At 62.1% G+C, this 57,013-nt stretch carries 57 protein-coding genes, 1 tRNA gene, 1 other RNA gene and 1 pseudogene (2 of these 60 only partly in view); 18 read left to right on the top strand and 42 right to left on the bottom strand.

The window, feature by feature from the left end; all coding sequences use genetic code 11:
- Positions 1–261, top strand: the final stretch of a protein-coding gene (locus QM716_RS08130; RefSeq protein WP_502941982.1) for an iron-siderophore ABC transporter substrate-binding protein. It extends 816 nt beyond the left edge of the window; only the last 261 of its 1,077 coding nucleotides appear in the window; its start codon lies off the left edge, out of view; the stop codon is at positions 259–261.
- A gap of 66 nt (positions 262–327) precedes the next feature.
- Positions 328–801, top strand: coding sequence for an NUDIX hydrolase (locus tag QM716_RS08125; protein ID WP_283303675.1), 474 nt, complete (start codon positions 328–330; stop codon positions 799–801).
- A 73-nt stretch (positions 802–874) separates the two neighbouring features.
- Here the strand turns inward: QM716_RS08125 and nrdF are convergent, their stop codons facing one another.
- The 4 genes from nrdF to nrdH form a co-directional block, all read right to left on the bottom strand.
- Positions 875–1,840 (bottom strand): class 1b ribonucleoside-diphosphate reductase subunit beta, encoded by a 966-nt coding sequence (gene nrdF, locus QM716_RS08120; protein ID WP_003944744.1) that lies wholly within the window; start codon positions 1,838–1,840, stop codon positions 875–877.
- Positions 1,841–1,917: 77 nt separating this feature from the next.
- A complete protein-coding gene (gene nrdE, locus QM716_RS08115) occupies positions 1,918–4,101 on the bottom strand; it encodes a class 1b ribonucleoside-diphosphate reductase subunit alpha (protein WP_502941981.1) in 2,184 nt (727 codons plus the stop codon).
- Positions 4,059–4,538 carry a class Ib ribonucleoside-diphosphate reductase assembly flavoprotein NrdI gene (gene nrdI, locus QM716_RS08110; protein WP_283303674.1) on the bottom strand — a complete coding sequence of 160 codons (480 nt, stop codon included), beginning with the start codon at positions 4,536–4,538 and terminating at the stop codon, positions 4,059–4,061. The genes nrdE and nrdI overlap by 43 nt, the downstream gene beginning before the upstream one ends.
- A gap of 82 nt (positions 4,539–4,620) precedes the next feature.
- Complete coding sequence (gene nrdH / locus QM716_RS08105) at positions 4,621–4,851, bottom strand: glutaredoxin-like protein NrdH (protein WP_019747886.1); 231 nt, start codon at positions 4,849–4,851, stop codon at positions 4,621–4,623.
- A gap of 291 nt (positions 4,852–5,142) precedes the next feature.
- Between nrdH and QM716_RS08100 the strand changes: the two genes are divergently transcribed.
- On the top strand, positions 5,143–5,970 hold the full coding sequence (locus QM716_RS08100; protein WP_283303673.1) for a siderophore-interacting protein: 828 nt from the start codon (positions 5,143–5,145) through the stop codon (positions 5,968–5,970).
- A gap of 88 nt (positions 5,971–6,058) precedes the next feature.
- On the opposite strand, the gene QM716_RS08095 is transcribed toward QM716_RS08100, so the two are convergent.
- Positions 6,059–6,625, bottom strand: coding sequence for an NAD(P)H-dependent oxidoreductase (locus tag QM716_RS08095; protein ID WP_283303672.1), 567 nt, complete (start codon positions 6,623–6,625; stop codon positions 6,059–6,061).
- A gap of 106 nt (positions 6,626–6,731) precedes the next feature.
- Between QM716_RS08095 and QM716_RS08090 the strand changes: the two genes are divergently transcribed.
- Positions 6,732–7,331 carry a TetR/AcrR family transcriptional regulator gene (locus QM716_RS08090; protein WP_283303671.1) on the top strand — a complete coding sequence of 200 codons (600 nt, stop codon included), beginning with the start codon at positions 6,732–6,734 and terminating at the stop codon, positions 7,329–7,331.
- A gap of 35 nt (positions 7,332–7,366) precedes the next feature.
- Positions 7,367–8,146, top strand: coding sequence for an META domain-containing protein (locus tag QM716_RS08085; protein ID WP_283303670.1), 780 nt, complete (start codon positions 7,367–7,369; stop codon positions 8,144–8,146).
- A gap of 19 nt (positions 8,147–8,165) precedes the next feature.
- Here the strand turns inward: QM716_RS08085 and QM716_RS08080 are convergent, their stop codons facing one another.
- Entirely contained in the window at positions 8,166–8,720 is a 555-nt protein-coding gene (locus QM716_RS08080; RefSeq protein WP_283303669.1) for a nucleosidase, read from the bottom strand.
- A 68-nt stretch (positions 8,721–8,788) separates the two neighbouring features.
- Between QM716_RS08080 and nadE the strand changes: the two genes are divergently transcribed.
- Positions 8,789–9,613, top strand: a complete 825-nt coding sequence (nadE, locus tag QM716_RS08075) for an NAD(+) synthase (protein ID WP_283303668.1) — start codon at positions 8,789–8,791, stop codon at positions 9,611–9,613.
- Positions 9,614–9,790: 177 nt separating this feature from the next.
- Here the strand turns inward: nadE and QM716_RS08070 are convergent, their stop codons facing one another.
- The gene (locus QM716_RS08070) at positions 9,791–10,048 is read right to left on the bottom strand and encodes a MoaD/ThiS family protein (RefSeq protein WP_283303667.1); all 258 of its coding nucleotides are present in this window, start codon (positions 10,046–10,048) and stop codon (positions 9,791–9,793) included.
- A complete protein-coding gene (moaA, locus tag QM716_RS08065; RefSeq protein WP_283303666.1) occupies positions 10,041–11,099 on the bottom strand; it encodes a GTP 3',8-cyclase MoaA in 1,059 nt (352 codons plus the stop codon). Before moaA ends, QM716_RS08070 begins: the two co-directional genes overlap by 8 nt.
- Positions 11,100–11,210: 111 nt before the next feature.
- Here moaA and QM716_RS08060 point away from each other — a divergent pair, with 111 nt between their 5' ends.
- The 4 genes from QM716_RS08060 (at position 11,211) to QM716_RS08045 (ending at position 15,488) form a co-directional block, all read left to right on the top strand.
- Positions 11,211–12,413 carry a molybdopterin molybdotransferase MoeA gene (locus QM716_RS08060; RefSeq protein WP_283303665.1) on the top strand — a complete coding sequence of 401 codons (1,203 nt, stop codon included), beginning with the start codon at positions 11,211–11,213 and terminating at the stop codon, positions 12,411–12,413.
- A gap of 14 nt (positions 12,414–12,427) precedes the next feature.
- The gene (gene moaCB, locus QM716_RS08055; RefSeq protein WP_283303664.1) at positions 12,428–13,414 is read left to right on the top strand and encodes a bifunctional molybdenum cofactor biosynthesis protein MoaC/MoaB; all 987 of its coding nucleotides are present in this window, start codon (positions 12,428–12,430) and stop codon (positions 13,412–13,414) included.
- Complete coding sequence (locus QM716_RS08050; protein ID WP_007731311.1) at positions 13,407–13,820, top strand: molybdenum cofactor biosynthesis protein MoaE; 414 nt, start codon at positions 13,407–13,409, stop codon at positions 13,818–13,820. Before moaCB ends, QM716_RS08050 begins: the two co-directional genes overlap by 8 nt.
- A 228-nt stretch (positions 13,821–14,048) precedes the next feature.
- Entirely contained in the window at positions 14,049–15,488 is a 1,440-nt protein-coding gene (locus QM716_RS08045; RefSeq protein WP_283303663.1) for a DEAD/DEAH box helicase, read from the top strand.
- A gap of 33 nt (positions 15,489–15,521) precedes the next feature.
- Here the strand turns inward: QM716_RS08045 and bluB are convergent, their stop codons facing one another.
- From bluB to QM716_RS08030, 3 genes are all read right to left on the bottom strand, one after another.
- Positions 15,522–16,151: a 5,6-dimethylbenzimidazole synthase gene (bluB, locus tag QM716_RS08040; protein ID WP_283303662.1), complete on the bottom strand. Its 630-nt coding sequence runs from the start codon at positions 16,149–16,151 to the stop codon at positions 15,522–15,524.
- The gene (locus QM716_RS08035; RefSeq protein ID WP_283303661.1) at positions 16,148–17,200 is read right to left on the bottom strand and encodes a CobW family GTP-binding protein; all 1,053 of its coding nucleotides are present in this window, start codon (positions 17,198–17,200) and stop codon (positions 16,148–16,150) included. Before QM716_RS08035 ends, bluB begins: the two co-directional genes overlap by 4 nt.
- Before the next feature lie 81 nt (positions 17,201–17,281).
- On the bottom strand, positions 17,282–17,884 hold the full coding sequence (locus QM716_RS08030) for a lipocalin family protein (RefSeq protein WP_283303660.1): 603 nt from the start codon (positions 17,882–17,884) through the stop codon (positions 17,282–17,284).
- Positions 17,885–18,087: 203 nt separating this feature from the next.
- On the opposite strand from QM716_RS08030, the gene QM716_RS08025 reads away from it, so the two are divergent.
- Complete coding sequence (locus tag QM716_RS08025) at positions 18,088–20,622, top strand: alpha/beta fold hydrolase (protein ID WP_283303659.1); 2,535 nt, start codon at positions 18,088–18,090, stop codon at positions 20,620–20,622.
- A gap of 10 nt (positions 20,623–20,632) precedes the next feature.
- On the opposite strand, the gene QM716_RS08020 is transcribed toward QM716_RS08025, so the two are convergent.
- The 20 genes and pseudogenes from QM716_RS08020 to QM716_RS07925 all read right to left on the bottom strand — a co-directional run bounded on the left by QM716_RS08020 (position 20,633) and on the right by QM716_RS07925 (position 41,016).
- Entirely contained in the window at positions 20,633–21,748 is a 1,116-nt protein-coding gene (locus tag QM716_RS08020; protein ID WP_283303658.1) for an NAD(P)/FAD-dependent oxidoreductase, read from the bottom strand.
- Between the two features lie 191 nt (positions 21,749–21,939).
- Positions 21,940–22,012: transfer RNA gene (locus tag QM716_RS08015), tRNA-Ala, on the bottom strand.
- A 166-nt stretch (positions 22,013–22,178) separates the two neighbouring features.
- Positions 22,179–22,597: pseudogene (locus tag QM716_RS08010) on the bottom strand (serine hydrolase).
- A 66-nt stretch (positions 22,598–22,663) separates the two neighbouring features.
- Positions 22,664–24,169, bottom strand: coding sequence for a leucyl aminopeptidase (locus QM716_RS08005; protein WP_283303657.1), 1,506 nt, complete (start codon positions 24,167–24,169; stop codon positions 22,664–22,666).
- Positions 24,163–25,788 carry an N-acyl-D-amino-acid deacylase family protein gene (locus QM716_RS08000; RefSeq protein ID WP_283303656.1) on the bottom strand — a complete coding sequence of 542 codons (1,626 nt, stop codon included), beginning with the start codon at positions 25,786–25,788 and terminating at the stop codon, positions 24,163–24,165. Before QM716_RS08000 ends, QM716_RS08005 begins: the two co-directional genes overlap by 7 nt.
- A gap of 28 nt (positions 25,789–25,816) precedes the next feature.
- Positions 25,817–26,971: a diaminopropionate ammonia-lyase gene (locus QM716_RS07995; protein WP_283303655.1), complete on the bottom strand. Its 1,155-nt coding sequence runs from the start codon at positions 26,969–26,971 to the stop codon at positions 25,817–25,819.
- A 231-nt stretch (positions 26,972–27,202) separates the two neighbouring features.
- Positions 27,203–28,087, bottom strand: coding sequence for a LysR family transcriptional regulator (locus tag QM716_RS07990; RefSeq protein WP_283303654.1), 885 nt, complete (start codon positions 28,085–28,087; stop codon positions 27,203–27,205).
- 94 nt (positions 28,088–28,181) lie between these two features.
- Complete coding sequence (locus QM716_RS07985; protein WP_283303653.1) at positions 28,182–29,813, bottom strand: PucR family transcriptional regulator; 1,632 nt, start codon at positions 29,811–29,813, stop codon at positions 28,182–28,184.
- 90 nt (positions 29,814–29,903) lie between these two features.
- A complete protein-coding gene (locus QM716_RS07980) occupies positions 29,904–30,644 on the bottom strand; it encodes a DsbA family protein (RefSeq protein WP_283303652.1) in 741 nt (246 codons plus the stop codon).
- A 42-nt stretch (positions 30,645–30,686) separates the two neighbouring features.
- On the bottom strand, positions 30,687–31,175 hold the full coding sequence (locus QM716_RS07975) for a MauE/DoxX family redox-associated membrane protein (protein WP_283303651.1): 489 nt from the start codon (positions 31,173–31,175) through the stop codon (positions 30,687–30,689).
- A 25-nt stretch (positions 31,176–31,200) separates the two neighbouring features.
- Complete coding sequence (locus tag QM716_RS07970; RefSeq protein ID WP_283303650.1) at positions 31,201–32,454, bottom strand: MFS transporter; 1,254 nt, start codon at positions 32,452–32,454, stop codon at positions 31,201–31,203.
- Between the two features lie 42 nt (positions 32,455–32,496).
- Positions 32,497–34,134, bottom strand: a complete 1,638-nt coding sequence (gene pgm / locus QM716_RS07965) for a phosphoglucomutase (alpha-D-glucose-1,6-bisphosphate-dependent) (protein WP_283303649.1) — start codon at positions 34,132–34,134, stop codon at positions 32,497–32,499.
- Positions 34,135–34,231: 97 nt separating this feature from the next.
- On the bottom strand, positions 34,232–34,576 hold the full coding sequence (crcB, locus tag QM716_RS07960; protein WP_283303648.1) for a fluoride efflux transporter CrcB: 345 nt from the start codon (positions 34,574–34,576) through the stop codon (positions 34,232–34,234).
- The gene (locus QM716_RS07955; RefSeq protein ID WP_283303647.1) at positions 34,573–34,950 is read right to left on the bottom strand and encodes a fluoride efflux transporter FluC; all 378 of its coding nucleotides are present in this window, start codon (positions 34,948–34,950) and stop codon (positions 34,573–34,575) included. The genes crcB and QM716_RS07955 overlap by 4 nt, the downstream gene beginning before the upstream one ends.
- Before the next feature lie 23 nt (positions 34,951–34,973).
- Complete coding sequence (locus tag QM716_RS07950) at positions 34,974–35,777, bottom strand: DUF1295 domain-containing protein (RefSeq protein ID WP_283303646.1); 804 nt, start codon at positions 35,775–35,777, stop codon at positions 34,974–34,976.
- Positions 35,774–37,090, bottom strand: a complete 1,317-nt coding sequence (locus QM716_RS07945) for an SAM-dependent methyltransferase (RefSeq protein ID WP_283303645.1) — start codon at positions 37,088–37,090, stop codon at positions 35,774–35,776. Before QM716_RS07945 ends, QM716_RS07950 begins: the two co-directional genes overlap by 4 nt.
- Complete coding sequence (locus tag QM716_RS07940; RefSeq protein ID WP_283303644.1) at positions 37,087–38,376, bottom strand: SAM-dependent methyltransferase; 1,290 nt, start codon at positions 38,374–38,376, stop codon at positions 37,087–37,089. The genes QM716_RS07945 and QM716_RS07940 overlap by 4 nt, the downstream gene beginning before the upstream one ends.
- The gene (locus QM716_RS07935; protein WP_283303643.1) at positions 38,373–39,116 is read right to left on the bottom strand and encodes a DUF1365 domain-containing protein; all 744 of its coding nucleotides are present in this window, start codon (positions 39,114–39,116) and stop codon (positions 38,373–38,375) included. Before QM716_RS07935 ends, QM716_RS07940 begins: the two co-directional genes overlap by 4 nt.
- Positions 39,107–40,387 (bottom strand): NAD(P)/FAD-dependent oxidoreductase, encoded by a 1,281-nt coding sequence (locus tag QM716_RS07930; RefSeq protein ID WP_283303642.1) that lies wholly within the window; start codon positions 40,385–40,387, stop codon positions 39,107–39,109. The genes QM716_RS07935 and QM716_RS07930 overlap by 10 nt, the downstream gene beginning before the upstream one ends.
- Positions 40,384–41,016 carry an alpha/beta fold hydrolase gene (locus QM716_RS07925; RefSeq protein WP_283303641.1) on the bottom strand — a complete coding sequence of 211 codons (633 nt, stop codon included), beginning with the start codon at positions 41,014–41,016 and terminating at the stop codon, positions 40,384–40,386. Before QM716_RS07925 ends, QM716_RS07930 begins: the two co-directional genes overlap by 4 nt.
- A 52-nt stretch (positions 41,017–41,068) precedes the next feature.
- Between QM716_RS07925 and QM716_RS07920 the strand changes: the two genes are divergently transcribed.
- The 3 genes from QM716_RS07920 (at position 41,069) to QM716_RS07910 (ending at position 44,361) form a co-directional block, all read left to right on the top strand.
- Positions 41,069–41,887 carry a GNAT family N-acetyltransferase gene (locus QM716_RS07920; RefSeq protein WP_283303640.1) on the top strand — a complete coding sequence of 273 codons (819 nt, stop codon included), beginning with the start codon at positions 41,069–41,071 and terminating at the stop codon, positions 41,885–41,887.
- A gap of 109 nt (positions 41,888–41,996) precedes the next feature.
- Positions 41,997–43,280 carry an HNH endonuclease signature motif containing protein gene (locus QM716_RS07915; RefSeq protein WP_283303639.1) on the top strand — a complete coding sequence of 428 codons (1,284 nt, stop codon included), beginning with the start codon at positions 41,997–41,999 and terminating at the stop codon, positions 43,278–43,280.
- 91 nt (positions 43,281–43,371) lie between these two features.
- Complete coding sequence (locus QM716_RS07910) at positions 43,372–44,361, top strand: alkaline phosphatase family protein (RefSeq protein ID WP_502941979.1); 990 nt, start codon at positions 43,372–43,374, stop codon at positions 44,359–44,361.
- A gap of 101 nt (positions 44,362–44,462) precedes the next feature.
- On the opposite strand, the gene ssrA is transcribed toward QM716_RS07910, so the two are convergent.
- The 3 genes from ssrA to QM716_RS07895 form a co-directional block, all read right to left on the bottom strand.
- Positions 44,463–44,833, bottom strand: a transfer-messenger RNA (tmRNA) gene (ssrA, locus tag QM716_RS07905).
- A 66-nt stretch (positions 44,834–44,899) separates the two neighbouring features.
- Positions 44,900–46,456 (bottom strand): SDR family oxidoreductase, encoded by a 1,557-nt coding sequence (locus tag QM716_RS07900; RefSeq protein WP_283303637.1) that lies wholly within the window; start codon positions 46,454–46,456, stop codon positions 44,900–44,902.
- 20 nt (positions 46,457–46,476) lie between these two features.
- The gene (locus tag QM716_RS07895) at positions 46,477–47,424 is read right to left on the bottom strand and encodes an NAD(P)/FAD-dependent oxidoreductase (protein WP_283303636.1); all 948 of its coding nucleotides are present in this window, start codon (positions 47,422–47,424) and stop codon (positions 46,477–46,479) included.
- 65 nt (positions 47,425–47,489) lie between these two features.
- Between QM716_RS07895 and QM716_RS07890 the strand changes: the two genes are divergently transcribed.
- The gene (locus tag QM716_RS07890) at positions 47,490–48,074 is read left to right on the top strand and encodes a helix-turn-helix domain-containing protein (RefSeq protein ID WP_283303635.1); all 585 of its coding nucleotides are present in this window, start codon (positions 47,490–47,492) and stop codon (positions 48,072–48,074) included.
- Between the two features lie 35 nt (positions 48,075–48,109).
- On the opposite strand, the gene QM716_RS07885 is transcribed toward QM716_RS07890, so the two are convergent.
- From QM716_RS07885 to prfB, 7 genes are all read right to left on the bottom strand, one after another.
- The gene (locus tag QM716_RS07885) at positions 48,110–48,979 is read right to left on the bottom strand and encodes an EamA family transporter (protein WP_502941997.1); all 870 of its coding nucleotides are present in this window, start codon (positions 48,977–48,979) and stop codon (positions 48,110–48,112) included.
- On the bottom strand, positions 48,976–49,449 hold the full coding sequence (gene smpB / locus QM716_RS07880; RefSeq protein ID WP_003942330.1) for an SsrA-binding protein SmpB: 474 nt from the start codon (positions 49,447–49,449) through the stop codon (positions 48,976–48,978). The genes QM716_RS07885 and smpB overlap by 4 nt, the downstream gene beginning before the upstream one ends.
- A 77-nt stretch (positions 49,450–49,526) precedes the next feature.
- The gene (gene ftsX / locus QM716_RS07875) at positions 49,527–50,432 is read right to left on the bottom strand and encodes a permease-like cell division protein FtsX (protein ID WP_003942367.1); all 906 of its coding nucleotides are present in this window, start codon (positions 50,430–50,432) and stop codon (positions 49,527–49,529) included.
- Positions 50,433–50,513: 81 nt separating this feature from the next.
- Positions 50,514–51,194 carry a cell division ATP-binding protein FtsE gene (gene ftsE / locus QM716_RS07870; RefSeq protein WP_020969258.1) on the bottom strand — a complete coding sequence of 227 codons (681 nt, stop codon included), beginning with the start codon at positions 51,192–51,194 and terminating at the stop codon, positions 50,514–50,516.
- A 71-nt stretch (positions 51,195–51,265) separates the two neighbouring features.
- Positions 51,266–51,751 carry an Rv3103c transmembrane domain-containing protein gene (locus QM716_RS07865; protein WP_283303634.1) on the bottom strand — a complete coding sequence of 162 codons (486 nt, stop codon included), beginning with the start codon at positions 51,749–51,751 and terminating at the stop codon, positions 51,266–51,268.
- On the bottom strand, positions 51,748–52,632 hold the full coding sequence (locus tag QM716_RS07860; RefSeq protein ID WP_283303633.1) for a mechanosensitive ion channel family protein: 885 nt from the start codon (positions 52,630–52,632) through the stop codon (positions 51,748–51,750). The genes QM716_RS07865 and QM716_RS07860 overlap by 4 nt, the downstream gene beginning before the upstream one ends.
- A 22-nt stretch (positions 52,633–52,654) precedes the next feature.
- Positions 52,655–53,761: a peptide chain release factor 2 gene (gene prfB / locus QM716_RS07855; protein ID WP_283303632.1), complete on the bottom strand. Its 1,107-nt coding sequence runs from the start codon at positions 53,759–53,761 to the stop codon at positions 52,655–52,657.
- Between the two features lie 133 nt (positions 53,762–53,894).
- Between prfB and QM716_RS07850 the strand changes: the two genes are divergently transcribed.
- The 3 genes from QM716_RS07850 (at position 53,895) to QM716_RS07840 (ending at position 56,867) form a co-directional block, all read left to right on the top strand.
- A complete protein-coding gene (locus QM716_RS07850) occupies positions 53,895–54,389 on the top strand; it encodes a beta-class carbonic anhydrase (RefSeq protein WP_283303631.1) in 495 nt (164 codons plus the stop codon).
- A gap of 19 nt (positions 54,390–54,408) precedes the next feature.
- Complete coding sequence (locus tag QM716_RS07845; protein ID WP_283303630.1) at positions 54,409–55,191, top strand: inositol monophosphatase family protein; 783 nt, start codon at positions 54,409–54,411, stop codon at positions 55,189–55,191.
- A gap of 137 nt (positions 55,192–55,328) precedes the next feature.
- Positions 55,329–56,867: a multicopper oxidase family protein gene (locus tag QM716_RS07840; RefSeq protein WP_283303629.1), complete on the top strand. Its 1,539-nt coding sequence runs from the start codon at positions 55,329–55,331 to the stop codon at positions 56,865–56,867.
- On the opposite strand, the gene QM716_RS07835 is transcribed toward QM716_RS07840, so the two are convergent.
- Positions 56,861–57,013, bottom strand: the end of a protein-coding gene (locus QM716_RS07835) for a response regulator (protein ID WP_283303628.1). It continues 486 nt past the right edge of the window; the window shows 153 of its 639 coding nt (coding positions 487–639); its start codon lies beyond the right edge, outside the window — the gene reads right to left on this strand; it ends in the stop codon at positions 56,861–56,863. The two genes, QM716_RS07840 and QM716_RS07835, sit on opposite strands and share 7 nt — an antisense overlap.

Raw genomic sequence — 57,013 nt, 5'->3', positions numbered from 1 at the left:
ACCGATGCGACCACAGCACCGATTCCGGCCGACGATCTCAGCGCAGCAGAAGGCGACTTGATCTACGTCCTCTTCGACGGGCCGAACGGCCGTACCTACGGCACCGAGATCATGAAGAGCGACCAGTGGCAGGACCTCGCTGCCGCCACCGACCGGCGTGCGTTCGTGGCGGAGGATGAAATCTGGAACGGAAACGGGATGACCGCCGCCCGGGCCGTATTGGCGGACCTGAAGGGAACCTTGAACGGATATGCGAGCTGACCGGAACGAACCACTACTCCCACACTCGAGGCGGCTCGCCACAACTGTGATGTTCGGTTTCTGACCATGCCGATCCCCGAATTCATTGTCGCCCTGCGCGAGAAGGTCGGTCATGCGCCGCTCTGGCTGTCCGGAGTGAGCGTCGTGATCCGCGACGACGACGGCCGGGTCCTGCTCACCCGCCGAGCCGACAACGGTCAATGGGCCGTCGTGTCCGGCGTTCTCGAGCCCGGCGAGGAACCGTCGTCGGCGGCGGTGCGGGAGGCGAAGGAAGAAACCGGAGTCGACGCCGAATTGATTCGGATCACGAGTGTTGATGTCACAGAGCCCATTACGTACCCCAACGGCGACGTGACTCAGTACTTGGACGTGTGCTTCCTGGCCAAGTGGACCGGCGGAGAAGCGCATGTGGCGGACGACGAAAACCTCGAGGTCGCGTGGTTCGCGCCGGACGAACTGCCTTCGGACATGACGGAAACCTCGCGGCTACGCCTCGCAAAAGCGTTGCAGGACAAGCCGGAAGCCTGGTTTCTGCGCTAGTCCGCTCCCCCAAATACCACCGAAGCCCGATTCCTGCGTGTGCAGGAGTCGGGCTTCGTTTGATATAGGCGCTCTAGAAGTCCCAGTCGTCGTCTTCGGTGTTGACGGCCTTGCCGATGACGTAGGAGCTACCTGAGCCGGAGAAGAAGTCGTGATTCTCGTCCGCATTCGGTGAAAGTGCCGACAGGATAGCCGGATTGACGTCCGTCTCGTCCTTCGGGAAGAGGCCTTCGTAGCCGAGGTTGTTGAGTGCCTTGTTGGCGTTGTAGCGCAGGAACTTCTTGACGTCCTCGGTCAGACCGACGCCGTCGTAGAGGTCCTGCGTGTAGTCGACCTCGTTCTCGTAGAGCTCGAAGAGCAACTCGAACGTGTAGTTCTTGAGCTCTTCACGCTCGGCCTCGGTGAGCTGTTCGAGGCCCTTTTGGTACTTGTAGCCGATGTAGTACCCGTGCACGGCCTCGTCGCGGATGATGAGGCGGATAAGGTCTGCGGTGTTGGTGAGCTTGGCTCGCGAGGACCAGTACATCGGCAGGTAGAAGCCGGAGTAGAAGAGAAAGCTCTCGAGGAGCGTCGAGGCGACCTTGCGCTTGAGCGGCGATTCACCGTTGTAGTAGTCGAGAACGATCTGCGCCTTGCGCTGCAGGTTGGGGTTCTCCTCCGACCAGCGGAACGCGTCGTCGATGTCCGGGGTGGAGCACAGCGTCGAGAAGATAGAGCTGTAGCTCTTGGCGTGCACCGATTCCATGAAGGCGATGTTGGTGTAGACCGCTTCTTCGTGGGGAGTGATTGCGTCGGGGATGAGGCTGACTGCGCCGACGGTTCCCTGAATGGTGTCGAGCAACGTCAGACCCGTGAAGACACGCATCGTGAGCTGCTGCTCCTGCGCGGTCAGCGTTCCCCAGGATGGGATGTCGTTGGAGACCGGCACCTTTTCGGGCAGCCAGAAGTTGCTGACGAGGCGATCCCACACCTCGGCGTCCTTCTCGTCCTGGACGCGGTTCCAGTTGATGGCGGAAACGCGACTGACCAGCTTGACCATTAGTTCCTCACTTCGTTCGGTTGTGCGCCTTTTCGGTAGCAGTCACTACCAAAAAAGGCGCACAGGGGCGGAGCCCCTTACAGCATGCAGGAAACGCAGCCCTCGACCTCGGTGCCTTCGAGTGCCATCTGACGCAGACGGATGTAGTACAGCGTCTTGATGCCCTTACGCCACGCGTAGATCTGCGCCTTGTTGATGTCGCGTGTGGTGGCGGTGTCCTTGAAGAACAGCGTCAGAGACAGGCCCTGGTCGACGTGTTGCGTTGCGGCAGCATAGGTGTCGACGATCTTCTCGTACCCGATTTCGTAGGCATCCTGGTAGTACTCCAGGTTGTCGTTGGTCAGGTAGGGCGCCGGGTAGTAGACGCGACCGATCTTGCCTTCCTTGCGGATCTCGATCTTCGACGCCACCGGGTGGATGGAGCTGGTGGAGTAGTTGATGTACGAGATCGAGCCGGTCGGCGGGACGGCCTGAAGGTTCTGGTTGTAGATACCGTGCTTCTGGACCGAAGCCTTCAGCTCACGCCAGTCGTCCTGGGTGGGGATGTGCAGTTGCGCGTCGGCGAAGAGTCCGCGGACCTTGTCGGTTGCCGGCTCCCAGACCTGGTCGGTGTACTTGTCGAAGAACTCACCCGAGGCATACTTCGACTCCGGGAAACCCTTGAAGTACGAGCCGCGCTCGATGGCGATCTTGTTCGACGCACGCAAAGCATGGAAGAGCACCGTGTAGAAGTAGATGTTCGTGAAGTCGATGCCCTCTTCGCTGCCGTAGAAGATCCGCTCACGAGCGAGATATCCGTGCAGGTTCATCTGACCGAGGCCGATGGCGTGAGAGTCGTTGTTGCCCTGCTCGATCGACGGCACCGAGTAGATGTGCGTCTGGTCGGACACTGCCGTCAAACCGCGGATGGAGACCTCGATGGTCTTGGCGAAGTCAGGCGAGTCCATGGTCTTCGCAATGTTCAGCGAGCCCAGGTTGCACGAGATGTCCTTGCCGACCTTCGAGTAGGACAGGTCGTCGTTGAACTCGGACGGAGTGGAGACCTGCAGGATCTCGGAGCACAGGTTCGAGTGCGTGATCTTGCCTTCGATGGGGTTGGCCCGGTTCACCGTGTCCTCGAACATGATGTACGGGTAGCCCGACTCGAACTGCAATTCGGCGACGGTCTGGAAGAACTCACGAGCCTTGATCTTGGACTTGCGAATTCGCTTGTCGTCGACCATCTCGTAGTACTTCTCGGACACGTTGATGTCGGAGAACGGAACACCGTAGATGCGCTCGACGTCGTACGGCGAGAACAGGTACATGTCCTCGTTCTTCTTCGCCAGTTCGAAAGTGATGTCCGGGATCACGACACCGAGAGAGAGTGTCTTGATACGGATCTTCTCGTCGGCGTTCTCACGCTTGGTGTCGAGGAACCGGTAGATGTCGGGATGGTGCGCGTGCAGGTACACGGCTCCGGCACCCTGACGCGCGCCCAACTGGTTGGCGTAGGAGAACGAATCCTCGAGAAGCTTCATGATCGGGATGACACCCGAACTCTGGTTCTCGATCTTCTTGATCGGCGCGCCGTGCTCACGAACGTTGGTGAGCAGCAAGGCAACACCGCCACCGCGCTTGGAAAGCTGCAGTGCCGAGTTGATGGAGCGCCCGATGGACTCCATGTTGTCTTCGATGCGAAGCAGGAAGCAGGACACGGGCTCGCCGCGCTGCTTCTTGCCCGAGTTCAGGAACGTCGGGGTGGCGGGCTGGAAGCGTCCGGCGATGATCTCGTCGACGAGTTCGACGGCCAGGTCTTCGTTGCCTGCGGCCAGTGTGAGCGCAACCATGCAGACGCGATCTTCGAAACGCTCGAGGTAGCGCTTACCGTCGAAGGTTTTGAGCGTGTAGGAGGTGTAGTACTTGAACGCGCCCAGGAACGTCGGGAAGCGGAACTTCTTGGCGTACGCGTGATCGATCAGGAACTTCACGAAAGTACGTGAGTACTGATCGAGAACCTCGGGCTCGTAATAGTTTTCCTCGACGAGGTAGTCCAGCTTCTCGTCGAGGTTGTGGAAGAACACGGTGTTCTGGTTGACGTGCTGCAAGAAGTACTGACGGGCTGCGGCGACATCCATCTCGAACTGGATCTCACCGTTGGCGCCGTACAGGTTGAGCATGGCATTGAGTGCGTGGTAGTCGAGACCGTTGGTGGAATCACCGCCGCGTGCATCACGCTCTACGCTTCCTGCCGCGATCGTGTCAGTGATGGTTGGCGCCACTGCCCGTGCTCCTTCTCTGTTTCGAGATGATTCCAGAACTCCCCCAAGCCTTCTCGTACTCGGTCGACGTCCTCGGCAGTGCCCATGAGTTCGAACCGGTACAAAAAAGGAACGTGGCATTTCTGGGAAATGATGTTTCCTGCATAGCAAAAGGACTCACCGAAATTGGTGTTTCCCGCCGCGATCACTGCTTTGATCAACGACCTGTTGTGTGGATTGTTCAAAAAACGAATGACCGGCTTCGGCACATAACTGGTGTCGCGCCCTGTCACGGTGACCCCGCCACCATAGGTGGGCAGAATCAACACATAGGGCTCGTCTACGCGAAATGAGCCGTCACGGTCATGGATGGGTATACGTGTCGCAGGCAGGCCGAGACGTTGAACGAATCGGTGGGTGTTCTCCGACACGCTGGAAAAATAGACCAGCGAAGTCATCGGTTGTCACCATTTTCTTGTACGGTGCCCGGAACTACTCAGATGTGTCGGCGGAGGTATCCACCGCCGACACTGCGGCGCTTCAAGCAGCGACGGTCAGGGTCTTGATGCGATCGGGACGGAAGCCCGACCAGTGATCTTCACCGGCAACCACGATGGGCGCCTGGAGGTACCCGAGAGCCATGACGTAGTCGCGGGCTTCGGCATCCTCGGTGATGTCGATGATGTTGTATTCGAGACCGGCCTTGTCGAGGGCACGGTAGGTGGCATTGCACTGAACGCAAGCGGGCTTGGTGTAGACGGTGATGCTCATGAGAGTCCCTCTTTCGCTTAGCCAACAAAGGCCGATGTAGTGATGTTCAGCACCGATTCGACCGATTGCCGGAGTCTCGCTCGAGGCGTTCCGCGTTGTGGTCTCTCAGTGCTCAAGACACTACACCTAGTGGCCGACAGAAACACATAACGCGAGATGTTGTGAGTCACATCGTTGAAATTCCCAGGTCGCCCCAGTTCAGCGCACACATTTTCCGGCGCGTCGGCGTGTCACCCGTCACATTCGGATCTCATGCTCGGCAGCATCTGAAAACCGCGTCTCGGACCTACCATGAGCGTCGTGGAAACACCCCCGAAGGACGAAGCACCGCGCCACCAGGCAACAGTGACGAGAGCGCAGCAGGTGACACCGCTGATGCGCAGAATCACCTTCGGCGGTGCCGGCCTGAGCGACTTCGAGACGAGCGGAAGCCCCGACGAACGGGTGCTCGTCAGATTCCCTCTCGATCCCCCTCACGCCCGCAGTTACACGATCCGGCGCTGGCTGCCGTCGAAGAACGAACTGGAGATCGACTTCGTTCTCCACGGCCATGGCGGAGCCGCTCTCTGGGCCGAAAATGCGCAACCAGGCGAGGCCGTCCACCTCTCGACTGCCAGCGGATGGTTCGAGCCGCCGGCCGAGTGCGACTGGCTCCTACTCGTCGCCGACCACGCCGCTTTGCCGGCAGTCGGGCGAATCCTCGAAGAGGCCCCGGGCAGTCTGCCGATCCGCGTCATCGCACAGGTGCCCGAGCCGAGCGAACAACAGACGTTCACAACACGCGCCCACGCTCACTACCGATGGATCGACGAAGCGGACTCACTGCTCTCCGAGTTAGCCGGCACTCTCCTGCCTCCCGGCGAGGGCTACATCTGGTGCGCAGTCGAGGCCGCGACTGCCAGACGCATCCGCACCCATCTGCGTCGAACGTTGAAAATTCCGGCAACGCACATGCACGTGATGGGCTACTGGCGGGAGGACAAGCTGCGCTGGGGGCGTCGGTACGCCGCCGTCGCCGACCGCATCGATGCCGCGATGGGCGAAGCGATGATGGCCGGCAAGGATTTCGAGTCGATTCGCGACGCCGTCGACGACGCGATGGAACGCGAAGGGCTCTAGGGCACGAGGGCTTTTAGTGCACAAGTGGTTTCGTGCACATACGGGTGAGGGCCACGCCTTTCGGCATGGCCCTCAGCTGTGAAACGGATCAAGCGTTGACGAGCTGCTTGCTGGCGTCGACGAGGTCGGAGACGACCTTGGAGACCTGAGCGAGCACCTCTGCGTTCTCACGCGGGTGCAGCTCGCCGAACAGTGCGCCGGTTCCACCGATGCTCAGTGCGGTGTCCTCGACAACCTTGCCACCGGCGATGCCGACTGCCTTGGTGGTGTCTTCGTGTGCCCACTTGGCCCCGTTGCCGCTGGGCGAAGCGCTGATGACTGCGACAGCCTTGTCCTTGACTGCGCCGACGCCGTACGGACGCGAGATCCAGTCGATGGCGTTCTTCAGCACTGCGGGGATGGTGCCGTTGTACTCGGGAGTGACAAGCAGGAACGCGTCTGCGTTGCTCGCAGCGGAGCGCAGCGCGTCGACAGCGGGGATGGAAGCACCCTCGACGTCGATGTCTTCGTTGTAGAAGGGAACGTCGGCGAGGCCTTCGAAGACCGTCAGCGCAGCACCCTCGGGCGCGGCGGACACAGCAGTCTCGGCAAGCTGGCGATTGACGGATCCGGCGCGCAGGCTGCCGACGAGAACGAGAACATTGGTCTGTGACATAGCGAGTTTCCTTCGAGAGTGGTGCGGTTGGTGGCTCCGGTTGAAAGTTATATCAACTAAACGGACCGCGGTCCACTTACATTCCCCGGCCCTGTAACCTGATCCCGTGAGCGCAATCCCCCTCCCCCAGATCGGCGCCGCGCCGGTCGAGCGCGGTGACGCAGCACGTAACCGCGTGCTTCTGCTCGACGCAGCAGCCCTCCTCGTCGCCGAGCGCGGTGTCGACGCGGTGACGATGGATGCCGTCGCGTGCCGAGCCGGTGTGGGCAAGGGCACAGTTTTTCGGCGCTTCGGCAATCGATCGGGACTGATGCAGGCACTGCTCGATCACACGGAGCGAGAGTTGCAGCAGGCATTCATGTTCGGCCCCCCACCGCTGGGGCCAGGCGCACCGCCGATCGAGCGCCTCATCGCGTTCGGCCGCGCCCGGATCGCCATGGTGGAAGTACAGGGCGAAGTCCTCCGCGCCGCCGAGAACGCCCCCGAATATCGCTTCGGCGGTCCGGCACGAGCACTCGGCATCGCTCACGTCATCGGACTTCTTCGAGGAACCGGCGTCGAGGGCGACTTGGATCTGCTCGCTTCGGCGCTGCTGGCGCCACTCGAAGCGTCGCTTGTCCTTCATCAGGTCCGCGATCTCGGGATGACCACCGAGCGCCTGGCCGCCGGCTGGGAAGACCTTGCCCGGCGCGTTACTCGATGTTGACTCCCCAGATCCGTCCCACCACTTAATGTGAGCCCATGCGCATCGCTGCAGCCGTCATCGGCCTCTTGACCATCGCCGCGGTAAGCGGTTGCTCCGCTTCGTCCGACTCCCCCGAGGACAAGTCGGACCCCTCCGGGCGCGTCTTCATCTCGACCTCGGTCGACGGAACACCGATTCCCGGCGGCGGCCCACTGACTCTCGACTTCAGCCGAGCCGGTCGAGTGTCCGCGAGCGCCGGATGCAACACCGCGAACGGCTCGGTCGAGTTCACCGACGGCAAGCTGACCACCGGCACCATGGCGTCGACCATGATGGGCTGCCCTCCCGGTATCGCCGAATCCGACGCCTGGACAACAACATTGCTGACCGCCGCGCCGACGTGGAGCCTCGACGGCGACACCCTCACCCTTACCTCCGGCGATGCCACCGTCACCCTGCAGGACAAGAAAATCGTCACGCCGGATCAAGCGCTCCAGGGCACGACGTGGACCGTCACGTCGCTCGTCAGCCTCGACGCGATCAGTACGAGTCTGGCGCTGGAGACGTCAGCTCCCGAGCTCACGATTGCCGCAGACGGCTCGGTCAGCGGGACCACCGGATGCAATCGGATGACCGGAAGCGCCCAGGTATCCGACACCACAGTCACGTTCACGCCGATGGCAACCACTCGCATGGCCTGCCCCGAGGAGAACATGGACATCGAGCGTCAGATCCTGTCAGTGCTCGACGGTGAAGTGAGCTACACCATCGACGCCGACACGCTGACACTGCGCAAGCCCGACAACACCGGATTGATACTGACTGCGCAGGCCTGATCAGACGTTGCAGGCCTGATCAGACGTTGTCGAGTAGCCAGCGTCCCAACTCACGGGCGCTGGCATCGATCATCGCCGGCCAGTCCATGGCCGAATCGTCCGCGTGATCGCTGACGTGTTTGACGAGGCGGCAATTTGCACCTACAGCCTGCGCGGCGAATGCGATGGCAAAACCTTCCATGTCGACCAGATCGGCACGCTGAGCGAGGGCATCACGGGTCACGGCGTCGGCGATGAATGCGTCGCCGGTTGCCAATACCGAGTCGTCACCACCGTCGAGCAACAAGTGGTCGGCGACGTCGTGCCCCAGCGCTCGGATCGCGGTGCTGCTGATGTCGTGATTGATGACGACGCCGGGAACATAAAGACCGCCGTGGTGCGCGTGCAGCGCACCGGCTGTCCCGATATTGACGACCAGCGGCAGATTCTCGCGCTCGTACCGCGAGAGAGCGGAGGCGACTGCTGTTGCAGCACTGACCTTTCCGATCCCTGTGATCAGCAGTTCGTATCCTTGCGGCACATAGGCCGCTTCCGACTTCGTCGCACTGACCACCAGAACGTTGTTCGCACTCATGTGCGCGACCGTACCGCCCAGGTTGCGGTGGCACTGCACGCACCTGCTCACATCGCTAGAGTCCATTCATGGCCACACTGCGTGAAAGCATCATCGAAGAACTCGGCACAAAGCGCACAATCGACGCCGCGGCGGAGGTTCGCGCGCGAGTCCAGTTCCTGAAGGACTACGTGCGCTCGACCCCCGCCACAGGGTTCGTTCTGGGAATCAGCGGCGGTCAGGACAGCACGCTCGCCGGGGCTCTCGCCCAACGCGCGGTCACTGAACTTCGCGAAGAAGGCCACGAGGCCGAGTTCGTCGCTGTTCGACTCCCCTATGGCGCACAGGCCGACGAATCCGATGCTCAGATCGCACTCGGCTTCATCAAGCCGGACCGCTCGCTCACGGTCAACGTCAAGCCGGGCGCCGACGCCACAGCCCGTGAGGCCTCCGAGGCGTTGGGGAACGGCGAACTGCGTGACTTCGTCCGCGGCAACATCAAAGCGCGCGAACGAATGGTCATTCAGTACGCGATTGCCGGGCAGCTCGGCTACCTGGTGATCGGTACCGACCATGCTGCGGAAGCGATCACCGGCTTCTTCACGAAATTCGGTGACGGCGGCGTCGACATCACGCCGCTCACCGGTCTGAGCAAACGTCAGGGCGCTGCGCTCCTGCAGGAATTGGGCGCACCGGAGAGCACATGGCGCAAGGTTCCGACCGCCGACCTCGAGGACGACCGGCCCGCACTGCCCGACGAAGTTGCCCTGGGCGTCACGTACTCACAGATAGACGACTACCTCGAAGGAAAGGACGTTTCCACCGAGGTAGCCGAAAAGCTCGAGAAGATGTTCACCAACACTCGTCACAAGCGCACGGTGCCGGTCACACCCCTGGATAACTGGTGGCAGTAGCCCTTACCAGCGACTAGCTACCGAACAGGCCGCCGAAGACGTTGCCCAGCGAACCCGTTCCCGAGGATAAAAGCTATTCGAAGTGTGCAGTAAAATCAATCAGCCCATTTAAACCGAGCCGCTGAAATCCGACAATAAATCTGCCGCCGACAAAAGGCTACGCCGACAATCCTCGGACTAGCCTCCCGCGAAAGGCGGAAGAATATCGACAGCACAACCGGAGGGCCGAGTGACGTCGCGAGTCAACTCATCACCCACGAGGAAAGCCGAGACCGACAGCACTCGCTCCATCTCCGGTCCGTATTGCGCGACCAGTGCCGCCACCAACTCGGCAAGTGTGTTGTCGGGCGAGAGAGCGACTACCTCGCTGCGACAACCGGACACATCCGCTGCAGCAGCAAAGTATCGAACCGAGATCGAATGCGAATCAGCCACCAATCGCTCCCATACTTCTTTCCGGCGGAACGAAGTCCGCGGCGTCGATGCCGTGCCCTGCCCACTTGTTCCACATCGCACCGCGCCACAAATCCGCAAGTTCATCATCACTTGCTCCCGACCTGAGCGCCGAACGCAAATCGACCTCGCGGTCACTGAACAAACATGACCGAATTGTCCCTTCGGCGGTCATTCGGGTCCGATCACATTCACTGCAGAACGAGCGGGTCACGGAAGCGATGATTCCCACCGTCATCGAGGTCCCATTGACACGCCATTCTTCAGCTGGAGCCGACGGGTCTTCGCGGCCGATTGCTTCCAATTCGAAACGACCACTCAATACGGACAACAATTCAGCCGCGGTCACCATATTCTCGCGGGCCCATGCATGATCTGCATCCAGAGGCATTTGCTCGATGAAACGCAATTCGACGCCGGAATCGAGGCACCACTGCAAGAGGTCCGCCGCGCCGTGGAGCGTTTCACGCATGAGAACCGCATTTATCTTCAGCGGTGCGAGCCCGGCCACCGCAGCTGCTCGAATTCCCGCGAGAACGGACGGCAACCTGTCTCTACGTGTCAATTCTGCGAAATGGGCGCGATCAACCGAATCCAGGGAAACATTGACGCGGGTCAGACCCGCTGCGGCCAACTTCGCAGCACGGTGTTCGAGCCCAACAGCGTTGGTAGTCATGGCAAGTGGAACACCTGGCACGCGAGTAGCACACCCGGCAATGATTTTTTCGAGGTCGCTGCGCATCAGTGGTTCCCCGCCGGTGAACCTCACTTCACGAATACCGACTCGTTCGACGCCGATTCCGACCACTCGAATGATCTCGTCAGCGCTCAGAAGATCTTCCGTGGCGATGGCCGGGAGGCCTTCCTCCGGCATGCAGTACGTACAACGAAGTGAACACTTCTCGGTGATCGACACTCGCAGATCTCGGGCAACACGCCCGAACCTGTCGACCAGGAGATCGGTCTCGGGACGGCCGGTGAGGGCGGCAGCGTCAAACCGCACGGTGGGAATTCCCATAGAGACCACTGTCATCACTTCACCAACTTCCGTATTGCTCCAGTATGACCGAAAGCCGTACTCCGTGTGTCGGACGGGCCACACCGCCTAGGATCAAAACATGTCGAGGTTGTCGAGGTTACTGTCATGAGCGCGCGTTCGGTCGAGGAACACGCGTCGCACATCTCCGAATTGCTCTCGGGCCTGCACACCCTCTCTCCGTCGGAGGTTCCGACGGCAGAAGCGTTGGGGCGCATAACTTGCTCTGATATCGCATCGCCGGTAGACCTTCCACTCTTTCGTAACTCTCAGATGGACGGATATGCGGTCGACGCCGCCTCGGTGGCGTCGGTTCCCACCACACTGACGGTTCGAGGTGTGATTGCCGCCGGTAGCGGAAAACCACCGAAACACCTTCCAGGGTCGGCATTTCGCATCATGACCGGTGCGCCGCTTCCCGAGGGTGCCGACGCCGTCGTTCCCGTCGAGGACACTACGGGCGTCACCGAACACGTCGTCACCATCGAACGGGGCAGATCTGCAGGCGAATTCATTCGCGAACGCGGTAGTGACATCACTGCCGGAATGCTACTGGTCACGGCGGGAACGCACTTGGAACCTCGCCATATCGCTGCGCTGAGCGCCGTGGGGTTGGCCTCACTCGACACGTACACGAGGCCACGGGTCGCCGTCATCACGACGGGCGCCGAACTCAAGAGTGCTGGAACAACTCTCGAACCCGGTCAGATCTACGATTCCAACGGTGCAGCTTTGGCAACATTGGCCGAAGCCAACGGAGCCGATGTCGTATCCGTCGCCCGAAGCAGTGACGATCCGGCTGAGTTCCGCGAATTGCTCTCGTACGCAACCTCGGTCGCCGATCTGGTTTTCACCTCCGGCGGAGTGTCGATGGGCGACTTCGAAGTGGTGAAGGAAACCCTCACACCCTTGGGTGCGCAATTCGGCCACGTCGCAATGCAACCAGGTGGCCCACAGGGCACCGCCGTGGTGAACGAAGTGCCCGTGCTGAGCTTCCCGGGTAACCCGGTCAGCACGATGGTCTCGTTCGAGGTCTTCGCACGCGGGGAACTGCGCCGCGCGGCGGGCCTGCCCGACATCCCTCGCGAGCGACTCCCGTTGACTGCGCCATTGCGTTCGGTGGAAGGCAAGCGGCAGTTCTTGCGTGCGCGCAAAACTCCGGGCGGAATCGAACTCGTGGCAGGACCGGGTTCACACCTCGTCGCAGCGATGGCGTGGGCCGATGTCCTGATCGACATCCCCGCTGCCGTGACCGAACTCGGCGCGGGCGATCTCGTCGATGTGATTCCACTCTCGACAACCTCGATCTGATTCGAAGGACACTCATGACCGAATTGACACACGTCGACAGCGAAGGCCGCGCACGCATGGTCGACGTCAGCGCCAAGGCCGAGACAACGCGTATCGCCGTCGCTGCCGGCGAACTCGTCACGACCGCCGAGGTTGTTCGCCTCGTCCGCGCCGACGGCATGCCCAAGGCCGATGTCCTCACCACCGCGCGCATCGCCGGAATCGCCGGCGCAAAGAAGACCTCCGAGCTGATTCCGTTGTGTCATCAGCTCGCACTTTCGTCGGTCAAGGTGGAATTCGGATTCACCGAAACCTCGATCACCGTCGAAGCGACGGCAAAGACTCGAGGACAGACCGGCGTCGAGATGGAAGCGCTCACCGCCGTCGCGGTGGCCGGACTGACCTTGCACGACATGGTCAAAGCGGTCGATCCCGGAGCCACCATGAACGGTGTGCGTCTGCTCACCAAAGACGGTGGTAAACAAGGACATTGGACCCGCGACGCTCAGAACGCCCCAGCCTCTCCGGCGCACGTCTTCACCTCGGCACGGTCGGCAACCGTCCTCGTCGCTTCCACCGGCGGCGCCAACGGAACCAGACCCGACACCACCGGGCCGACGATCGCGGCCTGGCTACGCGAGCGGAACTTCGAGGTGCGAGGACCGCTCGTGTACGCCGACGCAGACATCGCAACGGGCATAGCGGACGCGAAGGAGGGCTCCCCGTCGCTTGTCATCAGTACCGGCGGCACCGGCGCTTCCCCCACGGATGCAACCCCGGAAGCTACCCGCTCAGTCTTGACCCGTGAGTTGCCCGGGGTCGCAGAAGCGATCCGAACCAAGGGCCTCGAGAAGACCCCGCACGCATCGCTGAGCCGTGGTGTGGCAGGTCTCACAGGTACGACGGTCGTCGTCAATCTTCCGGGTTCTCCCGGCGGAGTGAAGGACGGTCTCGCCGTCCTCGAACCCATCATCGATCACCTGCTCGCGCAGGTCGCAGGCGGAGGAGCACACGATGAGTGAGCTACTGGCTCGGATCTCCGAACAACCGATTCACGCAGACACCGTCGACGCCGCCGTTGCCGGCCCGAAGAACGGTGCTGTTGTGGTTTTCACCGGGACGGTGCGCAATCACGATGGAGGTCAAGCGGTTTCAGCATTGGAGTACCAAGCGCACCCGGATGCCGAACGCTTCCTCCAGACGTGCTGCCAAGAGGTTGCAGCCTCGACCGGCCTACCGGTTGCCGCGATTCATCGCGTCGGGCATCTCGAGATCGGCGACCTCGCACTGGTCGCCGCCGTCGCCGCGCCACATCGCGCGGAGGCGTTTGCCGCATGCGCCGAACTGGTCGAACGCATCAAGCACGAGGTACCGATCTGGAAGCGGCAACACTTCGCAAACGGCGTCTCCGAATGGGTCGGGTTGTAGGTCGAACGCTCCGGGAAGGTAGAGTTGCGATCACTAGGTGCCCGAAATCGGGCATCCAGCGTCGTAGAACGCAAAATTTCTTGCTGAGTGCTCAATGCACCCGCTCTTCTTACGGCGAAGAAGCCTGCCGACCGGCAGCGCCGCCACCACTGTGCTTGATTGTTCGACCGGTTAATTCCCGTGTCGGCATCCGGGCACGAACACGTGCCCGAAAGGCTCTGAACACACTTGTCTGACATCTCTACGCCCGCTACCACCTTCGCAGCCCTCGGTGTGCGCGCACCGCTGGTGAAAGCTCTCGAAGACGGCGGAATCACTTCTCCGTTCCCGATCCAGATCGACACCCTCCCCGACACTCTCTCGGGTCGCGACGTACTGGGCCGCGGAAAGACCGGAAGCGGAAAGACCCTCGCGTTCTCCATCCCCATGGTCTCTCGCCTCGCCGGCGAACTGTCCGGCGGCAAGCGTCGCCCGGGTCGACCGCTCGGCTTGGTGCTCGCACCCACGCGTGAGCTCGCCACCCAGATCACCGCAACCCTCGAACCGTTGGCCGCCGCATACGACTTGCGCGTGACCACGATCTTCGGCGGCGTCTCGCAGCACCGCCAGGTTCAGGCCCTCAAGGCCGGAGTCGACATCGTCGTCGCCTGCCCCGGTCGCCTCGAAGACCTCATGAAGCAGAAGTTCGTCAGCCTCGACGCTGTCGAGATCACCGTGCTCGACGAGGCCGACCACATGGCCGACCTCGGCTTCCTGCCCGTCGTCACCCGCATCCTCTCGTCCACGCCGCAGGACGGCCAGCGCCTGCTGTTCTCGGCAACGCTGGACAACGGCGTCGACAAGCTCGTCAAGCGTTTCCTCAAGAACGAGGTCATGCATTCGGTCGACGAGGCCAACTCCCCCGTCGCCGCGATGACGCACCACGTATTCGACGTCGACGGCGTCGAAGCCAAGAAGGCTCTGGTCGAGAAGCTCGCTTCCGGTACCGGCCGTCGCATCCTGTTCATGCGCACCAAGCACCAGGCTCGCAAGTTAGCTCGCCAGCTCACCGAGTCGGGGATCCCGTCCGTCGACCTGCACGGCAACCTCTCGCAGGCCGCTCGCGACCGTAACCTGGCAGCTTTCTCCGCCGGTGATGCGCGCGTCCTCGTCGCCACCGACGTCGCAGCGCGCGGTGTCCACGTCGACGATGTCGAGTTGGTCGTTCACGTCGATCCCCCGGCCGAACACAAGGCTTACCTGCACCGCAGTGGTCGCACCGCTCGCGCAGGCAGCGCCGGCGACGTGGTCACAGTGGTCTTGCCCGAGCAGCGTAAGGATCTCGCGATCCTCATGCGCAAGGCAGCCATCAAGGTGACCCCGGTTCGTTCGACTGCCAACTCCGAGCATGTCGTCAAGTTGGTCGGCAACATCGCAGCGCACGTCACTCCGGCTCCGACGGCTCCGGCCCAGCCGAACGGTGGACGCGGACAGCGCCCCGCCGGCCAGGGTGGACGCGGCGGCGCAGCACGTACAGGTCAAGCTCGCTCCGGACAGGGCGGTCAATCACGCGGTGCACGCGCCGGCGGCGCTACCCGTCAGGAACATGCCGGCGGCGGCGCTCGCCGTCCCCGCACCGGCGGCGGCGCTCGCACTGCGGGCTCCACCGGTGGGCGTCCCACGCGCTAGGTCGTCCCGCGCGCTAGGCCGCCCAGGCACAATTCAATAGGTTTCGTAGTGGACAGCGTCGGCCAATGGCCGGCGCTGTCGCCATCCGAAGCGCTCGAGATCCGGAACCTGTTGGAATTGAGTCACCTTCCCGACGCAGAGCCAGGCGATGGGGCGAACGGGCGAGGGAATGCCCATGAGTTCGGTGAGGTACTTCTCGTCGTAGAACGAGACCCAGCCGATGCCGATCTCCTCGGCGACCGCGGCGAGCCACAGATTCTGAATCGCGAGTACTGCCGAGAACAGTCCGGTGTCGTCGACGGTGTGGCGGCCGAGGATGTTCGGGCCACCGCGTGACGGGTCGTAAGTGACGACAATGCCGGTACCGCTCTCGGCGATTCCCTCGATCTTGACGGGGTCGAACGTCGGGCGGCGATCCTCGGGCAAAGACTGCGCGAAATTCAGCCGGGCATCGGCGACGTGTGCCGCGAAGGTGTTGAGCGTCTCCGGATTACGAACGACGACAAAATCCCACGGTTGCGTGTTTCCCACGCTCGGCGCGCGATGGGCGGCGTCGAGAATTCGCATCAGAGTTTCGTCCGGGATGATCTCTCCCGAGAACTCGGCGCGAACGTCTCGTCGTCGCCGAATCGCTTCGTACACGGATACCGCTGATTCACTCACGCTCCGACGGTATAGCGGTGCAATCCCAGCATGGCGTCGGGGTGCGGTTCGACCGTTTTTTCGCGCACGCAGCTGCGGAGGGCGCTGCCTACCGCTCCCGGATCCATCCCGGTACCGATCACGACCAGTTGCGTAGTTCGAGGTTCGCCCGACTTCCATCGCAGCGGGGTGATCCGGACATGATCACCCACCGATTGGATCTCGAATTTTCCGGTGTACCCCGGAATCTCGAAGTTCACGAATCCCTTGATGCGGTAAACACCCGACGACTGATTCTCGAGAAAATGCGTCAGAGCCCTGGCATCGAGTGGCGTCTCCGATATGAAATCGACCGACTCGTAGCGATGGTGCAGATGATCGTGGTGACAGGAGCCGTCCTCGTGATCGTGGTCGTGTCCGTCGCGCAGGAGCTCGTCGAGGCTCAGTTGATCACCCGGAGCGGGAGGGGTCACCTCACCGGAATCGAACAACAGAGCGGGGTCTATCCGCGAGTGCGACGTTTCCACTATCGGCGCTCGCGGATTCAACTCACGAATTCCGGCCGTGAATCGCTCGCGCTCGGCAACGGGAACGCTGTCGATCTTGTTGACTACCACAAGGTCTGCCAGGCGGACATGTTGATCGAGTTCGGGATGTTCGCTGCGAACGGTGGAGAAATTGGCTCCGTCGACCATGACCACCAGGCCGCCGTAGACGACGGACGGGTTCTCACTCCCGAGGACGAGACGAATCATGTTCCGCGGCTCGGCAAGCCCGCTGGCCTCGACGACGATCACGTCGATCCCGGATTGCCGGTGCGCCAACTTGTTCAGCATCTCGTCCATGTCGGAGACGTCGACAGCGCAGCACAAACAGCCGTTGCTGAGCGTGACCATCGAATCGACCTGACCGGCGACCATCATCGAATCGATGTTGACGGAGCCGAAGTCGTTGACGATCACGCCGATGCGTACGCCGTCGTTGTTACGCAGAAGATGGTTGAGCAGCGTCGTCTTGCCCGAACCGAGAAACCCTGCGACGACTATTACGGGAATCTGCTTCTTCGCCACCACACAACCTTCCGAAACCACACGTACCGATCAGTGATCGTAGTGGAGCGTGGCTTCGGAAGGTTCAAGCTGACAGCAGGCTCACACCGTGCAGAGTGGGCGGATGTCCGAAGTCCCCTCGGTGGTCGGTGACGTCAAGATCGTGCACGCGTTGTATCCACGGGATTCGGCGACCCGGCGGATCTCACTCCAGCCTGCGGCGTCGACGACCGGCGACCGTGAGAGCACAAACCCGGAAAGCCTGAGCGGATCACCGACCAGGGCCCACGAATAGTCGTCGGCAATGTAGGTGACGATGTAGTTGGGCGGACCGTCCAAGCCGTCCTGTGTGGGCACCCCGGGAAAGCTCACATGCAACTGTGCACCCGTTGCCGCGTCGGTAACTCGGGCATTCCCGACGATCTCGTTGGCCTGGCCGGTCCACGTCGTGCACGTGTTCTTCACACTCACGTTCGTGGAATCGACAATCCCGTAACTTGCCCGTGTGTCCTTGGCGCACGCGAGGTTGAAGGGCTGAGGAATCGCCGCTACCTGGTTCCACTCACCGACGTAGCGGGCGGCATCCAGACTCGCCACCGGTTGTAGCGGCTCCCACAACGGTCCCGCCTGCGCGGTGCCCGAGAACATCGACACTGCAGTCCACAATCCCGCGATCACGATCGCGCTTCGCCCCGACCACTTCATGTCACTCCTCCTCGTTCACGCACCGGTTGGCACACCGGTGCGCGCAACGCCCGACCGGCGATGCTTCAACAAAGCATTCGGAGCTATTGGCCCGATGGATTGGCCAAGTATGTAAAACTACTTTTGGTTTGTTATGGACCCATCTTACAAACCTTATGTAGTCTTTGCTCGAGGATAGCTAATGGTCGGACGGAGCTACTGTGATGAAGGTTGTCGACTTAGGTCTCGAGCGCACGCGCTACGCAGTCATCGACGAGACGATCGAGTCGAGGTGGCGCCGAGTCGCCTCGATGCAGCACGACACCGTTGCCGTCGTGACTCCGCGCGACCGGATCACTTTTGCCGAACTCGAACTCCGGACCGACGCATTGGTCCGCGAACTTCGCCTACGTGGGTCACACGGGGCTTGCCCGGTTGCGGTCGATCTCGAACCAACCGCCGAGTCGGTGCCCGCCATCCTCGCTACTCTGATTTCCGGTCTGCCCTTGGTCATGATCGACCCACAACTTCCCGAGGCCCGGCGAGCGCACATCATGAACACCTCGGGTGCCGTCGCGCTGCAATCGATACTCGACGAATCGGCCGCAACGGGCTTCCGTTTCGACAACGTGCTCGAACCGACCAGTTCCGACCCTGCCATGATCGCGTTCACGTCCGGGACCAGTGGAGCGCCCAAGGGAGTCGTGCTGAGCCACTCCATGTGCCTCAACAAAGCCGACGAACTTGCCGCAGCAATCGACCTGCGACCCGACGATCACATCGGGAACCTCTTGCCCGTCAGTTTCGGAGCCGGAATCACGGCCCTGATCATGGGACTGATGAACGGAGTCACGGTCTTCTGCTGGGATCCACGCATTGACGGAGTCTCGGGAATCGACGACTGGCTGATCGAGAACTCGATCACGACCGCGCACTGCGCACCGTCATTTCTGCGAGCATGGTCGGGTCTGGAATCCATTGAAGCAACAGATAATTCGCTCGGATCGCTGCGGGTCGTCGTGACGTACGGGGAACCAGTTCACGGCGAGGACTACGCGCGCCATCGCAGTCACGGCTTTGCTCGCGTCACTTACGTCAACTGGCTGGCCACCACTGAGACCGGCGTCGTCGCATACAACGCGTTCCCGCCGCATTCCGAACTACCCGCCGGAGTGGTGCCGGCCGGACGTGCTCGCGATGGCAAGGACGTACAGATCGTCGATGTGAACGGTGTGCCTCTCCCCGACGGCGAGATCGGCGAGATCCAGGTTGTCTCCAGCGATCTTGCCGATGGATACCACGGCGACCCGGATAGCACTGAAACACGATTCACGCGTCTCGGCGACGGAGTCAGTATCTACCGGACCGGTGACCGGGGCCGCATCGACGAACGCGGCGAACTACAACTGCGGGGACGCGTCGACGACGCCGTCAAGATTCGGGGCTACCTGGTAGAACCGATGGAAGTCGAGTCGCACCTTCGTCGAATTCCCGGCGTCGCCGATGTTTTCGTGGCTGCCGTACGCGAGAACGATCGACCGGAGATTGTCGCCTACGTGGTCCCGACCAAAGCAGTGACGGCACGGTCGGGCGCCGAGATGCGGCGCGAATTGGCGAAATACCTGCCGGCCTGGATGCTTCCCCGACATTTTGTCCTCATGGCAGATTTGCCCCGCAACGCAAGGGGAAAGGTCGACCGAACAACGTTGCCGTCCGTCACGGTGAGGTCCACTCCCCCAACTCTCGCCGGGCCCGCCGAGTTGTGGTTGTCCTCGATCTGGGAGTCGATTCTCGGCATCGATTCCATCGACCGTGAGGACGACTTCTTCGAGCTCGGCGGCGACTCCCTTGCTTCGACCGAGCTGGTGGCCAAGATTCACGACATGTTCAAGGTCCGAATCACGGCGGCGGAGTTCGCGACCGCGAGCACCGTCAAAGACCTTGCAGCGCTGATCGATCGGTGCACCACCGATCCCAACGATCGCGTCTCTCACAACACGATGGTTCCGCTGAAGCTCGAAGGGGCCGGGCGGCCGCTGTTCATCATGAACGGTGCAGGGTGCCCCTCGACGACACTGTCCACCTTGTCGAATGCGCTCCACACCGATCGCCCGGTCTACGCACTTCAGCCACACGGCTTCGAATCTCGCGGACTGCCCGATCGGTCGGTAGAGGCAAGCGCTCGCCGTTTCATATTCGAAATCAAGAAGATTCAGCCCACCGGCCCGTACCTCCTCGCCGGCTACTCCTACGGCGGCTACGTGGCGCTAGAGATGGCGTCACAGCTGTCCGAGTCCGGTGACGCTGTCGAGCACGTCACCGTTATCGACACCAGAATCCCCACCGAGACTGCCGCACGACTAGCCGACCGAGCGGGCATCAGTTTGGATCCGTCGATCGTCGACCTCGCACCACAACCATCCACCAATACTCGATGGAAGCCGACCAGACGCACCGTCGCGGCGATGTGGATCCGCACGCTGTTCGCCGGCATTCTGCAGTACCCACCAGCCACCCAGTGGACAGTGTTCCTCTACATCGGGGGCCAGGCGCTCCGGAAGCATCGGATGCGAGCGTGCGCTGCGCCCGTCACCGTGATCCGCGGAGCCACCAACAACCGTGGACCTGAGATCTGGTCACTCATTGCCACTGGCTCGCTCGATTTCGACGACGTCGACGCGTGCCACGAAGACGTCGTTCGTCAACCGTACGTCCGCAAGACTGCGGCGATCATCGACCGGATCTGTGATCGAGCGTGACCAGCGCTGCTCATGTCCAGCTGTAGAAGAGGGAACGGCGCGGGGTGACAGCCCAGTCGGTCGTCGACGAACAGACTCTTTCCTTCACGAACGCACCCACCCTGCCTGCGATGAACATGCCCGTTGCGTCGTCGACACGAGTGGTCCGCTGGAACACACCTCGCCGCCTCCCGAGACTGATGCACCGGCCGGCGAACTTCGGAACCACCGGACGCGGCGCGGAACCGTCGAGTCGATGCAGGATCGTTTCTGCCGCATGAACTCCCAAGGGGATCGCGGCCTGGCAACTCATCCTCAATGACAGATCACCGGCCGCGACCGCATCACCCGCACCGACGATGTTGGGATAGGACGGGCATTCGAGTCGGTCGTCGAGTTTCAGGCGACCGAGATCATCGACGGCAAGACCACTTCGGCGCGCCAGCTCGGGGACGCCGAACTCCGTCGCGAGAATCGTGCATTCGGCCTCAACCCGTATGCCTCCCGCTAGCTCGCAAGACGCATCATCGATCCGAGTCACCCGCGATTCGGTGACAATATCGACCCCAAGATCGGTCAATGTTCTGACAATTGCCGATCGCGCGCGCTCCGAAAGGTCCGGAGCCACAATTCCGCCGGTCACCAAAGTGATTCGGCTGCTTCGCTGCTCAGCCAGTTCTGCGGCAGTCTCGATCCCGGTGAGACCGCCGCCGACAACACAGACCGCAGCCTTCTCCTCGAGAGTCGCCAGCCTGGATTCGAGGCGTACCGCGTCCTCGAATCCGGAAACGCTGAACCCGTGCTCCGCCGCCCCGGCGATCGTGCTGGGTAACTGCCCACTTCCGACTGCGTAGACCAGATAGTCGTAGTCGAGCACGCTGCCGTCGTCGAGGGTGAGCCTGCCTACCGCCGCCTGGATCGTCGTCACCTCTCCGAAGACTCGGTGTGCCGTACGCGGTAGCGCCCTGTCGAACGAGACCGTCGCGTCGTAGCCAGCCGCGATCACCTGATGGAGCCTGATTCTTTGCACGAAGTGTTGGCGCGGATTCACGACCGTGACCACGACGTCCGACCAAGTTCTCAGCAGCCGCTTCGCTGCCATGGCGCCCGCATATCCTGCGCCGATTATCACCACATGTGCGCGCATGGTTCCCCATTTCCGCCGATGGTCTCCGTACCGAGAATGCACGGGCTGATCAGGCCTCACAGCGGACGGTATTGAGCGTTCACCCCTGAGTGTTATGGCAGTCGACACATTCACGCAGAACTGTGCTTCATACAACAAAAGCACGAAACAACAAATGCTCTGCACCGATTGGTGCAGAGCATTTGTTCGGGTGGAGCTAAGGGGACTCGAACCCCTGACCCCCACACTGCCAGTGTGGTGCGCTACCAGCTGCGCCATAGCCCCGTATTCAATTAACTCTAACAGTTGAACTCGCAGCGGCTTTTCTGCTTTCCGCTTGCTCGAAGAAAGTTACACCACTTGACTCCTGGGCAACAAATCGCCTGCTCAGTGACCATCCGGTGCGGACGCCTGCTCACTGTGTCCGCACCTCTTCGATCATTCGTAGACGCTACCTGGGCTGATCAACTGAGTGATCGGCGTGAGCAGAGCCGACGAGGTTGGTGCTCTCCCCACTGACGTCGGAGTTAACCATGACAACAAGGGTCATGTCCTTCTCCGGGAGGTACACAGCGACAGTCTTGTATCCGGGCAAGCTCCCGTTGTGACCGATCCACCCGTTGATGTTGAAGATGCCGAGTCCGTAACCGGATCCGTCCTTGCCCTCTTCGAGCGAGACCGTTCGCAGGCGTTCGCGCTGCGTCTCAGGTTTCAGCAATGACCCTTTGGCCACCGCAGGCACCCAGATCTTCATGTCCGCGAGGTTCGACGTCATCGCTCCCCCTGAACGTGCGGACTCGGGAACTCGTTCGATACGGGCAACACCGTGTGCGACATACCCAACGGGTCGGTCACCTTCGACTTGATCACCTCACGCAGAGGTTTGTCGGTTACCCTTTCCACCACCAAACCGAGCAGCACGGTAACCAGGGCACTTCAGCCATGGCGCGCAATGTCTTCGACAACGGCGAGAAGAGTCCGGACCGGAACGCCAGTTCCGCCCATTCCGTTGTACCCCCACGGCTTTACGATGTTGTAGGCCGGACCGTCGATGTCGACATGTGCCCACTGAACCGATGACGTGACGAACTCTCGCAGAAATAATCCTGCAACGAGCATGCCCCCTTCACGTTGTGGGGCAATGTTTTTGATATCTGCTACGTCGGATTCGAGAACCTCACACAGTTCCTCGGGCAAGGGCATCGCCCACGCGTGCTCCCCGACTTCGAGGCCAATTGCTGCTACCCGATCGCGGAAGTCGGTGGTCCCCATCACCCCCGACGTTCGGCTTCCGAGTGCGACGGTCTGCGCACCGGTCAGGGTGGCAACATCGATGAGGTAGTCCGGCTCGTCTTCGCAAGCGCGCGCGATCGCGTCGGCAAGCACGAGTCGCCCTTCGGCGTCGGTATCGACGACTTCGACGGTCGTGCCGCCGTACTGAGTCACGACGTCACCTGGACGTTGTGCCGAGCCCGACGGCATGTTCTCCGCCATCGGAGCGTAGGCGATCACATTGACCGGAACAGCAAGTTCAGCGGCAAGCATGCACGTGAACAGGACAGCTGCGGCGCCGGCCATGTCGGAAGTCATGTGTTCCATCCCGACTGCCGCTTTGATCGAGATTCCGCCGGTGTCGAACGTAATTCCTTTGCCGACCAGTGCAACCGTCGGTGCTTCGGCGACGGCACACGAGTAGTGCGCGCGGACCAGTCTGGGCGGTCTGATCGAGCCTTGTCCCACGCCGAGAATCCCACCGAATCCCCCTCTGCAAAGATCTGATTCGTCGAGAACGTGCACGACGACGCCTGACCCTTGGGCACAATCCTGGATGCGCCGCGCAAACTCCGCGGGGTACAGGAAGTTTGGCGGAGTGTTGACCAGCTGACGGACCGAGGTCACCGCGTCGATGAGGGCCACCGATCGGCGGAGCACGCTGAGAAGACTCTCGCACAACGGAGTTCTCACCACGAGGTGGATCGTCGACAACCGACCGCTGCTAACCCTGTCGGATCGATACGACTTGTGAGCGTCGAACGAAAACGCACCGAGCGCCAGACCTTCAGCAGTGGCGGCCAGATCGAGCAGGGACATCGTGCACACCACGGATTCGACTCCGTTCAGTGTGCGCGCGGCAGCACCCGCAGACCTGCGTATCTGCTCGTCGTCGACGGCAAATTCCTTCCCTAGGCCCACGGCCACCACACTGCGTACACCTGTCTCCGAGGGTGCTGGGATTCTCGTGACCTCTTCAGGTTTCCCGGTAGCGCCGACAGCCGACAAGAGGGCAGCCAACTCGGCGGCGGTCCGCGCGTCGACAGCTATTGCTGGGCCGGCAATCACCGGCCCGGCCGGATCCTGGTAGATCGCGACAATCAGCACCTCCGCCGGGTGATTGACCCGATCGGTCAATGCAAGGACAGACCCATCGCGCAAGGTCAGCATCTTGCGCCCCCTGACGTGCGCGATCGTCGAAGCGCCCGTCCCGTTAGTTCGCCAGTTGGTATGCCTTCGGACAGCACGGGCTTTCCGTTGACCAGAACGTGTCGCATGCCGGCTGCATACACGGCGGGGTTGTCGTACGTCGCTCGATCCTCGACGCGATCGGAATCGAAGATTGCGAGATCTGCGAACGCCCCTGGGGCCAGATACCCGCGATTGGCCAGACCAAAGTTCTCGGCGGGCAGGGACGTCATACGACGAACACATTCTTCGATCGTTTGCCCACCGTCACCGCGGCTGTACCGACTGAGGATTCGAGCGAACGTGCCGAACGAGCGGGGATGAACTGCTTGCCCGGAGAAGAGCTCACCCGTACTCTGCGCATCGGCGTCCGATCCGACGGAAACCCACGGTCGCTCGAAAGCTGCGCGGGTGTTCTCTTCCGTAGCAATGAAGTACGCGGCCTCGGCGGCAGGTAGAGCGTCGAGAACTGCCAACACAGATTCGACGGGGTCCGAATGCTCGAGCCTTCGTGCGATCGAAGCCACAGTTTCACCGGCGTGGATGCCCAGGGACGGTACGGGCGACAAGATCGTCACCCCCTCGGCACCGCCGGAGGCAGCGAAGAGGTTCTCCCAGTCTTCGTCCTCGTGGGACATTCTGTATCGAATTTCGGCTCGATCACCGGTCGAGGCGAGGTGCGCGCGTAGTTTCCCACTGTCGTTGCTGCGATACTCAGGTGGTAGCGACGCCGATAGAAGCGTGTTTCCGGCCTCGTACGGATAAATGTCTGCGGTGATTCGCACTCCGTCGGCTCGGGCTGAATCGACCAACTCGAGCGCCCGAGACATCTTGTACCAGTGCGCCCTCCCGGCGACCTTGAGATGGTAGATCTCTGCACGAGCACCCGTTGTGCGAGCGATATCGATCAATTCTTCGACACTTTCCAGAAATCGAAGTCCCTCGCTGCGAAGGTGACTGATATGGACTGCATCGTACTTGGCGAGTACGCGGGAAAATGCTCGTAGTTCCTCGGTATCGGCGTAACTCCCTGGCGGATAGATCAATGCGGAACCCACACCGAGAGCTCCACTTTCGAGCTCCTCGTCGAGCAGTGCACAGGCAGCGGCCAACTCCGCATCGGTCAGTGGGCGCTCGTCGTTCCCCGCGACCGCCATGCGCAGATTTGCCGCACCGACGAAGCTCCCGACATTGAATCCGACGCCCTTCATTGCCAAGGCATCGAGAAAATGGTGCAACCTCGTCCAATGTGACTGCACTCCTGAGGGAATCGCACCCAGACCGAGCATTGCCGGAGTCATGACACCCGTCACCGGGCCGAGCGAGACACCTTCGCCGAAGATTTGGGTGGTCACCCCCTGGTAGAGATCCGAGAGCCCCCGAGGATCTTGTTGCAACGTGAAATAGCTGTGGCTGAGCACATTCACGAATCCAGGGGCAACCATGCACCCTCGAGCATCGATCTCGATTGCTCCGGGTACTTCCCCGACCACACCGACTTCCACGATCGTGTCACCCGAGATCGCTACATCCACCTGTCTTGGTGGGCTCCCCAATCCATCCAGCACAGTTCCATTTCGCACGATGATGCTCGGCGTCATCATGATCTCCTTCGATGCGGTGAGGTGATCACGAGGGCACAACGCCCATTGTGACGACCGGAGCCGGGAGCGGGTTCGCAGCGCTCCCTTCCGTGCTGAACAGAAGCACGACGGCGTCAGCACGCACCAACGTCTCCGCCCGCCTTACCGGATCGATCAACATGCTCCTGGCCCCGGCGAGAGTCGCTGCACCGCAGGGCCCTGCGTCGATCCCCAGCTCGGCAAATCGACCTACGCCGGCAACCGACTCGTCCTCGGTCACAGTCACGGCGGCATCGACCCCGGCGAAGAGCGACGGCCACGCCACCGCTGACGGGGTGCCGCAGTTCAGGCCGGCCATGATCGTGTCGGTGGTCGGCACCGACACGCTTCGCCCGGAGTGAAGCGATGCGACCAGCGCAGGCGCGCGCTCCGCTTCCACGGTGAGTATCACTGGCGGGTGTGGAATCGAGCGGTAATGCCTCACCGCGGCCTGCGCCAGCGAGCCGACCCCGACGGGGACGACCACCAGGTCGAGACGGTCGATTCCCGCCCCGAGTAGCTGTTCGTCAGCTTCCGCGAAGAGCGTCGAATATCCCTCGACGATCCAGCGTGGCACCTCTTCGTATCCAGGCCAAGCCGTGTCCTGGATCAGAACGGCACGCGATCCCTCACATTGCGCGGATTCCGATGCAGCCGCGACTAGTTCGTCGTAAGACGTGTCCATCTCCACCGTTTCCGCGCCTTCCTCCGCGATTGCGTCCTTGGCAGCAACTGTCAAGGACGCCGGATAAAAGATCCGAGCGGGTAGACCGAGGTCACGAGCAACATGAGCCACCGCACGTCCGTGATTTCCATCCGTCGCGGCAACAAGTCGCACTGATTCGTCTACCAGTCGATCTCGCAACTCGCGCAAGGGCAGTGCCTCGTCGGCGTATCCGAATCGCTTCGACAATGCCCTCGATATTGCATAGGAAGCACCGAGGATCTTGAAAGCTGGGAGTCCAAGCCTCGAGGATTCGTCTTTGACGAAGACCTTACTCACGTTCAATTCATCTGCCAGAGGCGAGATTTCGACGAGTGGCGTCGGAATGTAACCGGGCAGACCGCGATGAAAGGTGTGGGCGTCACTGCCCAACTGCGTAGTTTGCCATGAGCGTGCGCCGGGGTTCGTGTACCAGGACGGATCTTCAGTTGCAGTCATGAGTTCCATACTTTCGGGGAGTTCGATGAATGAAAAGCGCAAATATCCGTCGAAACGAGTTCGTCGAAGTCGACGGATCCACTACGCCGTCAATCACATCCACTTGGTCAAGCTCCGCAGGCCCGGCGACGCCGTCTGCGCGTTCACCGTGATCAGTCCCAGAATGTCTTCGACGTTCCCGAGTCGATGCGCGACTGTGCGATCAGAAGTCCGTCGCGAGCCGATCCATCTTCAGTCGGCAGCGGTGGCAAAGGCCGCTTGACAGGCCAAGATCGCTGGGTGGGCACTGCTACCCGACCTACTCGCCATGAAGAGGCTTCGCGAGTAGAACTCCGGTTCACCGATCCGAACGAGAGGCAAGGACGGCGACGCTCCGACAAAGAGGAGGTCGGGCAGGAGCGCGAGCGCCAACCCCGCTTCGGCCAGCCTCCGATGCACTACGACATCATCAGTCTCGTACGGCACATCAGGTTCGAAACCTGATGCACGGCAGCGCTCTACCGCCCAAGCGCGAGAGGCTGCGCCGACCGGCTCCATGACCCAGGCTCGATCCGCGAATTCCGACAGATCCGCTGCATCGCCCTCCCGGTCGCCGGCCCCCGCGAGCCTGATCGGATCACGGGCGAGTTCGACCATCGCCACATTCGTCTGACGAGGAAGAAGATGGCCGGGATATTCCTCACCGACGACCAAGTCGAAATCGTGAAGGAGTTGAGGCAAGGCCTGTTCCGTTTCCGCCTGCGCGAATTCGATGCGCAACATCGGATGGGCGAGTGAGAGTGCACTCAGAACAGAAGGCAACAGGGCAAGTGCCGCAGTCTGAAACAACGCGATTCGTACGGTGCCGCTCAACTCGTGCATCGAATGCGCTATCTCCGCTTCCGCCGTCTCGACTTGGAGCAGAATCGACTCCGTGTGCCTGACGAGAATCTGCGCCTGGGGGGTCAGACGCAGGCGCCTGCCCACAGGTTCCAACAAGGGAACGCCGATCTCGGTCTCCAGCTGCGAAAGCTGTGCAGATATTGTGGAAGGACTGTACGAAAGCGCTTGTGCAACAGCAGCGATAGTCCCACGGTAGTTGAGTTCGCGGAGCAGGGTCAAGCGATGCAGATCCACAGGTCTCCCTCGTACTCGGACAAGCTCACCGCGCAGCCGAACGGATCGATTGTTGCATTCGAACGGCCAGGAATCTCCGAAGCCGCCGTTCTGATCATTGGAGATGCCGTATCCGCAGGTGAACCATGAGGCGAAACCGAGTGTCGGCGTCGTCGAGATCGAAGAGCTGCAGACTTCGCAGCTTACTCAAACGGTACCGAAAAGTGTTGGGGTGCACGTGAAGCGATGCAGATGCCTCTCCGATGTCACCGAATGCGCTTAACCACGCCTCGAGAGTCGACAGGTACACCGTCGAGTGTTCCTCGTCGTGGCGCGCGATAGCAGTGAGCGGGCCCAAGAGAGAAAAGCCTTCGGCAGCGGACTCCCGTGACACCTGTAACAGCAGTGCGTCGACGTACACCGACCGGAAGGTAGTCACGCATCCGTCGATGCGTCGCGTACGCAGAATATCGAGCGCATGATCGGCGTCGCGCCGTGATCGTCCGAGGTCCTCTGGCCGGGACATAACTCGACCGACCCCAAGGATTGTGTCGCCATGCGCACCGACTCGGTCGAGAAAATCCGACGAGATGCGTGCGGCATCTGCATCTGCGTCTGCGCCGTGCGATCGACTGGGAAGCGCGACCACTGCATATCCGATGCCGTTGATCATCGCGACTACCGACTGGCCGTATACCGCTCCGAGGTGCACGGCGAAGGCATCCACAAGCCGCCCGAGATGAGCTGTCCCGTCCGGTCTGTCACGGTGAAGGCCCGAGCGTCTACCGAGCGCGATCACCATCGCCGAACCCGAGCCCAGCCCAGCGCGTTCCGTAGCCGATACTGCAGCGGATCCGCCTTCCACAAGGTCCGCAAGCAACTCCGACTGCCGCCGCTTCACTGGATCGGCCGCTGTGCGAAGTTCGATCATGCGAACGGCGACGAGCTGAGCCGAATCCGCCAACGCGCGCGTTCGAGCAAGTGTCAGGTTGCCGTCCACGGCGGCCCACATCGATCCCAGGTACTCGTCGCCGGCACGAATGGCGACCGCGACGCGATCGAGGCGAGTACCCAGTGACGCGCCCGAGATCCACACCGGCTCGCTACTGCGGTAGATCTTGTCGAAGATGCCGGCTTCTTCGATCAGCCGACGGTATTGGTCGGGAACCTGCCGCTCCAGAACGGTCGCAATCCGGGAATCGTCACCCTCGTCCTGCCGACCGGAAAAGGCGATGACGTGAGAATTGCGATCCTCGATAGTGATCGGTGCGTCCAAGAGCGCGCTGACAGCATTGGCGAAGGTGAACAGGTCGCCATCCGAGCCGACCGGGCGACTCGAGCCAGGAACAGACAAGGCTCGCTGGATAAGTCCGGTCAGGTCTGCCCAGGAAACGCCGCGCGACGCAGACAACACAGTGACGCCACTCCATGAAGCGACTTCGCCATCATCGGCACCCTGGCCAGGCCTGCCGCGAATCACTACAACCTGGACGCCGGAGCCGCGCAGCAGCGACGCCGTCGAAGCCATTTTCACCCGACCCTCGACTCCGACGAGAAGAACCACGGATGCGGGACCGAGCTCAGACTCCACACCGGGCTCGTAGATTGCTACCGATCCGACCTCGTGCGAGAGGTCCGCTCCCCGAGGCGCAGCGAGAATCGACGCGCCGACACCTTCGAGGAGCTCACTCAACGACACCGTGCGTTGCGGAACTGCGTGCGACTTTGCTCGTTCGACGGTTTCCATGAATCAATGTTGATCGACCAATTGATTCGTGAATAGCGACAATACTCGCCCGTTATCGTTCGGAATTTCCGAAGCGTTCGTGGACCGTCATCAGGAAAGCTTGGAAACCCAGTCGCTACTGCGTGTGTCAACGATCTTGCCGTTCGCCACGACGGTGGGGGTCCCGGTCGATCCGGCATCCTTGAGCGCCTGGCTGGCAATTGCGGCGTTGGCTGCGGCGGCCTCGACGTTGGTACCGGAAGAGATGCAGGTTGCCACGTCCTCGGATGCTCCCGCATCCCGAGCGATCTGGGCGAGGTCGTCGTTGGTGTGGTCGCTGCTGCCGCCCTCCGCAGGCTGCGTGTCAGTCGCGAAAAGCTTTGTGTGGAATGCGGAGTACGCGATCGCGTCGCCACTCTGGGCAACGCACAGCAGAGCGGCGCCGGCCCGCGTGGAGTAGTCACCGCTGCCCGACGCCCGATTGAGGAAGTTCAGCATGTGGTAGCGAACAGCGACGTCACCGTTGTCGACGGCAGCCGAGAGCGCCTGGCCACTGAGGTGCTCGAGAGCCGCGCAGGCCGGGCACAGCGGATCCTCGAAGAGATCAATGGTCGTTGCGGCGCTGGGCTTGCCGAGCAGCACCACGCCGTTGTCCTGCACCGTGACGGCAACTTCGGAATTCTGCACGGAGCCGTAACCGTCGTTCTGGGGCTTGTTCTTGTTGTTCGTCCACAAGACACCGCCGATGACGAGGGCCGCGATCACGAGTACTGCGAGGCCACCGATGATGTAGGTGGAGCGGCTCGAGACCGGTTCGGGCGAGTATTTGTTCTTGCTGCTCTTGGTGCTCACGCTGATGCAGTCCTTCGTGCGTCGAAACGATTTACCGATTGCTTACCTTGCCACTGAAGACTGAGTATCCACTGAGAACGCCGCGCGTGATCCGGGGCCCAATGCCAGCGGCGAACGCGGGAACACGAGCAGCCACACGGCAAGCGCCATGAAGCCGAGGTCCCGGAGTATCTCCTTCAGATAGTCCCAAGCACCGACGTCAGCAGCACCGCCGCCGCCGAAACATCCACAGTCGATGGACAATCCCCTGGCCCACACCGAAATGATCACCGCAATGAGGACCGTGAGAATCACCACCGAGACTGCGGCGGATACTCGAACCGCCAGACCGACGAGGATCAGCAGTCCCAGGACTATTTCGACCAGGGGAAGAGCCGTCGCCACCGGACCCACCAGTGACTCAGGCAACAGTTGATAGGCACGCACCGCGATCTTCGTCTGCACGGGATCAAGGAACTTGAGCCCGCCTGAAATCAGCCAGACGGCCGCCAAGCCCAATCGGGCTACAAGACTCACGATGCGAATTGCCACGCGATCGAGAGTACAGAATGCCCGGTCAGTCCAGGTTTGTCCGCGCAGGCGTATCCGTAAGCACCGTCACATCAGTCATATCTTCGACGACGGATTCGACTGGCTTCGTTCGCGACGGGACGAACAACCAACCCGTAGCCGACACGACGACGACGGCTCCCATCACCGCGAAGGCTGCCGAGTACGACACATGCTGGGCGATCAGCCCGGCACAAATCGGCGCCACTACCCCACCGATGTCCGACATCATCTGGAATACCGCCAGGACGGGTCCGCCGCGAGCCGTCGACCCGAGCACATCGGCAACTGCTGCTTGTTGAGCCGGGCTCATGAGCCCTGAACCGACGCCCGTCACTGCAGCGATGGCAAAGAACACCACGAGGTTGTCCGTGAATCCCATCGCGATTGTGCCCGCACCACAGATGAGCAGGCCGCTCACGACAAAGGGCTTGCGTCCGAAGCGGTCCGAGAGTCGTCCGGAAACGATCAATACCAACGCATTGCCGACGGCAAAGATCGTGAGGGCGTAGGCCGCAATCGAGGGGTCTCGGCCGAGGAACTCGACGACGAACAGAGGGACCATGGCAACGCGAACTCCGAAGATCACGCCGCCGAAGGCGAGGTTCGATCCGAGCGCTGCCCGATACACCGGCGACTGGAGGCCTTCGGTGAGAGTCATCGACTTCACATCGACAGCCTTGTCCGGTGACGCCAGGTGAGATCCACGCAGGCTCACGAAGACAACGAGCGCGGCGATCACCAACGCAATTGCGTAGATGACGAACGGCATCCGGAGACCGAACTGCAACAGCGCACCGCCGACCAGCGGCCCGCCGATCGATCCCATGAGAAAGCTTGTCGCGTACAGACCCGACACACGGCCGCGACTGTCCGGCGGTGACATGCGAATGATCAGCCCGAGAGCCGACACCGTGAACATGGTCGACCCGATGCCGCCCAATGACCGGAACAGCAGAAGTTGCCAGTACTCCCCCGCGAAAGCGCACGCGCCGGTCGAGACCGCGACGATCAGAAGGCCGACGATGTAGACCGGCCGCTCACCGAGTTTCTGTACCAAAGAGCCGCTCATCGGCGCGAACACCAATCGCATGAACGCGAAAGACGAGATCACGATCGTGGCGGCGGTGACCGATACATCGAAGCTTCGCGCGAACTGCGGTAGTGCCGGAGCGACCAATCCGAACCCGAGGGCGATGACGAAGCTGGCGGCGACCAGTACCCAAATTTCCTGTGGCAGCTTGGCTGCACGAGTTTTCATGTCGCCCGGAATTCTAGCCGGGCGACATGAGGGGTCCGCGAGCTAGTTCGCCTTCAAGACGCCGGACACCAAGTCCTTGGCCGCTGCCTGGACCTGAGCCAGATGATCGGTGCCCTTCATCGACTCGGCATAGATCTTGTACACGTCCTCCGTGCCGGACGGCCTCGCTGCAAACCACGCATTTTCCGTCGTCACCTTGAGACCACCGATGGCCGCACCGTTTCCAGGCGCCGCTGTCAGTGTCGCGGTGATCGGTTCACCCGCCAGTTCGGTTGCACTCACCTGATCAGGAGACAGCTTTGCCAGGACTGCCTTCTGGGCGCGTGTTGCGGGCGCATCGATACGTGCGTACGCGGGGCTCCCGAACTTCTCGGCCAACGCGGCGTAGTGCGCTGACGGAGACTTTCCCGTCACAGCGGTGATTTCCGATGCGAGCAGCGCAAGGATGATGCCGTCCTTGTCCGTCGTCCAAACGGAACCGTCGTGTCGGAGGAAGGACGCGCCGGCGCTTTCCTCGCCGCCGAACCCCACAGACCCGTCGAGCAATCCTGGAACGAACCACTTGAACCCGACCGGAACCTCGAGCAATTCGCGGCCCAGGCTGCTGACCACGCGGTCGATCATCGAGGAACTCACGAGGGTCTTGCCGACCTTGGTATCTGCGCCCCACCCTGGCCGGTTCGCGAACAGGTACTCGATGGCAACGGCGAGATAGTGATTCGGGTTCATCAAACCGCCGTCGGGAGTGACGATGCCGTGGCGGTCGGAGTCCGCATCGTTTCCGGTCGCGATGTCGTAGCGATCCCGAATCCCGATCAGCGACGCCATCGCGTCGGGCGACGAGCAGTCCATGCGGATCTTGCCGTCTGTGTCCAGCGTCATGAACCGCCAGGTCGGATCGACAAGAGGATTCACCACTTCGAGGTCGAGTCGATGAGTTTCGGCGATCGCGCCCCAGTAGTGGACACTTGCCCCGCCGAGGGGGTCTGCACCGATCCGGATTCCGGCGTCGCGGATCGCATCGAGATTGAGAACAGAGGGGAGGTCTTCGACGTAGTAGCGGAGGAAGTCGTAGCGTTCGACGCGGTCCAGCGCCTGCGCTGCCGTGACGCGTCTTACCCCGGAAAGTCCTTTGCGCAGTAGCTCGTTCGCTCGATCGGCGATAACCGACGTCGCATCCGTGTCGGCGGGTCCGCCGTGCGGCGGGTTGTATTTGAAGCCGCCGTCACGCGGCGGATTGTGTGACGGTGTCACGACGATACCGTCGGCCTTGGCCTCCGGCCCCGTCGAGTTGTACCGCAAAATCGCGTGACTGACGGCCGGGGTGGGCGTGTAGGCGTCGCGTGAGTCGACAAGAACGACGACGTCGTTGGCGACAAGGACCTCCAACGCGGAGAGCCAGGCGGGTTCGGACAGAGCATGTGTATCGCGGCCGATGAACAGCGGACCGTCGATACCTTGCGAAGCGCGGTACTCGACGATCGCCTGGGTCGTGGCCAGAATGTGAGCTTCGTTGAAGGCGGAATCGAGACTGGAACCGCGATGTCCGGAAGTGCCGAAAAGTACCTGCTGCATCGGGTTCTCGGGATCCGGGGTGCGCGTGTAATACGCGGTGACCAGATGAGGAACGTCGATCAGATCCTCTGGCAGAGCCACTTGTCCTGCTCGTTCGTGCGCCACGAATCCCCCTCGGCCCGGTGGTCGACCACTGTGTCGACGCGACTGTGAACAATTGTCTACCCTGGCCGCGTGGCGTGCACGCTCGACGCCGAATACGTCAGTCCGTGATCTGGATTCCCACCCACGCAGCGGACAAGCCGACGATCAGACTGACGACGATGTAGATCAGAGAGAGCATCGTCCGACGCCGCTCGACCATGCCCACATTCTCGGTCGCGAAGGTCGAGTAGGTGGACAAGCCACCGCAGAAGCCAGTCGCCAGGAGCGCGGCCATCTCGGCGGAAAGAGCGGCCCCGGTGAACAATCCGAGTAGGAAGCAGCCGATCACGTTCGCGGCGAACGTCGCAGCCGGGAATCCCTTGTAAGCGGGCACATACCGCGCCAGCAGGTACCGGCCACTCGCACCCGCGCCGCCGCCGAGTGCCACCAGGAGCACCGTCATGCCGACACTCCGTCCCGCGCGCGGATCCAGCGTTCACCGAGCCCTTTGCCCAGCGCTGCGGCGAGGATGGCGGGAATCAGCGTCCCGAGTACATAGAGAATCGATCGCCACGGACTCTCCGTCACCGCGTGAACCGCGAATGACGAGAAGGTCGTGAAGCCGCCGCAGAACCCGGTGCCGAGAAAGAGATACCCCACCTTGTTGTGGACCAGCAGGGCCGCGAGTATGCCGAGAATGAGCGAGCCGACGACGTTGATGACCAGCGTCGTCCAGATGTGGGGGAACAGCTCTCCCAGGCCGTATCGGCTCAGTGCCCCCAATGCTCCACCGACGGCAACCGCGCTTACCGCAGCCGGCAGCTTCAGATCACCCATGCTCTCGCCTCACCCGAAAGAGCCTACGTCCCGGATCGGGCTTTCGGCGGGCGCGGAATGAAGTAGCTTGTCCGCTGCTGATACTCGCGATAGCCCGGGCGCTGTTCCATGTGTCGCTCGAGCAACCGCGCTCCGGTGGCGAAGACCAGGAAGTACGTCATGGCGATCGGCGAGAGGATGGTCAACACCCCCGGCCACACCGACGCCGAGACGAGGAAGATCCCCCACCAGACGCACGCGTCGCCGAAATAGTTGGGATGACGCGTCCACGCCCACAAACCTTGATCCATGATGTGTCCACGGCTGCCCGGATCGGATTTGAACTCCTCCATCTGCCGATCGCCAACCGTCTCGAACGTGACGCCGACAATCCACAGCGCGATACCGAGTACGACAAGAAGCCCGAAGCTGCCGTGCGACACCGCAGCGACCTGGATCGGCAGGGACACGAACCACAATGAAATCCCTTGCGTGAGATAGATCTTGCGGATCGCGTAGAGCGTTCGGTTACCCGTCGTTCGTCCGAGCATTTCCTCGTACCGCGGATCTTCACCCTTGCCGCGCGAGCGGATCGCCATATGGGTCGCCAAACGCAGACCCCAGATCGCCACGAGCGCAAGCATCAACAGTCGACGCCAGAGGTCGCCGCTTCCGACTGCCGCTGACACGAGTGCGATCACCACGAAACCGGCACCCCAGGAAACGTCGACGACATTGTGCCGCCCGATTCGCACGCCGATGGTGGCCGTCACTGCCATTCCGATGGCGATCGCCAGCAGACTCGTGAGCGTGACCACACCGAACGCGCCCCAGTCGAATCCGTTCATCGCCGCGGCACCCACTGCGGCCGTAACGGTTCCATGCCCGATCGACCATCACCGAGCGGCCGGACCGACAAAATCTGATCGACGCCCATCCTGCCGTCCCGAAAAGCCATTCCTCCCCCGACGAGGTATAGACGCCACACCCGAGCGACTTCGACGCCCACAAGTTCCACGACGCGGTCCCAATTCGATTCGAAAGTCTCGATCCAAGCGTCCACTGTGCGCACGTAGTGCTCACGCAGGGCGTGGACGTCGCGGACTTCGAGTCCACCTTCCTCGATCATCGCAACGGTGCGACCGACCGGCCTCATGTGCATGTCCGGCGCGATGAACGACTCGATGAACGGACCTCCCCCGGGATGCGCGCCGGTGCGCGACATCTGCTGAATCAGCACACGCCCACCCGCAATAACGTTGTCGTGGAGCGCTTTCACGTACGTCGGGTAGTTGTTTTCGCCGACGTGCTCACCCATCTCGATCGAAGCGACCGCATCGAACGGACCATCGGGGATCTCGCGATAATCTTGTAATCGGATCTCGACCCAGTCTTCCAAACCAAGTGCGCGGATCTTCGCGTCGACAAAGGCCTTCTGCTCAGCCGAGATCGTGATGCCGACAACCCGAGCGCCGTACTCCCGCGCCGCATGCAGACTCAGCGAGCCCCAACCACAGCCGACATCGAGAAACCGCAAGCCTCGCGCTCGATCAAGGCCGACCTTGCGGCACACCAGGTCCAGCTTGTCTGTCTGCGAGTCTTCGAGCGTGTATTCAGGTGAATCGGAAGTCCAGTAACCCGAGGAGTACGCCATGTTCTCGTCGAGGATCAGCTCGTAAAAATCGTTCGACAAATCGTAGTGGTGCCCGATCGCCTCGCGGTCGCGGGCAAGACTGTGCAAGCGGCCTTTCACTTGGGCCTGCGACGCCGGTGGAGCCAAAGGTCTCCCGAAAACACCAAATGACCGCGCGGCCTTGACCGCAGCCAGGACGAGCGACGGTGTCGGGGTAATCGACCCGAGTCCCCGCTCGGCAGACACCTTCCACACGTGTATGAGCGCATCGCCCAGATCGCCCTCGACGTCGAGTTCGCCGAGAACATATGCCTGCGCAGCTCCCAACTCTCCGGGATTCCAGAGCAAGCGTCGCAAAATGTTCGGGCTGTAGAGCGTCACCTTCGGAGCATCCTCGGGTCCTGCGATGCTGCCGTCCCATGCAGTCAACCGCACCGGAAGCTCGCCGCCGACAAGTGGACTGAGAATTTCCGACAGACGGCCCGCAACGCCGGCACCCTTAATCGTTCGATCCATCGTAGCGGTCATCGCTGGTTCCTCCGATCGAGAACAATTTGCTGGACGTCGAGATACCCCGATCGGAAGCCCGCCTCGGAATAGCAGAGATAGAAATGCCACATGCGCGCGAACACTGCGTCGAACCCGAGCGCAGACGCCTCGTCGGTGCGAGCGCTGAAACGCTCGTCCCACAGCCGCAACGTCTGCGCGTAGTGATCGCCCATCGACATCCGCTCACGCACCCGGAGCGTCGTCAAACGTTCTGTGACATCCTCGATCGCCCGCACCGACGGAAGAAACCCACCGGGGAAGATGTACTTGTGCACCCAGGTATAGGTGTTGCGGGTCGCGAGCATTCGATCGTGGGGCATCGTGATCGCTTGGATAGCCGCGCGCCCACCGGGCGCCAACAGAGCGTCGATCGTCTGGAAGTAGCTTCCCCAGTACTGGTGGCCAACGGCCTCGATCATCTCGACCGACACAACGGCGTCGTACTCCCCCTGCACCTGCCGATAGTCGAGAAGGTCGACCTGAACGCGATCTGCCAGTCCCGCAGCGCTGATCCGCTTCGCTGCCAATTCCTGCTGTTCGACCGAAAGAGTCACCGAGCGCACCGTTGCGCCGCGCTCTGCCGCCCGGATCGCCAATTCTCCCCAGCCTGTACCGATTTCGAGCACTCGTGAACCTGGACCGACACCCGCGCCGTCCAGCAGGCGATCGATCTTCCGGTGCTGAGCAGCCGCGAACACTTCCCACGACGGGGACGCTCCTACCGACAGATCCTCGAAGAGTGCACTGGAATAGGTCATCGTGTCGTCAAGGAACAGTTCGAACATCTCGTTCGAGAGGTCGTAGTGCCTGGAGATGTTCGAGCGCGTGTTCTGCGTCGAATTCCGCTCACTGCGAGGCTGCTTCGGAATGTACAGGCCTCGCAACCGCTGCAGGAAGTCGGGAATCAGCGTCGCCACGCGGGAGGCGAAGACTTCCAGGACCGCGGTGAGGTCGGAAGCTTCCCAATCGCCCGCCATGTACGACTCGCCGAATCCGATCAAGCCACTGTCGCCCACACGAGCGGCGAAGTCGTCCGGGCGATGAATGACCATCAACGGCGAATCCGGGCTACCGCCGCCGGAGAATTCACCGTTCGGCATCTGAACACGCAGCGGCAAGCGCGCGACCGCCTTGTGAAACAGAGCGCGGGCAACCGGCGACGCAACCCGCACTTTGAAGCCGCTGGGCACCGTGGCAACGCCTGGCCACCGCTCGGTTTCGATCGTGTGAGCGGAAGGTTCGGTGCCGAGAGTGGTTGTGGTCATTGCACTGCCTCCTGCGGGTGATGTTGCGGTCGGGGAATGATGGGTAAGCGCCTGGCCCACAGCCGGATTCCTTGAAATCTGATCTGCGCGGCGACTCGGAGCGGAGCCAGCGGGACGGAGAGCGCACTGCGAACGATCTCGCGCGTCGTTGCCGGCACGCAACGACCTGACACCGTGGCTACGAATGGCGCCTTGCCGTCTCGGGCCAGAACTATCGAGAGCGCGAGCGCGGTGTCAGGTAGCGGGAGTCGCATCCGGTACTCGCCGTCCAGATCGTTGAACGGAGACACGTAGAACTCTTTGGTCGTGCGAGCGGCGCCACGTTCGTCGGGTTCGAGCAGGTAGCAGTGCCGCTCACCGTAAGTGTTGTGAACCTCCGCCACGACACACCGCTGACTGCCGTCGTCGTTCAAGCACCAGAACACGCTCAGCGGGTTGAAAACATGGCCGAACACACGTGCGTTCGCAAGCATGAGGATCCGGCCACCGGAGAAGTCGAATCCGTTGGTCGCCAGAAAGGTCTCGACGTTGGTACGAATCGATCGGGTGGGGTCGCCGAGGTGATCTCCGGCGTCGAACGTCGCCAGGGGACGCAATGCCTTCGGGAGCTCGGGCAAATCGTCGACGTCGACGAGCCAGCTGTAGCTTCGGTACTCGAACTCGTTGTGCAACGGTTGCGTTCGTACATGCCGAATGCTCGTGTGAACGATGGACGGCGTGATGGGTGCGGTCACGGCCACCGACCTCCGACGCGTTCGGCGGCGCGCAGGCCCGACAGTGCACCGTCCTCGTGGAAGCCCCATCCGTGGTACGCGCCGGCAAACGCGAGCACGTTCGAGTCCAACTCGGGAAGCCGTCCCTGAGCGGCGACGGAGGTCGGCGTGTACTGCGGATGCTCGTAGGTCATCTGATCGATTACCGACTCCGGCGACACCATCTTGTCGCCCCCCAAGGTCACTATGTAGCGCCGGCCGGTATCTGGGAGCCGTTGCAACCTTGTCATGTCATAGCTGACCAGAACGTGATCGGGCTTCGCGTTGCATTCAGGGATGTAGTAGTTCCATGACGCGCGCGCATTGGTATTGTCGGGCAGCACATTTTCGTCGGTGTGAAGTTGGGTGTGATTGACGGAGTACGGCATTGCGCCGAGGACCTGGGATTCGACGGCCGTCGGCTCGGCCAAAATCTTCAGCGCTTGCTGCGGATGCGTTGCGACCACAGCTGCGTCGAAGGTCTGGATTTGGTCGTCGCCGTCGCGAATGTCAACGCGATCGCCGAACCGGTGGATCGCGCGCACCGGGGTGTTCAGCCTGATGTCGCCGATACTCTTGGCAACGAGGCGAACGTATTCAGCCGACCCCCCGGTGACCGTCCGCCAGGTCGGCGATCCCGTCACACTCAACATTCCGTGATGATCGAGGAACGAGAACAGATACCGCGCAGGATATTTCAGCGCCGAGCCGGGATCACACGACCAGACTGCCGACACCAGCGGCGTCATGAAATGAGCGGTGAAGTAGTCGGAGAACCGGCCGCTGCGCAGAAACACTCCCAGTGTCTGGTCGGGTGCGGACGGATCCGTGTTGTCGAGCAACGCGCGGGCACGGCGATGGAAGCGCTTGACCTCCATCAGCATCGACAGAAAACTGCCATTCACCAGCAACCCCGGCGTCGGCAGAACGCCGCGCAACCCTTGCCCGCCCGAGTACTCGAGCCCGCAACCCCCACACCTGACCGACATACTCATATCGGATTCCTGCGTAGGCACATCGAGTTCTGCGAACAATCGCAACAATGTCGGATAGGTGCGGTCGTTGTGGACGATGAATCCGGTGTCGATGGCGAGGCTTCGCCCTTCCGGGTCGGTGACCGAATGGGTGTCCGCGTGCCCACCGAGCCGTGAATCCGCTTCGTAAAGCGTGACGTCACTGTCCTTACTCAGCACCCACGCCGCTGTCAGGCCCGCGACCCCACTGCCGACGACTGCAACCCTGCGCTTGTCGGAACTCATCGTCGTTCTCCCGTCTTCGTTGCGGCTACCCCGCGACTCATCCCTGCAACTGCATCGGCGACGAGGCGATGCCAGGTCGCGGCCCGGCGGAGCATGAAGTGACCTGCGCCGTCGATGCCGAGCCATTCAGCGCTCTTTCCCGACTTCTGCAGTTCGTCAACTTTCCGACGAGACCCTGCCGGGTCGGTCCACGAGTCGGCCGTGCCGTGGAGCACTACCAGTGGGGTGTCCGAACGCAGGGCAACCGGTGTTCCTTCCGGCCACCACGGCGCCAGCGCAACCACGCCGACCACCGCCGGATCGCCACACAGTTCAGCGGCAACTCGTCCGCCCATCGAGTGCCCCAGCAGGATCACCTGATCTTGTGCATCACGTTTCGTGATCGACTCCAGTGCGGCTCGTGCATCGGCGACCGGACTGCGCTCGGCGCCGTTCCAACCACGGACCCGGTACCGAACCTGCACCGCGGTCACACCGGAGCGGCGAAGCTGAGCGGTGAACGGACACATCCGAAGGTTGGACAGCTGCCAGGCTCGGGCAGGGCGATGGCTCGAGACCTTTCCCCCAGGCAGCACGAGTACCACCAGGTGCTGGTCACCGTCCTGCTCTTGCCGTCGCTTAGGCGTCATGCAAGGTATTCGGAGCCGAAAACCATTTGGATGGGGCTCGTAGAATTTCTTTGTGAATCGTGAAGCAGCCGTCGGTGACGTCCTCGACGCCATGGACGCCAACTTGGTCTCCCATGCCTGCCACCTGCATGAACACCTACCGACGGCGTCGGTCACTCTCGCTGCAGATGTTGTCGTCGCAGACGGCGGCCTCGCCGACGACACTTTCAACATCATCGCTGGCGCTCGCTTAGCCGTACCTGATGAAGGCCCAGACAAAGACCGACGACTGCTCGGAATTCTCTCGTCGATTCGAGCAACGGGACGTCCGTTCTCCTGGTGGACGGGTCCGCGCGACACGCCCTCTGACCTCGGCGCTCGGTTGTCAGCCCTCGGCTGCGCGCGCTCCGAGGAAGAACGAGCGATGACGGCGGACCTAGAGGTCGTCCCGCACCCAACGCCTGTCCCGGAACTCTCCGTTCAGCGAGTGACGACTCGTTCACAGCTCGCCGACTATGCCGCCGTGATGGCCGCTAATTGGTCGCCGCCCTCGGCGGCAGTAATTGGTTTCTTCGAAGAAACTGCCGATGCCGTCCTCGATGAGCGTTCGCGCAGTTCGTTTGTCGTGGGGTACGCGAACTCCCGTCCCGTCGCCGGAGCAGAGGTCCATTTTGCTGCCGGCGTCGCCGGACTGTACGGCGTCGTCACACTCGAAACGGCCCGCCGACGCGGATTCGGCTCGGCGGTCACACTTGCCGCACTCGACATCGCCCGCGCGCGGGGTGCCCGAATCGCCGTACTTCAGGCGTCCAGCGACGGCGCGCAGCTCTATCGAAACCTCGGCTTCGAGGATGTCGGCACCTACACCGAGTACTCGATCGGCTCCAGTTAGACGTCCCCGCGGGGACGCTTTCAGTCCGCATCCATGGATGTGTGTCGGTACCCACATCTAATATCGAACATACATTCGAAACAATGTCGGACGCGCGCCGGGGGCAACGATGAACGCAGCACTGATCGATAACGCAGCACTGATCGATGAAGAAACGCGGGGTTTCGCCCGAGAGGACGTGGAGGAACTCGGCTCCGAAATCTGCGCTCTCGCCGGCCAGATCGCCGCGGCCACCGCCCGATTCCTCACCCTCCTGTCGAAATTCGACGAAGACCGCGGCTGGACCGGCCCTGGACTGCACTCGTGCGCCCACTGGCTGTCGTGGAAATGTGGAATGAGCCTGCACACCGGCAGGGAATACGTTCGCGTCGCCAAAGCGCTCCGATCATTGCCCGAGATGCGGAAGGCCTTCGAACAAGGCCGCCTGTCCTATTCGAAGGTTCGCGCACTCACCCGGGTCACCACGCCGTCCAACGAAAAGCAGATGGTTCGGTTCGGCTGTGAAGCACCCGCAGCCCAGATCGATCGTCTCGCCGCCGGTCTGCGTAAAGCAACCGACAACGAATCCGGCAAACGCAGAGCGCTCGAACACCCTCGGGTCCGCTGGTATTGGGACCCCGATACGGGCGAATTTGTCATCAAAGGACGCCTGCCGGCGCAGGACGGCGCCCGAATCCTCGCAGCGTTGGCGGTGGCGGAACGTGAACGCACCCGAACCACCGCCATCCGCCCCGTCGACGAGACGGCCACAAAGAACCCAGTCGGAAACATCGGGCCAGGCCTGGTCGCAATGGCCGACCTCGCCACCACCGCGGTCGCAGACCGCACGTCCAAGGCCGCCGTCAACGAAGTTGTGTTCTTCCACGAAGCGAACACCGTCCGAGTACCGAGTGGACCCGCGCTCCCCCAAAATGCCGCCGAGGAAGTGCTCTGCAACGCGAAACTTCGTCTGGGAACGACAAAGGGGGGATGCGTTCTGAATCTGGGCCGACGGACCCGCGTCGTCAGCGCCAAACAAATGTTGGCATTGATTTACCGCGACGGATGTTGCCGCACACCAGGTTGCGGGCGGACTCGTTTCCTGCACGCGCACCACGTCAAATTCTGGGGACGCGGCGGCACCACGGACTTGGACAACTTGATCATGCTTTGTGGAACCTGCCACCGCGCGCTGCACGACGGCCAGTTCACGATCACTGCACTCGGCGAGCAGAAGTTCGAGTTCCTTTACGCCAATGGAGACGCCATCGACCCAGCACCTCCGACCGAGGGATTCGCCGATGGCCTACTGCGCGGAGACATACCCGACGATGCGATCGTCCCTACATGGGACGGCGAGCCCCTCCACCTCGATCACGCGGTCAGCGTCATCCTCGACAGCTGGGCAGCATGAACAACATTGGTCTAGTCCAATTTGAACTCGCCGTGAACAATCGGACAACCCTCGCATCCAGGTAGTGCAATTGGTCTAGTCCTATCGCAAGATGCTTAGCGTGACCAAGAAAATCGCACGCACCTCAGCCGCCATCACACTCCTCCTCGCCGGCGCGATAGCAGCCGGAACTGCAACCGCTGCAGCAATTCCCGGCTCGTCCAACCTCAACCCGTCGGCCACCGAGAAGACAGTTGTCATCGGCCTCGACGGCACTATGTTCAGCCACATCAAGACCGCCGACGCTCCCCGTCTCCAGAGGCTGATCGCCGAAGGAACCAGCGGAGAATCTTCCATCCTCGGCCACACCACCATCTCCGGACCGTCGTGGTCGACCATCCTGACCGGAGTCTGGGACACCAAGCACGGAGTCAAGGACAACACGTACGCGGGCGCCCGCTTCGACCTCTACCCAAGCGTCTTCACCCGATTGGAAGCAGCAAAGCCCTCCCTCCTCACCGAATCGATCTCCACCTGGGGCGGCATCGACAACATCGCCTCCAGCGGCGCTCCGAAAGCTGACGTTGTCGTGACCACTGATGATGCAGGTTCCGAAGCGGCCACCGACGCTGCGACGGCAGACGCTGTCGCCCGGGACATCACCGACAAGGGACCTGACCTGATCTTCACCCAACTCGATCAGGTGGACGGCGCGGGGCACAGCGGCGGCACCAACGGCGCTGCGTACGAAGAGTCGATTGCCTCGGTCGACGCCCAGGTGGGCAAGATTGTCGATGCTGTCGATCAGCGCGCAGCGAAGACCGGTGAGAAGTGGACTGTACTGGTCACTGCGGATCACGGGCACAAGCCCGCCGGTGGGCATGGCGGTCAGACACCGGCGGAAGCAACGACATTCGTCATTGCACGCGGTGCGGGATACGCGGCCGGTAAGACCACCGACACGTACACGATCGCCGACATCACTCCGACAATCCTCCAGAGCCTGGGCGTTTCATTGCCTGCCGATCTGGACGGCAAGCCGCTAGCCAAGGAAGCTCCCGGCTTCGTCGGCTCCGTCGACCTGGGATTCTTCGGCTCCTGATCGCAAGAAGGCCCGAGTGCGGCAGCAAAGCGCCGCAACAAGACAGCAGCAAGGCAGCAAAAAGGTCGGGCCGGAGAGCGTGTGCTCTCCGGCCCGACCTGTTGTGGAGCTGCCGGGAATTGAACCCGGGTCCTACGTTGAATCGCTAGGGCTTCTCCGTGTGCAGTTCGCTAAGTCTCTACTTGGATCTCCCAGTCTCGCGAACAAGCCAGGATGACGATCCCAGTCACTGTTTGATGTCCCATTCGACTCCGTGACCGAGCCGAACAGTAAAGCCCTCTAGCTGATGCCAGGAACCGGGTCGAGGGCAACCCCGGGCTGACAGACACGCTTCGCTACTTAGGCAGCGAGAGCGTAGTCGCGCTGATTGGAATCGGCGCTTATAGGTTTGCAGCGACGCTTACGGTGGTCTCTTGCCTGCACCGACACGCTTCCCCTAACTCAACACACGCAGTCGAAACCGTTCAGCCCCGTGTGTGCCCCGCGTCTTTCGTGGGGCTATTCACTATAACGCGCCGAAGTTCGGAAGTCATACCAATTAATCGGCGGCACTTTCCGTGTCCCTCGCCCCAGCCGTATCCCTCGCCCCAGCCGTTTCCTGCACTGCAGCCATCTCACGCTCGGCAGCACCGGTGATATTGGTGATCATCCCTTGGAAGACAACTCCGTGGAAAGGCAGGATCGAGTACCAGTACGCCCGGCCTGCGAGCCCGCGAGGGAAGAAGACCGCACGCTGATCGAGATGCGAACCCACCGGCCGTCCGTCTGCACCGGCTGGGCCTTCCGATACCCGCAACTCCAACCAAGCGCCGCCCGGGACCTTCATCTCGGCGCGCAACCGCAGAAGCGAGCCGCGATCTATCTCTTCGACGCGCCAGAAGTCCAGGGCTTCACCGGTGTTGAGTCGCCGGGGATCGCGTCGACCTCGGCGTAGCCCGACACCGCCAACTGCTCGATCCATCCACCCCCGGATCGCCCACGCCAAAGGGAATGAATACCAACCATTCTCACCGCCGATCGACTCGACCACCGACCAGAGGGTTTTCGGATCCGCCGAGCAGTCCCGCTCGCGATGATCGACGTAGACCGCTTCACCAGCCCAATCCGGGTCGGATGGAAGAGGATCGGACGGTGCTCCCGCGATCGTCGCGCCCGACCACGCCGTTTCCACCTCACCCGTCTCGATCTTCCGAAGCGCCAAACGCACTGCTTCCCGATACGGCGTGAGGCCACCGGCGGGGGGCGGGATGAAGTCGTCGATGTCGTGATCGTGCATCACCGCGTCGTTCTGCAGTGACTCGATCAATGGCATCGCCAAGCCTCGTGGAATCGGGGTGACCAATCCCACCCAGTGACCTGCCAGCCTCGGCGTGAGGACGGGCAAGACGAGGATACGTCGGCGTACTAATCCTGCGACGTCAGCGTAGGTGTTCATCATCTCGCCGTACTGCATGACATCTGGCCCACCGATATCGAAGGCGCGGTTGACCTCCGGCGTTGTTGCCGCAGCTGCGATCAGATAGTGGAGTACGTCACGCACCGCGATCGGCTGGATGTTGTTGTGCACCCACTTGGGTGTGGTCATCACCGGAAGCCGATTGGTCAAGTGGCGCACCATTTCGAAGGACGCCGAACCCGATCCGATCACCACTCCAGCCTGGAACACAACCGTCGGAACCTCGGAGTCGAGCAGGATCCGACCGACCTCGAGCCGAGACTGCAAGTGAGTCGACAACTCTCGGTCGGACGGATGAAGCCCACCGAGGTAGACGATCCGGCGCACCCCCGCATCGCGTGCGGCGGCGGCGACGTTCTGCGCGCTCCGCTTGTCGATGTCAGAGAAAGACCCTCCCCCGCCCATGGCGTGAACGAGGTAGTAGACCACGTCGATGTTGTCGAAAACACCTGCGAGTGAATCACTGTCGGTCAAATCTCCACGCTTGATCTCCACCGAATCATGCCAGGGCACATCGCGAAGCTTCTCGGGACTTCGCACCACCACCCGCACGTGGTGGCCCTCATCGACCAGGCGAGGGGCAAGACGTCCGCCGATGTATCCGGTCGCACCCGTGATCAACACTCTCACTGCGTCCATCACCCCACGCTACGCAGAATTCAGCTCCGAAGCGCGAGTGCAACCTCGAGGTCGTCGTTCGTCAACATCATGTTGATCCCCGCTCCGGCCTTCGCCCCGGCGGCTGCGGCCATGATGACCTGGGCACCCGGGTCGACGACGTTGCCTGCCGCGAACACGCCGGGCTCGCTTGTGGCCCCCATCATGTCGACAGTGACGAAATCGCCCATCATCGTCTCTGCGCGCTGCGCGCCGAATGTTCGCAAGATCGCATCGTTGGGATCCATCGTGAGGGCGCCGCCGACAAATACTGCCGAACGCGCGACCACAGTGCCGTCCACCAATCGCACGCCCACCAACCGATCATCCTCTACGGTGGGACCGGCGACCTCACCCTCGACGATCGAAACATCGCGAGCTGCAAGCTTTTCCCGATCTTCGGCACTCAGTTCCGCGATTCGATGGAGGAAGAGAACCACGTCGTCGGACCACTGGCGCACCATGAGTGCCTGGTGCATCGCGAACTCCGCGCTCTTGGCGATCACGCCGAGCGACTGATCACGCACGCTGTACCCGTGGCAGTACGGGCAGTGCAACACGTCGCGGCCCCAACGCTCACCGAAGACTTCGAGTTCCGCCGGTAGACGGTCCGTCAGGCCCGTTGCGACAAGGACTTTGCGTACCGGAATCTTGCTGCCGTCAGCGAGTTCGACCAAGAAACCGTCATCGTCCCGTGTCACAGAGACGACTGTGCCGTCATGGAACTCGCCGCCGAATTTGCGGACCTCACCTCTGCCGATGGTCAACAGTTCGGCAGGGTTCATACCGTCACGGGAGAGGAATCCGTTCATGTGATCGGCAGCCGCGTTTCGTGGCGATCCGTTGTCGAAGACGATCACGGACCTGCGTGCCTGACCGAGAATGAGTGCGGCGTTGAGGCCTGCCGCGCCGGCTCCGATTACTGCTACGTCGAATGAGTTCTGCGTCATGAATCCAGAATGACAAGTAGACGCAATATTGACAAACACTGTTGCCGCTTTGGCAAAATGAGTGCATGACCGAAACATCGTTCGAAGCCGTACTAGCCGGCATCGGCCCTCGCCTACGTGCGTTGCGCCAGCAGTCCGACATGACCTTGGCCGATTTGTCGGAGGCCACCGACATCAGCGTGAGCACACTGTCGAGACTCGAATCAGGTACTCGCCGAGCCAACCTGGAGCTTCTGCTGCCGATCGCCAAGGCACACGGTGTCCCGTTGGACGACCTCGTGAACAGTAAGATCAAAGATCCCCGCGTGCGAGAAGAACCTCGGACGGTCGGATGTATGACGGTCATTCCGCTGACGAGTCAGCCCGGCAATCTGCAGGCCTACAAGATGATCATCTCCCCCACCGACGACGATCGCGAGCCAGGATCTCACGAGGGCTACGAGTGGGTCTACGTTCTGTCCGGGCGCATCAGACTCCAACTCGGCGACCGTGATTTCATCATGGGTGCCGGCGAGGCAGCCGAGTTCGACACACATATCCCGCACCGCATCAGCGCTGCCGACGGTCGACCGGCCGAGGCAATCAGTCTCTTCGGGAAACAGGGCGAGCGAGTTCACCTACGCGCCGCCCCGGCCGACAGACGCGGCTGAACAGACTCGCTGGAAAGCTGGCCGCCGAAAAGGAACTACGCGCCCGCGACGGCAATCATGCCGACTGCCGCCAGCGCCAACAGCATTCCCGCTTGTTGCACGCGGCTGACCCGCTCGCCCAGCATCACCATCGCGAGCAGAACCGTCGCAGCCGGATACAGCGAACCGATCACGCTGACGAGCGAGAGCATTCCGCCTTGGAAGGCGTAGATCATCGTCCCGTTGGCGACGACGTCGAGGACGCTGACGTACACCGCGAGCTTGAGTGGCTCACCTCGCGGGAGAACAAAGTGACCGGCCGCCAACGCGACCAACCACACCACGACGGTCGCGGCGCCGCGAGATACGGCCAATGCCCACAGCCCGCTGCCCTCGCCGATCTGGTGAAGTGCGATGAACGAGAGTGCAAATGCGCCACCGCTTCCGACGGTCAGCAACGCCACTTGTCTGGTGAAGCGGAGAGTGATCCCGCCGGCAACCTCACCCGCGGTGTCGTCGGGCGACTCGCGACTGACCAGAACGACGGCGACCAACGCGACGACGATACCCAGGTACGCGATCAGTCCCGGCCGCTCACCGAAAGCGAATCCGACGAGCACCGGAATACCCGCCACCAGAACGGCGGTGAGTGGCGAGACCACCGACATGGGGCCGGTCGCCAGCGCAAGATAGAACCACCACACCGCCAGCCCACTCGTGATGCCGGCGATCGCACCCCAGATCAACCCGTTCAGCGTCAGCGTCCCGGAAACGAAAGGTGCTGCGATCAACACGATGACGAGCGAGAGCGGATACGAGACGATCACCACGCGCAGTGCGGCAACTCGTCGTGACGCAACTCCGCCGACGAAGTCGCTGACTCCGTAGGCAACTGCCGCCACGAGGGCAAGCAGGATGGAGGTCAGCGCATGCCCTTGATACGACGACCGAGCTCGCGGGTCACCTCGCGCTCGGCGGTGCGCTTGGCCATGTCCTGGCGCTTGTCGTAGTCCTGTTTACCCTTTGCCAGCGCGAGTTCGACCTTGACCTTGCCGTCGTTGAAGTACATCGACAGCGGGACCAGCGTCTGGTTTCCCTCGCGAGTCTTGCCCACGAGGTGCTCGATCTCACGCTTGTGCAGCAGGAGCTTTCGGGTACGACGCGGCGAATGGTTGTTCCACGTGCCCTGCGTGTACTCCGGAATGTGCAACGAGCGCAGCCACACTTCGCCGTTGTCCACGGTGGCAAACGCGTCGACGAGTGATGCCTTGCCTTCACGCAGACTCTTGACCTCGGTCCCGACGAGCGCGATACCGGCCTCGTAGGTGTCGATGATCGTGTAGTTGTGACGTGCTTTGCGATTGGTCGCAATGACCTTGCGGCCCTTTTCCTTCACTGTCCGGGCCTCTCAGTCCGCTGTCTTACGGTTGAATAGTGTCTTACTGTCCCAGCATAGAAGCTCGTGCAAACCGATTATTCGCGGACGTACAGACGCAGCGTCACGTACGCCGTCACCGCGGCCATTCCTACACCGGCAAGCACGAGGATCGGCGAGACGAACAGCACGTCGCTGTTGGAAATCCGCGCCACGATGTTGGCTTCGTAGACGTCGGACAGGACCCCGTCGATGAAGACGTTCTTCGCCGTGAACAGTCCGGCGATGGCGAGCACCGCACCGATCAAGGCCGCGACGACGGCTTCGAGGAGGAACGGAAGCTGGGTGTACCAACGCGTCGCGCCGACCAGCCTCATGATGTTGACTTCGGTACGACGCGTGAACGCCGCGATCTGGACCATGTTGGCGATCAGCAGGATCGCTGCGATCGCCTGGACGATCGCGATCGCGAATGCCGCGTTGCGCACTCCACCGAGCACGCTGAAGAGTCGGTCCACCAACTCGCGCTGATTGAGCACACTCTCGACGCCGGGCCTCGAACCGAAGGTGTCGTTGATGACGCCGAACCGCTCCGGGTCACTGAGCTTGACCTTGAACGACGCCGGGAAGCTGTCCGGGCTCACCAGCGCTGCCAGTTCGGGCTGGTCCTTGAACACGCGTTCGGTGGCGTCCTTCACGGCGTCTTCACGGTTGAGGTACTGCACTGCGACGACGGACGGAGTCTGCTCGAGTTCCTTGCGCAGCGAACTGCAGATCTCCTGCTCGCAACCGGGATCGGCCGAAGAGATGTCGTCGGTCAAAAAGATCTGCACCTCGACGCGTTCGAGGAAGATCTGCTGGGTCTTGCCTGCCATCTGCACGACCAGCAGACCACCGCCGAAGAGACCGAGGGAGATCGCCGTCGTCAAGATCATGGCGATGGTCATCGTGATGTTGCGGCGTAGGCCGGTCAGGACTTCGCTGAAAATAAAGCTGGCGCGCATCGGGGAATCCGATTCCTTTTCGAGAGGCCGGTTGTTTCACGACAACCGGTGGGCGTACGGGACGTGTGGTCGTAGTCGGCGCTACCTGCCGACGCCGTACACACCCCGCGCTTCGTCTCTGGTCACCTTGCCGAGATCGAGTTCGATGACGCGTCGACGCATGGAGTCGACGATGTGATGATCGTGGGTCGCCATGACGACGGTGGTGCCCGTGCGGTTGATCCGCTCGAGCAGCAGCATGATGTCCTGGCTCGTTTCGGGGTCCAGGTTGCCGGTGGGCTCGTCGGCGAGGAGCACGAGCGGGCGATTCACGAATGCACGAGCGATAGCGACGCGCTGCTGCTCGCCGCCGGAAAGCTCAGTGGGCAGTCGATCGGCCTTACCGGCCAGACCGACCATGTCGAGAACCTCGGGAACAGTGCGCGCGATGACGTTGCGGGGCTTGCCGATGACTTCCAACGCAAAGGCCACGTTCTCGGAGACTGTCTTCTGCTGAAGCAAGCGGAAGTCCTGGAACACACAGCCCATGCTCTGACGAAGCTTCGGCACACGGCGGGCCGCCAACTTGTTGACGTGGAAATCCGCGACCTCGATATCGCCCGACGTGGGCGACTCCATCTTGAGCAGCAACCGCATGAACGTCGACTTGCCAGAGCCGGAGGGGCCGATGAGGAAGACGAACTCCCCCTTCTCCACCTCGACACTGACTTTGTCGAGCGCCGGCCTGGTGGAGGCCTTGTAGGACTTCGACACATTCTTCATGCTGATCACAACTAGCCAGTCTAGCCGTTATCTAACGGTGACCTTGGCGCCACGCGCGACGACCCTCGTCCTTATCCGTTACCGGTGGTCGCAGGTGACTGCGGCACCGACGTCGGCGCCTGCATTGCCGCGCCTGGTTGCGGGACGGTCGTCGTCGCAGGAGTGGTCGGCACTGTGGTCGCGGACTGTTCGGCGTTACCCGGGGCAGGCGCGGGACCCGAAGTCGGCGTCGGAGAACCGGAAGTGCCCGTACTCGTTTCCGAGGACGGGGTCTCGGATGTGGTCGTCGGCTCGGTCGACGACGGCACGGGGGTCGTCGTCGACGGTTTGACCGACGGAGCGACGTACGGCTCGGTCTGCGACGTGTCGGTGCTCGGCGGTGGTGTCGCTGCGGTCTGTTCCTGAGGATTGAGGTAAGTGTGCAGCAGATACGTCAGTATCCACGCCACTATGAGGATGAAGGTCGAAGTTCGCATCCGGCCGCCGAAGAGCCGTGACGGTAGCCAGTCCAGGTGAAACAGTCTGTCGAGTCCGCGGCGCGGTTCCTGATCGGTCATTCGCTCGCCTCCTCGGTCCGTACGGTGTGCAGATCCGGTGACACCGTGATCCCCTGCCGTCGCAGTGCAGCGGCGACGCGGACGCGAAGAGCGCGTCCGACCTGGAATTGTTTGCCAGGAAGCGTGCGCGCAACCATCCGCACGTTGACCTGATCGACCTCGAGGCTTTCGACGCCCATGACAGTGGGCTCGTCGAGCAGCAGTTTCTTGAGTCCGCGGTCGGCCATCGCGTCGACTCCGACCTGGCGAAGTACCTCGTTGACCCGGGTGAGGTCGGCAGTCGCCGGAACCGGAACGTCGATGACGGCGCGTGCCCAATCCTTGGACAGGTTGGTTGCTTTCACGATCTGGCCGTTGGGAACGGTGATGACCTCGCCGTCGGAATTACGCATCCGCGTCACACGCAAGGTCACGTCCTCGATGACGCCGTCCGCGTCGTCGGACGACCCCGTGATCGCGAGTCGCACCGTGTCACCGAAGCCGTACTGACGTTCGGTGATGATGAAGAATCCGGCAAGAATGTCCTGCACGACGCGCTGAGCGCCGAAACCGAGAGCGGCACCGAGGACCGTCGCCGGTGCCACCAGACTGCCGATCGGCAGGTTCAACTGGTCGAGAACTTGCAGCGTCGCGATGATGTAGATGAACGTGATGACCACCCAGGTGATGACCTGAGCGACCGAATGTCGATGTTTCGTCGCCTCCGAGCGGACCAGGGCGTCACCCAACTGGTAATTGGAATCGATCTGGTCGGTGACCTTGTTGCCGCCCCAACTGACCAAACGGGCGAGTATCAACGCGCCGAGCACTGTCAGGAGGACAGGCAGCCCGGTGGTCTGCAGCCAATCGAGCAGGTTCTGCCCAGGTCTGAGGAGAGTCATCGTGCCTTTCGATAATCGAACGCTATGCGGACTGGTCTTCGCTCATGCGCCAGCGGATGCCGGCCTCGAGGAAACCGTCGATATCTCCGTCGAGTACCGCCGACGGGTTGTTGACCTCGTACTCGGTCCGTAGATCCTTGACCATCTGGTACGGGTGCAGGACGTAGGAGCGCATCTGGTTGCCCCACGAGCTGCCGCTGTCGCCCTTGAGGGCATCCATCTCGGCGCGCTCTTCCTGACGCTTGACCGCGAGCAGCTTGGCCTGCAGAACGCGCATCGCCGACACCTTGTTCTGAAGCTGTGACTTCTCGTTCTGACAGGTCACCACGATGCCCGTCGGGATGTGGGTCAAACGAACAGCGGAGTCCGTCGTGTTGACCGACTGACCGCCGGGACCGGAAGACCGGTAGACGTCGACGCGGATGTCGTTCTCGTTGACCTCGATGTGGTCGGTGGTCTCGACGACCGGCAGCACCTCGACCTCGGCAAAAGACGTCTGCCGACGGCCCTGGTTGTCGAACGGACTGATCCGGACGAGCCGGTGGGTGCCCATCTCGACGGACAGCGTTCCGTAGGTGTACGGGCCCTTGATCGCGAACGTCGCGCTCTTGAGTCCGGCTTCTTCGGCGTACGACGTGTCGTAGACCTCGACGCCGTAGTCGTGCTTCTCAGCCCAGCGGATGTACATGCGCATGAGCATCTCGGCCCAGTCCGCGGCATCGATTCCGCCGGCACCGGAGCGGATGTTGATCAGTGCGTCGCGCTCGTCGTACTCGCCCGAGAGCATGGTCTTGACTTCCATCGCCGCGATGTCTTCACGCAGGCTGGCTCGCTCGGCGTCGGCATCGGCCAGCGCGTCGGGGCCTTCGTCTTCGGCCAATTCGTAGAGGATCGGCATCTCGTCGAGCCGCTCGCGCAGTGCCACGATGCGCCGCAATTCGGCCTGCGCGTGGGAGAGCTGGCTCGTGACCTGCTGGGCGTGTTCCTGGTCGTTCCACAGACCCGGGTCGGCTGCCTGATGCTCGAGCTCGTCGATGCGTCGGCGCAGCTCCTCGACGTCCACAACCGATTCGCAGGTGCGAAGGGTGGTGTCGAGGGCGTTCAGGTCTGCAATTACGTCGGGATGCACGGTTCTCAAGGCTACCGGGTGCCGCCCTCGGCTCTGCCGTGCGTCACCTTCTCGGCTCTGCCGTGCGTCACGTATTGGGATCACCGGGACTCGAAGCCTTGCCAACGTCGGTCCGAGGGAACCTACTGGAACGATGACTGTCACCGACGAATACCTCCAGAACAACGCCGTCTACGCCGAGCAGTTCACTGGACCGCTCCCCCTCCCACCCAGCAAACACGTTGCCGTTCTCGCCTGCATGGACGCCCGCATCGACGTCTATCGGGTACTGGGAATCAAGGAAGGAGAATCGCACGTCATCCGCAATGCGGGTGGAGTCGTCACCGACGACGAGATCCGTTCCCTGGCCATCAGCCAGCGACTGCTGGGAACTACCGAGATCATCCTCATCCATCACACCGACTGCGGAATGCTGACGTTCACCGACGACGACTTCAAGCGTTCGATCCAAGACGAGATCGGCATCAAACCCAACTGGGCTGCCGAATCGTTCCCCGACATCGACGAGGACGTCCGTCAGTCGTTGAAGCGCATCGAGAACAGTCCGTTCATCACCGCGACGACGTCCCTACGCGGATTCGTCTTCGACGTCGCGACCGGAAAGCTGAACGAAGTCCTCCCCGTTTGAGCCGGTAGGTTGTGTACCCGTGACCGATCGCGCATCCGACCTCGCACTCGCCCTCCGTATCGCCGACGAGGCTGACGCGATCACTCGCGCCCGCTTCGGCGCCCTCGATCTTCGAGTGGACGACAAGCCGGACCTCACCCCTGTCTCCGACGCCGACCTCGCTGTCGAGCGGGCAGTGCGCGCGACGCTCGGTGAGCATCGGCCTGCAGACTCCGTGCTCGGCGAAGAATTCGGCGGCGACGCAGTCTTCGAGGGCAGGCAGTGGGTGGTCGATCCCATCGACGGGACCAAGAACTTCGTCCGCAACGTACCGGTGTGGGCCACGCTGATCAGCTTGCTCGAGGACGGCGTCCCGGCCATCGGCGTCGTGAGCGCACCCGCACTGAATCGGCGATGGTGGGCTGCAACGGGTTTGGGCGCACATACATCTTTCGGGGACGGTGATGCGCGGGCGATCCAGGTATCCGCCGTCGATCGCAGTGAATCGGCGAGCCTGAGCTTCTCGAGCCTGTCCGGCTGGAAGGACCGCGGAATTCGCGATCAGTTCGTCGAATTCACCGACCATGTGTGGCGCGTGCGCGGTTACGGCGACTTTTTCTCCTACTGCCTCGTGGCCGAAGGTGCCGTCGACATCGCTGCCGAACCCGAGGTTTCCCTGTGGGATCTGGCAGCGCTCGATGTTTTGGTCCGTGAGGCCGGCGGCGCGTTCACCGATCTGGACGGCGGCGCAGGTCCACACGGCGGCAGTGCGGTCGCCACCAACGGCCTGCTGCACGAAGACGTTCTAGCCCGCCTGCGGTAACCATTCGATTACCAGAACATCCCACCCGTCGCAAGGGTCCGAGGGAGGAGTCCCGACAGGCCCGTCGGCAGGATTCGGTACGACGTCGCGGCCCGTTGACTGGAAGTAGTTGATCACGCACTACTTCCAGGAGAATGATGAACCGGATTTCCAGGCGCACGATTCTGTTCGGTCTGGCCGCCGCGCCTCTCGGGCTCGCGGTGGGCTGCGGGGCCAACTCGACAGCAAGAAGCGCCGCGCAGGCGGTACCCGGAACCTCTCGGCCGCTACCGGTTCCGCCGCTGGCCGAATCGACGGTCGACGACGCCGGTGTTCGCCACTTCACACTCCGCGCCGGTGCCGGAACCACCGAGATCGTCGCGGGAAAGCTCACCGACACTTGGGGGTTCAACGGATCCATCCTGGGACCGACTGTTCGAGCCGCACGCGGAGAATCTGTGGCATTCACGATCGACAACACACTGGCCGAGCCGACGACCGTCCATTGGCACGGCATGCATCTGCCCGCAAGGTTCGACGGTGGCCCGCACCAGACCATCGAAGCCGGCGGGCGCTGGGAACCGGCGTGGACGATCGAACAAGCGGCCTCGACGCTCTGGTATCACCCACACCCGCACGGATCCACCGAACGGCACGTCCAGCGCGGTCTCGCCGGGCTGTTCCTGATCGACGACGCCGACACCGTCAGGCTGGACATCCCCAAAACCTATGGGGTTGACGATGTTCCATTGATAATCCAGGATCGTCGATTCCTCGCCGACGGCAGTTTCGACGAGTCCGACCCGACCGACATCGGCCTGCTCGGCGACACGATCGTCACCAACGGCATCTCCGACGCCTACCTCGACGTCACCACCGGGGTTGTCAGGTTGCGCATCCTGAACGGCTCTTCCGGTCGTCTTTACAACCTGGGATTCCCCGACGACCGGACCTTCGATCTGGTCGCCACCGACGGCGGACTGCTCGAATCGCCGATTCCGATCAAGCGGATTCAGCTCAGCCCCGGCGAACGAGCCGAGATCGTGGTTCGCGTCGACCCCGGTGCGACGACCACATTGGTGTCGTTCCCGATCGAGGACGGCGGTGGCGTGAACTCCTCCGACGCAGAGAACTTCGGCATGAACGACCGCTTCGACATCGTCGAACTTCGGGGCGTCGGCACCCGCGCGTCACGGTCGACTCTCCCGCCGCAGTTGGCTACCCTGTCGCGCCTCGACCCTTCGAAGGCAAGCATTTCCCGAACCTTCGATCTGCAGTGGTACATGATCAACGGGCAACGAATGGACATGAACCGCATCGACTTCGAGGCCGAGGTTGGCGCGACCGAAGTGTGGACGATCACCAACAAGGACAACTGGCCTCACAACTTCCACGTCCACGACGTGCAATTCCAGATCCTCGACGTCGACGGCCGCACTCCCCCGCCTCACTTGCGCGGACTCAAGGACACTGTTTACACACCGCCCGGCAGCAGGATTCGCGTCGCGCTCCAGTGGTCCGAGTACACCGATCCCACCTTCCCGTACATGTTCCACTGCCACCTGCTGATGCACGAGGACCAAGGCATGATGGGCCAATTCCTCGTCCTCGAGCCAGGACAGAAAGCCATGCCGATGCAGATGGACATGCGGATGGACATGCCGATGCCGTCGTCTGGTTCGCACTCCGGTCACTGACGGTTCTGCAGGTGGTACACGGCGAGGCGAACCCGATTGTCGCAGCCGGTCTTCGACATCAGGTTCGCCACGTGCGTCTTGACCGTGGTCACACCCAGATGGAGCGCGTCCGCGATCTCCTGATTGCTCTGCCCTTCCGCAACCAA

This window comes from Rhodococcus sp. IEGM 1409 (assembly GCF_030056735.1).
In the GTDB taxonomy this organism is placed as follows: Bacteria; Actinomycetota; Actinomycetes; order Mycobacteriales; family Mycobacteriaceae; genus Rhodococcus_F.
Note: the sequence above shows the minus strand (reverse complement) of the source record. Positions and strands in the feature narration are given on the sequence as shown.

Excerpts from the sequence above, each read along its gene's own strand:
- QM716_RS08060 (WP_283303665.1), top strand. The coding sequence starts at position 11,211 with ATGAGCGCGCGTTCGGTCGAGGAACACGCGTCGCACATCTCCGAATTG.
- ftsE (WP_020969258.1), bottom strand. The coding sequence starts at position 51,194 with ATGAAGAATGTGTCGAAGTCCTACAAGGCCTCCACCAGGCCGGCGCTC.
- QM716_RS07945 (WP_283303645.1), bottom strand. The coding sequence starts at position 37,090 with ATGACCGCTACGATGGATCGAACGATTAAGGGTGCCGGCGTTGCGGGC.
- QM716_RS07860 (WP_283303633.1), bottom strand. The coding sequence starts at position 52,632 with ATGACTCTCCTCAGACCTGGGCAGAACCTGCTCGATTGGCTGCAGACC.
- QM716_RS07895 (WP_283303636.1), bottom strand. The coding sequence starts at position 47,424 with ATGACGCAGAACTCATTCGACGTAGCAGTAATCGGAGCCGGCGCGGCA.
- QM716_RS08005 (WP_283303657.1), bottom strand. The coding sequence starts at position 24,169 with ATGCTGACCTTGCGCGATGGGTCTGTCCTTGCATTGACCGATCGGGTC.
- QM716_RS08020 (WP_283303658.1), bottom strand. The coding sequence starts at position 21,748 with ATGCGCGCACATGTGGTGATAATCGGCGCAGGATATGCGGGCGCCATG.
- QM716_RS07900 (WP_283303637.1), bottom strand. The coding sequence starts at position 46,456 with ATGGACGCAGTGAGAGTGTTGATCACGGGTGCGACCGGATACATCGGC.
- QM716_RS08095 (WP_283303672.1), bottom strand. The coding sequence starts at position 6,625 with ATGTCACAGACCAATGTTCTCGTTCTCGTCGGCAGCCTGCGCGCCGGA.
- QM716_RS07865 (WP_283303634.1), bottom strand. The coding sequence starts at position 51,751 with ATGACCGATCAGGAACCGCGCCGCGGACTCGACAGACTGTTTCACCTG.
- QM716_RS07970 (WP_283303650.1), bottom strand. The coding sequence starts at position 32,454 with ATGAAAACTCGTGCAGCCAAGCTGCCACAGGAAATTTGGGTACTGGTC.
- nrdF (WP_003944744.1), bottom strand. The coding sequence starts at position 1,840 with ATGGTCAAGCTGGTCAGTCGCGTTTCCGCCATCAACTGGAACCGCGTC.
- crcB (WP_283303648.1), bottom strand. The coding sequence starts at position 34,576 with ATGACGGTGCTCCTGGTGGCACTCGGCGGCGGCGCGGGTGCGAGTGGC.
- QM716_RS07955 (WP_283303647.1), bottom strand. The coding sequence starts at position 34,950 with ATGGGTGATCTGAAGCTGCCGGCTGCGGTAAGCGCGGTTGCCGTCGGT.
- nrdH (WP_019747886.1), bottom strand. The coding sequence starts at position 4,851 with ATGAGCATCACCGTCTACACCAAGCCCGCTTGCGTTCAGTGCAATGCC.
- nadE (WP_283303668.1), top strand. The coding sequence starts at position 8,789 with ATGGCCACACTGCGTGAAAGCATCATCGAAGAACTCGGCACAAAGCGC.
- QM716_RS08085 (WP_283303670.1), top strand. The coding sequence starts at position 7,367 with ATGCGCATCGCTGCAGCCGTCATCGGCCTCTTGACCATCGCCGCGGTA.
- QM716_RS07950 (WP_283303646.1), bottom strand. The coding sequence starts at position 35,777 with ATGAACGGATTCGACTGGGGCGCGTTCGGTGTGGTCACGCTCACGAGT.
- QM716_RS08025 (WP_283303659.1), top strand. The coding sequence starts at position 18,088 with ATGAAGGTTGTCGACTTAGGTCTCGAGCGCACGCGCTACGCAGTCATC.
- QM716_RS08050 (WP_007731311.1), top strand. The coding sequence starts at position 13,407 with ATGAGTGAGCTACTGGCTCGGATCTCCGAACAACCGATTCACGCAGAC.
- QM716_RS07840 (WP_283303629.1), top strand. The coding sequence starts at position 55,329 with ATGAACCGGATTTCCAGGCGCACGATTCTGTTCGGTCTGGCCGCCGCG.
- QM716_RS07890 (WP_283303635.1), top strand. The coding sequence starts at position 47,490 with ATGACCGAAACATCGTTCGAAGCCGTACTAGCCGGCATCGGCCCTCGC.
- QM716_RS08030 (WP_283303660.1), bottom strand. The coding sequence starts at position 17,884 with ATGAAGTGGTCGGGGCGAAGCGCGATCGTGATCGCGGGATTGTGGACT.
- QM716_RS08000 (WP_283303656.1), bottom strand. The coding sequence starts at position 25,788 with ATGACGCCGAGCATCATCGTGCGAAATGGAACTGTGCTGGATGGATTG.
- QM716_RS07930 (WP_283303642.1), bottom strand. The coding sequence starts at position 40,387 with ATGAGTTCCGACAAGCGCAGGGTTGCAGTCGTCGGCAGTGGGGTCGCG.
- QM716_RS07925 (WP_283303641.1), bottom strand. The coding sequence starts at position 41,016 with ATGACGCCTAAGCGACGGCAAGAGCAGGACGGTGACCAGCACCTGGTG.
- moaCB (WP_283303664.1), top strand. The coding sequence starts at position 12,428 with ATGACCGAATTGACACACGTCGACAGCGAAGGCCGCGCACGCATGGTC.
- QM716_RS07940 (WP_283303644.1), bottom strand. The coding sequence starts at position 38,376 with ATGACCACAACCACTCTCGGCACCGAACCTTCCGCTCACACGATCGAA.
- QM716_RS07995 (WP_283303655.1), bottom strand. The coding sequence starts at position 26,971 with ATGACTGCAACTGAAGATCCGTCCTGGTACACGAACCCCGGCGCACGC.
- moaA (WP_283303666.1), bottom strand. The coding sequence starts at position 11,099 with ATGACAGTGGTCTCTATGGGAATTCCCACCGTGCGGTTTGACGCTGCC.
- QM716_RS07915 (WP_283303639.1), top strand. The coding sequence starts at position 41,997 with ATGAACGCAGCACTGATCGATAACGCAGCACTGATCGATGAAGAAACG.
- QM716_RS08100 (WP_283303673.1), top strand. The coding sequence starts at position 5,143 with ATGAGCGTCGTGGAAACACCCCCGAAGGACGAAGCACCGCGCCACCAG.
- ftsX (WP_003942367.1), bottom strand. The coding sequence starts at position 50,432 with ATGCGCGCCAGCTTTATTTTCAGCGAAGTCCTGACCGGCCTACGCCGC.
- QM716_RS08080 (WP_283303669.1), bottom strand. The coding sequence starts at position 8,720 with ATGAGTGCGAACAACGTTCTGGTGGTCAGTGCGACGAAGTCGGAAGCG.
- QM716_RS07910 (WP_502941979.1), top strand. The coding sequence starts at position 43,372 with ATGCTTAGCGTGACCAAGAAAATCGCACGCACCTCAGCCGCCATCACA.
- QM716_RS07850 (WP_283303631.1), top strand. The coding sequence starts at position 53,895 with ATGACTGTCACCGACGAATACCTCCAGAACAACGCCGTCTACGCCGAG.
- QM716_RS08125 (WP_283303675.1), top strand. The coding sequence starts at position 328 with ATGCCGATCCCCGAATTCATTGTCGCCCTGCGCGAGAAGGTCGGTCAT.
- nrdI (WP_283303674.1), bottom strand. The coding sequence starts at position 4,538 with ATGACTTCGCTGGTCTATTTTTCCAGCGTGTCGGAGAACACCCACCGA.
- QM716_RS07985 (WP_283303653.1), bottom strand. The coding sequence starts at position 29,813 with ATGGAAACCGTCGAACGAGCAAAGTCGCACGCAGTTCCGCAACGCACG.